General features: G+C 59.7%; 38 protein-coding genes, 2 pseudogenes and 1 riboswitch. Of the genes and pseudogenes, 11 read left to right on the forward strand and 29 right to left on the reverse strand.

Features of this window, described 5'->3' with window-relative positions:
• Positions 1 to 113, forward strand: a pseudogene (locus WH50_RS27265) (IS110 family RNA-guided transposase); the annotation flags it as partial.
• Positions 114 to 257: 144 nt separating this feature from the next.
• Here WH50_RS27265 and WH50_RS10795 read toward each other — a convergent pair.
• The 7 genes from WH50_RS10795 to antC form a co-directional block, all read right to left on the reverse strand.
• Positions 258 to 1,118 (reverse strand): alpha/beta hydrolase, encoded by an 861-nt coding sequence (locus WH50_RS10795; RefSeq protein ID WP_110187308.1) that lies wholly within the window; start codon positions 1,116 to 1,118, stop codon positions 258 to 260.
• 30 nt (positions 1,119 to 1,148) lie between these two features.
• Positions 1,149 to 1,850 (reverse strand): ABC transporter ATP-binding protein, encoded by a 702-nt coding sequence (locus tag WH50_RS10800; RefSeq protein WP_104155955.1) that lies wholly within the window; start codon positions 1,848 to 1,850, stop codon positions 1,149 to 1,151.
• Positions 1,850 to 2,614, reverse strand: a complete 765-nt coding sequence (locus WH50_RS10805; protein ID WP_104155954.1) for an ABC transporter ATP-binding protein — start codon at positions 2,612 to 2,614, stop codon at positions 1,850 to 1,852. The genes WH50_RS10800 and WH50_RS10805 overlap by 1 nt, the downstream gene beginning before the upstream one ends.
• Positions 2,611 to 3,705: a branched-chain amino acid ABC transporter permease gene (locus WH50_RS10810; protein WP_104155953.1), complete on the reverse strand. Its 1,095-nt coding sequence runs from the start codon at positions 3,703 to 3,705 to the stop codon at positions 2,611 to 2,613. Before WH50_RS10810 ends, WH50_RS10805 begins: the two co-directional genes overlap by 4 nt.
• A complete protein-coding gene (locus WH50_RS10815; protein ID WP_104155952.1) occupies positions 3,692 to 4,606 on the reverse strand; it encodes a branched-chain amino acid ABC transporter permease in 915 nt (304 codons plus the stop codon). Before WH50_RS10815 ends, WH50_RS10810 begins: the two co-directional genes overlap by 14 nt.
• Before the next feature lie 150 nt (positions 4,607 to 4,756).
• The gene (locus WH50_RS10820; RefSeq protein WP_110187309.1) at positions 4,757 to 5,986 is read right to left on the reverse strand and encodes an ABC transporter substrate-binding protein; all 1,230 of its coding nucleotides are present in this window, start codon (positions 5,984 to 5,986) and stop codon (positions 4,757 to 4,759) included.
• A gap of 439 nt (positions 5,987 to 6,425) precedes the next feature.
• Positions 6,426 to 7,460, reverse strand: a complete 1,035-nt coding sequence (antC, locus tag WH50_RS10825; RefSeq protein WP_110187310.1) for an anthranilate 1,2-dioxygenase electron transfer component AntC — start codon at positions 7,458 to 7,460, stop codon at positions 6,426 to 6,428.
• Between the two features lie 41 nt (positions 7,461 to 7,501).
• On the opposite strand from antC, the gene WH50_RS26100 reads away from it, so the two are divergent.
• Positions 7,502 to 7,753 (forward strand): hypothetical protein, encoded by a 252-nt coding sequence (locus WH50_RS26100; RefSeq protein WP_133251301.1) that lies wholly within the window; start codon positions 7,502 to 7,504, stop codon positions 7,751 to 7,753.
• Here WH50_RS26100 and antB read toward each other — a convergent pair.
• A complete protein-coding gene (gene antB / locus WH50_RS10830) occupies positions 7,744 to 8,235 on the reverse strand; it encodes an anthranilate 1,2-dioxygenase small subunit (protein ID WP_110187311.1) in 492 nt (163 codons plus the stop codon). The genes WH50_RS26100 and antB overlap by 10 nt on opposite strands.
• Position 8,236: 1 nt before the next feature.
• The gene (gene antA / locus WH50_RS10835) at positions 8,237 to 9,622 is read right to left on the reverse strand and encodes an anthranilate 1,2-dioxygenase large subunit (protein WP_110187312.1); all 1,386 of its coding nucleotides are present in this window, start codon (positions 9,620 to 9,622) and stop codon (positions 8,237 to 8,239) included.
• A gap of 398 nt (positions 9,623 to 10,020) precedes the next feature.
• On the opposite strand from antA, the gene WH50_RS10840 reads away from it, so the two are divergent.
• A complete protein-coding gene (locus WH50_RS10840; protein WP_110187313.1) occupies positions 10,021 to 10,341 on the forward strand; it encodes a hypothetical protein in 321 nt (106 codons plus the stop codon).
• A 74-nt stretch (positions 10,342 to 10,415) separates the two neighbouring features.
• On the opposite strand, the gene WH50_RS10845 is transcribed toward WH50_RS10840, so the two are convergent.
• The gene (locus WH50_RS10845) at positions 10,416 to 11,267 is read right to left on the reverse strand and encodes a DMT family transporter (RefSeq protein WP_110187314.1); all 852 of its coding nucleotides are present in this window, start codon (positions 11,265 to 11,267) and stop codon (positions 10,416 to 10,418) included.
• Positions 11,268 to 11,642: 375 nt separating this feature from the next.
• Here WH50_RS10845 and WH50_RS10850 point away from each other — a divergent pair, with 375 nt between their 5' ends.
• Entirely contained in the window at positions 11,643 to 11,969 is a 327-nt protein-coding gene (locus WH50_RS10850; RefSeq protein ID WP_110187315.1) for a hypothetical protein, read from the forward strand.
• Positions 11,970 to 12,049: 80 nt separating this feature from the next.
• Here the strand turns inward: WH50_RS10850 and WH50_RS26105 are convergent, their stop codons facing one another.
• The 7 genes from WH50_RS26105 to WH50_RS10885 all read right to left on the reverse strand — a co-directional run bounded on the left by WH50_RS26105 (position 12,050) and on the right by WH50_RS10885 (position 21,145).
• Positions 12,050 to 12,583 carry a hypothetical protein gene (locus tag WH50_RS26105; RefSeq protein ID WP_133251302.1) on the reverse strand — a complete coding sequence of 178 codons (534 nt, stop codon included), beginning with the start codon at positions 12,581 to 12,583 and terminating at the stop codon, positions 12,050 to 12,052.
• Between the two features lie 212 nt (positions 12,584 to 12,795).
• The gene (gene uca / locus WH50_RS10860) at positions 12,796 to 16,401 is read right to left on the reverse strand and encodes an urea carboxylase (RefSeq protein WP_110187316.1); all 3,606 of its coding nucleotides are present in this window, start codon (positions 16,399 to 16,401) and stop codon (positions 12,796 to 12,798) included.
• Between the two features lie 363 nt (positions 16,402 to 16,764).
• The gene (locus WH50_RS10865; RefSeq protein ID WP_110187317.1) at positions 16,765 to 17,406 is read right to left on the reverse strand and encodes an urea amidolyase associated protein UAAP2; all 642 of its coding nucleotides are present in this window, start codon (positions 17,404 to 17,406) and stop codon (positions 16,765 to 16,767) included.
• A gap of 12 nt (positions 17,407 to 17,418) precedes the next feature.
• The gene (locus WH50_RS10870; protein ID WP_110187318.1) at positions 17,419 to 18,201 is read right to left on the reverse strand and encodes an urea amidolyase associated protein UAAP1; all 783 of its coding nucleotides are present in this window, start codon (positions 18,199 to 18,201) and stop codon (positions 17,419 to 17,421) included.
• A 21-nt stretch (positions 18,202 to 18,222) separates the two neighbouring features.
• Positions 18,223 to 19,017: an ABC transporter ATP-binding protein gene (locus tag WH50_RS10875; protein WP_110187319.1), complete on the reverse strand. Its 795-nt coding sequence runs from the start codon at positions 19,015 to 19,017 to the stop codon at positions 18,223 to 18,225.
• Complete coding sequence (locus WH50_RS10880) at positions 19,017 to 19,835, reverse strand: ABC transporter permease (protein WP_110187320.1); 819 nt, start codon at positions 19,833 to 19,835, stop codon at positions 19,017 to 19,019. Before WH50_RS10880 ends, WH50_RS10875 begins: the two co-directional genes overlap by 1 nt.
• Positions 19,836 to 20,071: 236 nt before the next feature.
• Complete coding sequence (locus WH50_RS10885) at positions 20,072 to 21,145, reverse strand: putative urea ABC transporter substrate-binding protein (protein WP_110187321.1); 1,074 nt, start codon at positions 21,143 to 21,145, stop codon at positions 20,072 to 20,074.
• 65 nt (positions 21,146 to 21,210) lie between these two features.
• Positions 21,211 to 21,311: riboswitch (guanidine-I (ykkC/yxkD leader) on the reverse strand.
• Between the two features lie 396 nt (positions 21,312 to 21,707).
• On the opposite strand from WH50_RS10885, the gene WH50_RS10895 reads away from it, so the two are divergent.
• Both WH50_RS10895 and WH50_RS10900 read left to right on the forward strand, forming a co-directional pair.
• The gene (locus WH50_RS10895; RefSeq protein WP_110187322.1) at positions 21,708 to 22,199 is read left to right on the forward strand and encodes a hypothetical protein; all 492 of its coding nucleotides are present in this window, start codon (positions 21,708 to 21,710) and stop codon (positions 22,197 to 22,199) included.
• Between the two features lie 137 nt (positions 22,200 to 22,336).
• Positions 22,337 to 22,774, forward strand: a complete 438-nt coding sequence (locus WH50_RS10900; protein ID WP_110187323.1) for an Rrf2 family transcriptional regulator — start codon at positions 22,337 to 22,339, stop codon at positions 22,772 to 22,774.
• Positions 22,775 to 22,841: 67 nt separating this feature from the next.
• On the opposite strand, the gene hpxO is transcribed toward WH50_RS10900, so the two are convergent.
• From hpxO to WH50_RS10920, 4 genes are all read right to left on the reverse strand, one after another.
• Positions 22,842 to 24,005 (reverse strand): FAD-dependent urate hydroxylase HpxO, encoded by a 1,164-nt coding sequence (hpxO, locus tag WH50_RS10905; RefSeq protein ID WP_110187324.1) that lies wholly within the window; start codon positions 24,003 to 24,005, stop codon positions 22,842 to 22,844.
• A 283-nt stretch (positions 24,006 to 24,288) separates the two neighbouring features.
• The gene (locus WH50_RS10910; protein ID WP_110187325.1) at positions 24,289 to 25,551 is read right to left on the reverse strand and encodes a DUF1835 domain-containing protein; all 1,263 of its coding nucleotides are present in this window, start codon (positions 25,549 to 25,551) and stop codon (positions 24,289 to 24,291) included.
• Positions 25,552 to 25,777: 226 nt separating this feature from the next.
• Positions 25,778 to 26,386: a hypothetical protein gene (locus WH50_RS10915; protein ID WP_110187326.1), complete on the reverse strand. Its 609-nt coding sequence runs from the start codon at positions 26,384 to 26,386 to the stop codon at positions 25,778 to 25,780.
• A complete protein-coding gene (locus tag WH50_RS10920) occupies positions 26,386 to 27,012 on the reverse strand; it encodes a hypothetical protein (RefSeq protein WP_133251303.1) in 627 nt (208 codons plus the stop codon). Before WH50_RS10920 ends, WH50_RS10915 begins: the two co-directional genes overlap by 1 nt.
• A gap of 375 nt (positions 27,013 to 27,387) precedes the next feature.
• Between WH50_RS10920 and WH50_RS10925 the strand changes: the two genes are divergently transcribed.
• Entirely contained in the window at positions 27,388 to 30,174 is a 2,787-nt protein-coding gene (locus WH50_RS10925; protein ID WP_110187328.1) for a cation-transporting P-type ATPase, read from the forward strand.
• A gap of 57 nt (positions 30,175 to 30,231) precedes the next feature.
• Here the strand turns inward: WH50_RS10925 and WH50_RS10930 are convergent, their stop codons facing one another.
• From WH50_RS10930 to WH50_RS10950, 5 genes are all read right to left on the reverse strand, one after another.
• A complete protein-coding gene (locus tag WH50_RS10930; RefSeq protein ID WP_110187329.1) occupies positions 30,232 to 30,495 on the reverse strand; it encodes a Txe/YoeB family addiction module toxin in 264 nt (87 codons plus the stop codon).
• Positions 30,492 to 30,734, reverse strand: coding sequence for a type II toxin-antitoxin system Phd/YefM family antitoxin (locus WH50_RS10935; RefSeq protein WP_110187330.1), 243 nt, complete (start codon positions 30,732 to 30,734; stop codon positions 30,492 to 30,494). The genes WH50_RS10930 and WH50_RS10935 overlap by 4 nt, the downstream gene beginning before the upstream one ends.
• 123 nt (positions 30,735 to 30,857) lie before the next feature.
• Positions 30,858 to 31,643 carry a PhzF family phenazine biosynthesis protein gene (locus tag WH50_RS10940; RefSeq protein WP_110187331.1) on the reverse strand — a complete coding sequence of 262 codons (786 nt, stop codon included), beginning with the start codon at positions 31,641 to 31,643 and terminating at the stop codon, positions 30,858 to 30,860.
• A gap of 185 nt (positions 31,644 to 31,828) precedes the next feature.
• On the reverse strand, positions 31,829 to 33,208 hold the full coding sequence (locus tag WH50_RS10945) for a class II fumarate hydratase (RefSeq protein WP_110187332.1): 1,380 nt from the start codon (positions 33,206 to 33,208) through the stop codon (positions 31,829 to 31,831).
• A 115-nt stretch (positions 33,209 to 33,323) separates the two neighbouring features.
• A complete protein-coding gene (locus tag WH50_RS10950) occupies positions 33,324 to 33,734 on the reverse strand; it encodes a hypothetical protein (RefSeq protein ID WP_110187333.1) in 411 nt (136 codons plus the stop codon).
• A 399-nt stretch (positions 33,735 to 34,133) separates the two neighbouring features.
• Here WH50_RS10950 and acnA point away from each other — a divergent pair, with 399 nt between their 5' ends.
• Positions 34,134 to 36,797 (forward strand): aconitate hydratase AcnA, encoded by a 2,664-nt coding sequence (gene acnA, locus WH50_RS10955; protein ID WP_110187334.1) that lies wholly within the window; start codon positions 34,134 to 34,136, stop codon positions 36,795 to 36,797.
• Positions 36,798 to 36,919: 122 nt separating this feature from the next.
• Here acnA and WH50_RS10960 read toward each other — a convergent pair whose 3' ends face one another.
• On the reverse strand, positions 36,920 to 37,807 hold the full coding sequence (locus tag WH50_RS10960; protein WP_110187335.1) for a LysR family transcriptional regulator: 888 nt from the start codon (positions 37,805 to 37,807) through the stop codon (positions 36,920 to 36,922).
• Between the two features lie 102 nt (positions 37,808 to 37,909).
• On the opposite strand from WH50_RS10960, the gene WH50_RS10965 reads away from it, so the two are divergent.
• Complete coding sequence (locus WH50_RS10965; protein ID WP_207780260.1) at positions 37,910 to 38,578, forward strand: NADPH-dependent F420 reductase; 669 nt, start codon at positions 37,910 to 37,912, stop codon at positions 38,576 to 38,578.
• A gap of 94 nt (positions 38,579 to 38,672) precedes the next feature.
• Here WH50_RS10965 and WH50_RS10970 read toward each other — a convergent pair whose 3' ends face one another.
• The gene (locus tag WH50_RS10970; RefSeq protein ID WP_207780261.1) at positions 38,673 to 39,143 is read right to left on the reverse strand and encodes an Lrp/AsnC family transcriptional regulator; all 471 of its coding nucleotides are present in this window, start codon (positions 39,141 to 39,143) and stop codon (positions 38,673 to 38,675) included.
• A 123-nt stretch (positions 39,144 to 39,266) separates the two neighbouring features.
• On the opposite strand from WH50_RS10970, the gene WH50_RS10975 reads away from it, so the two are divergent.
• The gene (locus WH50_RS10975) at positions 39,267 to 40,499 is read left to right on the forward strand and encodes an aminotransferase class V-fold PLP-dependent enzyme (protein WP_110187338.1); all 1,233 of its coding nucleotides are present in this window, start codon (positions 39,267 to 39,269) and stop codon (positions 40,497 to 40,499) included.
• A gap of 131 nt (positions 40,500 to 40,630) precedes the next feature.
• Here WH50_RS10975 and WH50_RS10980 read toward each other — a convergent pair whose 3' ends face one another.
• Positions 40,631 to 41,965: a cation:proton antiporter gene (locus WH50_RS10980; protein WP_110187336.1), complete on the reverse strand. Its 1,335-nt coding sequence runs from the start codon at positions 41,963 to 41,965 to the stop codon at positions 40,631 to 40,633.
• Positions 41,966 to 42,293: 328 nt separating this feature from the next.
• Here WH50_RS10980 and WH50_RS26605 point away from each other — a divergent pair.
• A pseudogene (locus WH50_RS26605) lies at positions 42,294 to 42,654 on the forward strand (hypothetical protein); the annotation flags it as partial.

The raw sequence follows: 42,654 nt of genomic DNA on the forward strand, positions 1-42,654 counted from the left end.
CCCAGAACGGCAAGAGCAAAATGCAGGCGCTAGGCGCGGCGATGCGCAAGCTGGTACAGATTTGTTTTGGTGTGGTGAAACATCAAAACGAATATTGCCCTCAAGTCGCGTGATGCGATTTGAGGGCAGTTAGGAGAGATGGTATCTACCGATACACCTGTATCAAGTACCTGCCCGACAAGTAGGGTGTGATGAACGCAGTGAATCGCACCGGCTTTTGTGCGGTAAATCGCACCGGAAGTCCCCGTGACTACCCTTCAACGCAGGTTGTAGAGACCGAGCACATCCCTGACCAGCTGGCCGCCGTCGGCGAAGAAGTAATCCAGCACGCCAAAGTGATCGACCTCTGGCAACGGCAGATAATCGGCGTCGATACCACGTTCCAGCAGCAGGGTCAGATAGTCTTTCGACTGGCGGTGAAACTCGCTGCTTTCCAGAGCGCCTACCCGCAGCCTGACCGGAGCCCGGTTCAGTACCGGCAGGAACTGCGGACTGTAGCGGTCGACATCCCGACTGGTCAGGTACAGCGACGGCTGCAGCCAGGAATGCGGGAACGGGCGCAGATCAAACAGCCCGCTGATCGCTACGATGCCTTTGACCAGATCAGCAGGCAGACCATAGTCACCGGCCCAGTCAGTGGTCAGCATCATGGCGCTGAGATGGCCACCGGCGGAATGCCCCGATACCGTGATGCGCTCAGGGTCGCCGCCAAAGCTGTCTGCCTGCTTGTACACCCAGGCCAGTGCCGCGCGACACTGGCGGACGATTTCCCCCAGCGCCACCACCGGACACAGGGCATAGTTGACCACCACCACAGTGATGCCGTGCCCGACCAGCTGCCGCGCCACCAGCGCATAGTCAGCACTGGACCCCGCGCGCCAGTAGCCGCCATGCAGGAACACATGCACCGGCGCCTGTGGCTGCGCCGCCGGGAAGATATCCAGATATTCCGCCCGGGTGGGGCCATAGCTCACACTGCGTGACTGCCCCAGCGCCGCCAGAGTGGCGGCACTCTGTTCGGCGTAACGGCTCATGATGGCCTGACGGTCCAGACCAATGGTGGGGTCATACTGGGCGTTGATTTCCACCTCGGTGCGGAAGGTACGATACAAACTCATAGGTAGCGTTGCTCTCGACGGTACGAAGAATCAGATGCCCAGATAACGGTGCTGCACCTGGGGGTCCTGCTGCAGCTGGGCCGAATTACCCTGCCATACCACCCTGCCCTTCTCCAAGACAAAATGGTGATCGGCAATGCGCAACAGTGCGTCCAGATTTTTATCGATGACCAGAATCGACTGTCCCTGAGATTTGAGGTACGTCAGGCAGGCCCAGATTTCATCGCGGATAATCGGTGCCAGCCCTTCGGTGGCTTCATCCAGAATCAGCAGACGCGGGTTGATCATCAGCGCCCGGCCAATGGCCAGCATCTGCTGCTCACCGCCGGACAGCTGATTGCCCATGTTGAGCTGTCGCTCCTGCAGACGCGGGAACAGTTCATACACCCGTTGCAGCGTCCACGGTGAGGCATTGCCCTGACGCTGACTGGCCGCCGCCAGCAGGTTCTCGCGGACATTGAGGTTGGGGAAGACCCGGCGCCCCTCCGGCACCAGACCGATCCCCAGCCGCGCCACCTTGTAGGACTCCAGATGCGAGACCTTGCGCCCGTCCAGAGTGACTTCCCCGCGTTTGGGTGAACGCATGCCCATGATCGAGCTGACGGTGGTGGTCTTGCCCATGCCGTTGCGGCCGAGCATGGTCACTACCTGCCCCTCTTCCACCTGCAGGTCTACCCCGAACAGGGCCTGACTGCTGCCGTAGTAGGTTTCAATCGCTTTGACTTGCAGCATCAGGCCGCCTCCTCGCCCAGATAGGCTTCACGTACCCGTTGATCGTTGCGGATTTCCGCCGCCGTACCGGTCACCAGCGGCTTGCCGTAGACCAGTACCGTCAGCCGGTCGGACAGCGAGAACACCGCATCCATATCGTGCTCCACCAGCAGGATGCTGTGCTCGCCCTTCAGTGCCTGCAGCAACTCCACCATCTGCCCCGATTCTTCCGGGCTCATCCCCGCCATCGGCTCATCCAGCAGCAGCATGCTGGGCTCAGCGGCGAGAGTCATGGCGATTTCCAGCTGGCGCTTCTCGCCGTGAGCTAGATTGCCTGCCAGTACCGAGGCACGATGGGCCAGTCTCACCCGCTCTAAACAGCGGAACGCCGGCTCACGCAGCCGCGCGTCACTGGCCGCCGGACGCCAGAAGCGGAAGCTGTGGCCTTGCAGCGCCTGCACTGCCAGCGCCACGTTGTCGATGACGCTCATTTCCTCAAAGATCGAGGTGATCTGGTAGGAACGCACCAGTCCGCGGTGGGCACGCTGATGAATCGGCATCCGGGTAATGTCGGCGCCATGAAAGCGAATCTGCCCCTGATCGGAGAAAATCTCCCCTGACAGCTGTTTGATCAGTGTGGTCTTACCGGCGCCATTGGGGCCGATCAGCGCATGCAGCTCACCTTTGGCGACACAAATATCGGCATGATCGGTGGCGACCAGCTGGCCATAACGTTTGACCAGCCCGCGGGCTTCCAGCGCCCAGGGCGTATCGGTTGTGCTCATGGCTGCTCCTTGCGAATCAGATAGCCATAGATGCCGCCCTTGGCGAACAGCACCACCAGAATCAGGAAGGGGCCGAAGAACAGCATCCAGTGTTCGGTAATACCGGACAGCACATCCTCCACCAGCAGGAATGCAAAGGCACCCCACAAGGGCCCGAGCAGGGTGCCGAGGCCGCCCAGCAATACCATCACCATCAGCTCGCCGGACATTTTCCAGTGCAGCAGGTTGGGGCTAACGTATTCCATCTGGTTGCCAATCAGCGCACCCGCCAGACCGGCACCGGCACCGGCCAGTGCAAAGGCCATCAGCCGGTAGCGATAGGTGGGGAAGCCCATGGCCTGCATGCGCTGCTCATTCTGTTTGCAGCCACGCAGCACCATGCCAAAACGGGCGGCAATCAGGCGTTGTACCAGCAGATAAATCAGCAGCAGGCAGCCGAAGCAGACGTAATAGAAGGTCAGGTCGTTATCCAGATCGAGCCCCAGCAGAGTGTTACGGCTCATCAGGTTCATGCCGTCATCGCCACCGTACTGATCCAGCGACACGAAGATGAAGTAAATCATCTGCGCAAAGGCCAGGGTCAGCATCAGGAAGTACACCCCGCTGGTACGCAGGCTGATGGCACCGATCAGCAGTGCCGCCAGCGCTGACAGCAGGATCGCCACAGGCCACACGACAATGGCATCGTTACTGGCTGCCAGCTCGAAGGGCCATTCCATCAGCGCCGTACCGTACATGAAGTTCTGCGCGGTGATGCCGACCACGTAGGCACCGATGCCGAAGAAGGCGGCATGACCGAGGCTGAGCATGCCGCCGTAGCCGAGAATCAGATTGAGGCTGATGGCCGCAATGCCGTAGATCATGCAGCGGCTGACCAGCGTCAGCAGGAAGCTGTTGTCCAACACGGCGAGCAGTACCGGCAGCGCCAGCAGCACGGCAAAGGTCAGCAGAGTCAGCCAGCGCGACAACGGCCAGCGACGGCCTGTGCCGTGACTGACCTGCACTTTGCCGTGCTGCTGGCTGCTGGCCGGTGCCAGCGGCTCATTGAGGGCCACCGTTTCACCGAGGGTTGTGGTTTTAGTGACTTGCATTGAACAGCCCTCTTGGTCGGAAAATCAGCACAACGGCCATCAGCAGATAGATCAGGATCGACGACAGCGCCGCGCCCATGCTGTCGGCGGCACCGCCGGACAGTGCCATCCGCATCAGCTCCGGCATGAAGGCACGGCCCAGCGTATCGACCACCCCGACCAGCACCGCCCCGGCCAGCGCGCCTTTGATGGAGCCGATGCCGCCGATGACGATCACCACAAAGGTCAGAATCAGAATGCTCTCGCCCATGCCGCTCTCGACCGACAGAATCGGCCCGGCCATCACCCCTGCCAGCGCAGCCAGCAGCGCCCCCAGCCCGAACACCAGGGAATACAGCAGTTTGATGTTGACGCCGAGGGCAGCAATCATCTCGCGGTCGGAGGAACCGGCACGAATAGCCATGCCCAGCCGGGTACGGTTGATCAGCAGATAGAGGAAGATCGCCACGACGATACCGACGCCAATCACACCAATACGGAACAGCGGATAATTCAGCCCCGGCAGCAGCTCTACCGAGCCGGACAGCGCGGCGGGAATATCGAAGAATAGCGGGGTCTTGCCCCAGATCACCTGCACCGCCTCATTGCAGAACAGGATGATGCCGAAGGTGGCGAGAATCTGTTCGAGGTGATCACGCTTGTACAGCACGCGGAAAATCAGCATCTCCACGGCGATACCGAGAATCGCCGTGGCCAGCAGCGCGCCCAGCAGCCCCAGCACAAAGCTGCCACTGCTGGCGACGATAGCGGCCGCCACGAAGGCGCCGATCATGTAGAAGGAACCGTGGGCCAGGTTGACCAGGTTCATGATGCCGAACACCAGTGTCAACCCGGACGCCATCAAAAACAGCATGACGCCGAACTGCAGGCCGTTCAGCAGTTGTTCGAGAAACAGAATCATAATGCGCAATCTCCACCCTGCGACGGCAGCGCCTGACGCCAACAGCCGCTCAGGCATTGCCTGCTGCGGGCATCACCCGCAGCACTACTTTCAGAACGTGCTCATAACAGCGGATAACCGGCGCGTGTCAGCGCCGGTCGTGGCACGTTCTCAGAGCTTGCATTCGCTGACGTAGGCATCCTGATGCTGCTCAAATACCTTGCTGACGGTCTTGTTGGCATAGCTGCCATCGTCCAGCTTGATAACCTGACGCACGTAGATGTCTTGAATCGGGTGGTGATTGGTATTGAAGCGGAAGCTGCCCCGCACCGAACTGAAGTCAGCGGCCATCAGCGCCTTGCGCACCGCATCCTTGTCATCCAGCTTGCCATCGACCTGCTTCAGCGCGCTGCCGATCAGGTTGGCTGCATCGTAGGCCTGAGCGGCATACAGCGTGGGGTAACGGCCATAGGCGGTGTGGAATGCCTGCACGAACTCGGCATTACCCGCCGCAGGCAGATCATCATTCCATTCGGAACTGTTCATCACCCCTTCGGCAGCCGCACCGACCGCGCCGAGCAGACGGCGGTCAAAGGAGAAGCCGGGGCCAAAGATCTTCACTTCGCTCTTCATGCCGGCCTGATCGTACTGCTTGAGGAAGTTGACCCCGAGGCCGCCGGGCAGGAAGTAGAACACCGCATCCGGCTTGTCGGCACGAATCTGCGAAATCAGCGCGGCATAGTCAGACTGATCCAGCTTGGTATAGACCTCCTGTTTGACCTCACCCTTGTAGAACCGCTTGAAGCCGGTCAGTGCATCCTTACCTGCCGGATAGTTGGGCGCAATCAGGAACACGCTCTTGTAGCCCTGCTGGGTCAGGTATTCGCCCATGGCTTCGTGCATGTTGTCGTTCTGATAGGCGACGTTGAAATAGTTGGGGTTGCACATCTTGCCCGCGAAGGGCGCCGGGGCCGCGTTGGCGCCGACGAAGAACAGGCCGTCCTTGAGCACGCTCGGCACCACGGCCATGGCCACGTTGGAGAACATAATGCCGGTCATCATGTCGATCTTGTCACTCTTGATCATGCGCTCGGCAATCTGCTTACCCTTCTGCGGATCACCGGCATCGTCATCCACCAGCAGCTCCACCGGTATTCCACCGAGGCTGCCCTTGCCCTGCTCGACGGCCAGCTTGAAGCCGTCACGCATGTCTTCACCAAGATAACCGCCCTTGGTCGACAGGGTGGTAATCATCCCCAGCTTGACGGGTTCAGCCGCCACAGCGGTGCTCAGCAGGCTGCTGCCTGCCAGTACCAGTGCGGCACCACAGAGGCCCGGCAACAGGCGCTGAGATACGGCGGAGAAACGCGAAGGATTGGAAACATAAGACTGTTTTGGCATTCAAATCACCCTGGCTCTTTGCAATCAAGATCTCGCTATCTGCCCCGCCGCACTCGGGCCTACGGTGACAGACAACAGCGCTCTGCCGACAGCTCGCACAGGCGGCGCCGGTCGTTGTGTTGAAACTCAATTGTGACTACTGCGGGTACTGCATACTGCTCAGTTGCGGGTACTGCGTGGTGCGAATGTGAAGCCTGCTTGTGCACGGGCATGATCACCGGCCTTCTCCCCACAAGCCGGGTAGAGGCGGTCTGTTGCGTCAGGTTGCGGCCTGCTGGATGTCCATTTGTAACCCAGCTAATGCACTGCGGCTATCCTGAAATTGCACTTTTGTTATCCGTTTTATTGCGCAGTGCGTGCACTTTTTATTCGCGCCCGGCGAGGGCAATGGACGGCCATCGCCGGGCGCTTCCGTGACTATTCAGCCGTAAAGGCGTGCTCAGTCCTTGCTGTTGCTTTCGACAAACTTCTCGAAGTACAGCTGGCCGCCGGTGATCTCCTGCTGGCTCAGCCACTGGCGTACCGCTTCCACCATCGGTGGCGGGCCGCACATATACATGTCGAACGGCTGCCCCTGCAGCAGCGACACATCCAGATGGTCAGGGATGACACCGCATTTGCCCTGCCACGTCTCCGCCGGTTTCATCACCACCGCATGCCAGCTGAAGCCGGGGATGCGCGTCACATAGCTCTGCAGCCGTTCCAGTTCACACAGGTCAGCCTCGGTGGTGACACCGTAATACAGCGTCACCGGCTGGCCGCAGCCGCCCTGTTCGGCCAGTTCATCGAGCATGCCGAGAAAGGCCGACAAACCGGTGCCGCCTGCCAGCATGTACAGCGGCTTGCTGACATGGCGGCGATAGAAAGCGCCGAACGGGGCTTCCAGTGTCAGCGGCTGACCGGGCTGGCAACGATGGCGAATGTAGTCACTCATGGCGCCGCTTGGCAGCAGGCGGATCAGAAACTGCAGCTGATTGCTGTCATTGGGACAGGTGGCAAAGGAATAGGAGCGCCACACCTCGCCTTCCAGATCTGGAATGCGGATACGGGCATACTGACCGGGCAGATAATCCAGCCTGCTGCTGGCGCTGGCATCCAGATGCAGAATGGCGGTCGTCGGTGACACCTGCTGCACCGAGGTCACCGTGGCCTGCAGGGTCTGGGTGCCGTCCTGACTGCACAGGCTGGAGTCAAAGTCGTAGTAGAACGACGCCGCCGAGTGCACCCGGGTCTGACAGGTCAGAATGGCACGCTCGGCCAGCTCCTGTTCGGTCAGGGCTTCTTCATCCACATAGTCCTGCTCATAACGGCCCGATTCACAGCGGCCCTTGCAGGTGCCGCATACCCCTTCACGGCAATCCAGCGGAATGGTGATGCCATTGCGCAAAGCCGCATCCAGCAGCAGCTCATTGTGCTTGGCCTTGAAGAACAGGGTTTTGCCGTCGGCAAAACTGAACGCCACGTTATGTTGCATAGGACTGTCTCTGTGCTGCGCCACGCCGGGCTGAACGCCCGGTGCGGATTGATCTTGTTGGAATAGATGGAGCGTCGTGCCGCCTGTCTGGCGGTCAGCCCGGTGCGGTTCGTACCTCACCGACACCCTACCTCCTGCACTATCGCCGGAGTTGGGAAATGGCGGCTGAGCATCGTGCCGCCCGTCTGGCTGTCAGCCCGGTGCGGTTCGTACCTCACCGGCATCCTACCTCCTGCACTATTGCCGAAGGCGGAAAGCTGTGGCTGAACGCCGTGACCGCGTACTACAGGTGATAGAAGTCCAGCACGGAGTTGATCACATCGTTGAACAGCACCACGTGCTTGCGGCTGATCTTCCAGCTGTCACCGGCGGGCACCAGGGTGTAGGTCACCTGACCATAGAACTGCTCCGACAGGCCAAGACGGGTATACAGCGTGTGCCAGCCTGCTTTCACTTCCAGCGTGCCTTGTTGCGCCTGCTCACTGATGCGCACGTTGCTGACCTGATGCAGGGTGCGTGGCAGCGGGTTGGACGCGGCTGACTTGCCAGTACGCAGGCGGAACACCCGGTCTTCCAGCCCTGAACGGTTGCTGTAATAAATCAGTGACATGCCGCGCCTGGGATCGGTGGTGTACTCGTATTCCGAATCCCACTGCGGTACATGGAATTCGCTGTCTTCGGTAAACAGCTCCAGATAGGCGTCCCAGTCACGGGCGTCGCACAGTGCGGCCTTGTGGTAGAGAAACTGTTCAATATCGTGCTGCAACTGACTCATTTCACACCTCCTTCAGGCTCAGTGACTTGCGCTCCAGACCTTTCAGCAGCAGTTGCTGCCAGGCGCCGTGCTGGTTGACGTACAGACCCTCGTGGGTGAACTCGGTACCGGTAATGGTGGGCTGAATCCCCAGCACATCGGCGTTGAAGGTCGGGCCATACTGCCAGCGGTCATTGCCGCGGCTGATGTCGTTCCACCGCTCCAGACGTGCCTGAAAACCACGCTGGGCCTCGCGGAACTCCACCAGATCATCGGGCGTACCGAGACCGGATACGTTGAAGAAGTCTTCGAACTGACGGATGCGGCTTTCGCGATCCTTGTCCGACTCGCCCTTGACGCCGATGCACTGGCTGATGATTTCGGTCTTGTTCCACGCCACCGGGCGGACAATACGCAGCTGCGAGCTGATCTGATCCATAAAGAACAGGCTGGGATAAATATTGAGGTTACGCAGGCGGTGCATCATCCACTCCGCCTTCTGCTGGCCATACTCCTCCACCAGACGCGGCATCACCGTGACATAACCGGGACGTACAGCCGGGTTGGGCATATCGCTGAACAGCACGGTGTGGCCATTGCGGAAACCAAACCAGCCATCGTCGGTTTCGCTGTCACCGGCGCCCAGTTTGGAGTAGTCGAGGGTGCTGCTGGCACCGCCCTTCTCGGCATTGACCTGCTGACGGTGCTGCACGGTGGCCACGTAGTTGTAGTGCACGGTACTGACGTGATAACCGTCGAGGCCGTTCTCGTTCTGCAGTTTCCAGTTGCCATCGAAGGTATAGGTAGACTTGCCGGGCAGCACTTCCAGCTCACCCGTGGGCGACTGCGCCACCATCATGTCGAAGAAGATGCGGGCATCACCCAGATAATCTTCGAGGCTGTCGCTGCCTTCGGTATCCAGACTGATAAAGACAAAGCCTTTGTAGGAGGCGATACGGCCTTTTTTCAGACCACGGGTGGCCTTGTCGAAACCATCGGGGTATTCACCGGGGGCCTTGACCTTGACCAGACGGCCATCGCTCTTGTAGCACCAGGCGTGGAACGGGCAGGTAAAGGTCGACTGGTTACCGCGCCCCATGCGGGTCAGGGTGGTGCCACGGTGCTGGCAGGCGTTGACCAGCGCATGCAGCTCACCGCTGCCATCACGGGTGATGATCATCGGCTGGCGACCAGCACGCATAGTCAGGTAATCGTTGGGGTTGGGAATCTCGCTTTCGTGGCAGGCGTAGATCCAGGTCTTCTCGAAGATGAGTTCCATCTCCAGATCAAACAGCTCAGGCTCGGTAAACATGTCGCGGGCAATGCGATACACCCCTTCGGCGGGGCGAAAATCGAGGCAGCCCTGAATATAGTCCTGCCACTGTGGGACAGATTTGGAAGTCGTCATCGGTCATCCCCTTGCAGAGTCATTGGACGAAGCAGATGACATTGATTAGACGAGGTTCTGTGCAGGCGGACTATCCGCTTAGTGGACGAAGGCTATCCGGAAAGTTGGGGAAGTGTGTCAGGCAGGCTAAATCGCGGTCAGTGCAGGTCGTCGGCAGGCCGCAACCAACAGCGGCATTTGTTGCAGCAATGCCGACATTCGCCCCAAGTGGCAACCGTGGTGAGCCATACTAGACTCTACTAACGGCCAGACGGTGAAGCTCACTCCTGATATTCACCCTGGCTGTTAATTATGGACATCGCTGCGCCTTTGGCAGTGACGCAAAACTCATACAAGGATTCCCGTATATAAACCACTGCTTACGATGAATAGTCGTAGTAAAGACTGGACGCAAAACAATGAAAACAATAGCGCGTTACTATCCGGTTCTATTACTTGCTGCAACTCTGCTGAGCGGCTGTGCCGTTCAGGTAGGCAAAGAGCCTGGCGTCAACCCGCCCAAACTGATGCCTGATCCGAAAGACAGTACCAGCCAGATCTGGGACCACCCGGGAGCTTTTGGACCTGTTCCCGAGCACCTGATGGCCAAGGCCAAAGAAGAATGCTCATCTCTCGATACCGACAAGGTGCATTACAAAGCCATTGGCTACCACCCACGGGCGATGGATGACAAAGGCGTGCCCTATCCCGATGGGGGTTACCTTTGTGTTCGTAAGTAACCACCGGCGCAATATCAAGCGGGCATGACAGACAGGAGCAAACCGGGCAGCGTGCTGCCCGGTTTGTCAGCCCGTCAGGCGCGATAGACCAGCATTACACCCAGCAGAATAGCGACCATACCCGCCATCGCACTCCAGGGCAGCAGATTGCCAAGGAAGAGATAGTCCATCAGCGCCGTAATCACCGGCACCAGATAGAACAGGCTGGTGACATTGACCAGATTGCCCTGCCGGATCAGCCGATACAGCAACAGCTGCGCGCAGACAGAAATCACCAGCCCCAGCCAGACCCAGGGAATGACGAAGCCCCAGTCCCACTGCAGGGTCAGTGGTTGCAGGGGGCTGATCAGCAGGCACAGCAGCAGGCTGAGGCCATATTGCAGCGGCAGCACCTGCAGCGGTGACTGACTGATCCCTTTCTGCAGAATGGCACCGGCCGTCATGCTGAGCAGCGCACCCAGCGCAAACAGGATCCCCGCCAGTGAGAAATGAGCCTGTGTGATGCTTTGCCAGACCACCAGCACCAGCCCGGCAATGGCCAGCAGCAGCCCGAGCAGACGCACTGGCTGGAAGCGACGCTCCAGCAAGGCCAGCGTCAGCACCGGCTGGGCACCCAGCACCGTGGCCAGCACGCCGGGGGTAATCCCCTGATCCAGCGCCAGAAAATAGCAGACCGAGTAACTGCCGATCAGCAGTGCTCCGGCCATCGCCACCCGTCCGCGGGTACCCGGTTGTGGTCGCCACTGCCGCGCACGCCAGCCCAGTAGTAGCAGCACCGAAGCCGCCAGCGCAAAACGCAGCATCAGAAAGGCAAAGGGGGAGGCGTAATGCAGCCCCCACTTGGAGAAAATGGCGCCACTGCTCCACAGCAGCACAAATAACGTGGTCGAGCCGAGGGCGGCCCAATTGATGGAAAGCAAAGACATGATGTATCGCCTGTAAAAAAAGCCGTACAGATCTCCAGCCAGCGGACACACGCAACTAATGCGAACGATCAGCCGTCACGCTGTTTGAAGAGAACCAGTAAAAACAGGGGCTTAGTGAGCTACTACTACGATCAACACAGGAGGAGCCACACTATGAGGTGCGCCGGGGGGCGGCGCGACAGACGACACAACAGAGTCACGGGTAACAGGCAGGGTCACGCCAGCAGGCTGGGCAGCGCAGGCGGCTTTCGCAATCAGGCGTGATTGGCTGAACATGGTATGGACTCTGCTGGATTAGAGGTGAGGGGTAATGTAGATGAGATAACGCGCTTATGCAAAACTGAATTGGCTGCTGCACAGAACAGGGAGTCTATTTTGACCAGTGATGCTCGCTCCAATCTGGAAACGGATCTGAAAACCTTCATCCATGATCTCTTCATAGACAAAGCTTTCCGCCCCTGGCTGCTGGAACTGCCACAGAAAAGGCCCAGCCACTGGTACTCACTGATCGCCGATCTGGACCGCTCAGGCTGCACGGTCAGTACACTGCAACAGCTGGGGGAAGAAGTGTACAAACCACTGGTCTATCAATGCATCAAATCACCCGCTTTCAACGCTAATGGTCAGTATCTGGTGCTGTTTCATCTGTCGGACAGCATGTATAGCCAGATCGTATTCATGACACCGGCGCCCTCGGCATGATGACAGGCCGGACCTGGCTGCCGCACTGGCAGCAGGTTCCGTTCTGGCAACGCCATGACCTCGATGAGCTGCGACCCCACTTATCGGGTGCAGCTTTTTTCCTTACCGTCAGACTCATCTATATAGGTGAACTCATGCTCGTTCAGGGCCACCACTTTCAACGAACTGGATATGCCTGCGGGAAACATCTCATTGAGTTTCAGCTTTTTCTCGACATCAGGATGAGTCACGTTAACCAGCTTCATATCCACTGATTTGGTTAACACATACTGACCTTTTACCTCCCAGGTAAAGGTTGCTGCCAGTGAATAGATCATTTCCGGAATACCGGCCAGATTTTTTATTTTCATCGTCCCTGTAGCGTTCCCCGTACCTCCCCGCACATACATGTCCTGCGTATCAAACGAGCTAGTAACGCCTCTGGAAGTTACTGACGACTTACAATTCCAGAACTGACCGATCAGCGCGGAAGCGATGTCATCACTGTCCAGCGGCTGTGCTGACTGCGGCTTTTCTGACTGGCTGACGCACCCTGCCAACACCAGTGGCAATATGTAGCACAGCCGCGATCCCATTTTTCTCATTGGTATTCCCTGTTTGCAGAAAACATTCACCTGACACGCTCTCGCCACCCGCAACTCAGGCGCCAGACGGGCGTATCAGCCACTATGGCTTTCCCTCTGTATCAATGTAAAGACAGCCATTGAAATGACACCTGACAGGCATAAGCCGATATTCAAAAGACAATAAATATCCTGCTCCCATATCAGACAGATGAATGAAAAAGGGGCCGCAGCCCCTTATCTCATCCCCTCAGCCATCTATATCACTCAATCACTACCAGCACCTGTCCGGCATTAACCCTCCCTGCGGGTTTGACCAGCAGCTGCGTGACGGTTCCAGCACAGGTGGCGAACACCGGGATTTCCATTTTCATCGACTCCAGAATCAGCAATGGCTGGCCCAACGTCACCTTGTCGCCCACTGCCACATCCGCCTGCCAGACACTGCCGGAGACCGGGCTGTCGACCACGGTGGCATGCTCCGGCCAGCTGGCCTGCTCTGCTTCGGCCTCGACCGACTCTGCTTCGTAATTGAACTGACCACTGGCATGCCAGCGCTGCAGCTCTTCGGCGAAAGCCGCCTCGCGCTGCCGGGTGAAACGGGTGATGGATGGCTGCTGCTCATCGATAAACGCCTGATAGCTGGCCAGACTGAACTGCCCGTCCTCGATGCGCAGCGGATAATTGCCACGGGGGAAGTCTTCACGAATGCGCAGCAGCTCATCGGCGCTGACTTCATAGAAGCGAATCTGATCGAAAAAGCGCAGCAGCCAGGGTCTGGCAAACTCACGGGTCTGGCGGTAACGGTTCCACATCTGCAGGGTACGGCCGACAAACTGGTAACCGCCCGGCCCTTCCATGCCATAGACGCAGAGGTAGGAGCCGCCAATACCCACCGAGTTTTCGGCGGTCCAGGTACGGGCCGGATTGTATTTGGTGGTGACCAGCCGGTGACGGGGATCGACCGGGGTGGCCACCGGCGCACCGAGATACACATCCCCCAGCCCCATCACCAGATAGGAGGCCTCGAACACGATACGCTTGACCTCCTCAATGCTGTCGAGGCCATTGATACGGCGGATAAACTCCAGATTACTCGGGCACCAGGGGGCGTTGGCACGCACCGACTGCATGTATTTCTCGATTGCCTGCTGGCAGGCGGCGTCGTTCCAGCTCAGCGGCAGGTAGACAATGCGCGAGGGCACGGTCAGCGCATCCAGCTGGCTGGCCAGTGTCTGTTCGGCCAGCTGCAGATGAGTCAGCAGCTGCTGACGGCTGAGCTGCTGGCTGTCGTAATGCACCTGCAGCGAGCGAATGCCGGGGGTCAGCTCACGCAGACCGGGCAGCGGATGAGCCTGCAGCCACTGCATCAGCGCATGGGCGCGAAAACGCAGACGAATATCCAGCTGCAAAGGGCCGTATTCCACCAGCAGGAAATGGTCACCGGCCGCCCGATACACCACCTCCTCGCCGTACTGACTGGCAGGCAGCGTCTGCAGAATGGGGCTGACGGGCGGGCACGGCTGCCCGTCGCTGTCACTGCCCGGTTGTGCCTCCAGCGTGGCCAGACTCTGCAACTGCTGGCGCTCCAGTGTCACCGCGCTGTCCAGACTGACGGGCACAAAGCGCAGGCGGTCACCGGCACGCAGCTGGCCCAGCTTCCACAGGTCAGCCTGAATGACCGTTGCCGGACAGACAAAGCCGCCGAGCGACGGGCCATCAGGACCAAGAATCACTGGCATGTCGCCGGTGAAATCGACCGTGCCCCAGGCGTAGGCGTTGTCATGAATGTTCGACGGGTGCATCCCGGCCTCACCGCCATCCGGCCGTGCCCATTGGGGTTTCGGGCCAATCAGGCGTACACCGGTGCGGCTGGAGTTGTAATGCACTTCCCAGTCCGTGCTGAAAAAGCTGTCGATATCCGCGTCAGTGAAAAAGTCCGGCGCGCCATGGGGGCCATAAATCACCCGCAGTTGCCAGTCACGCCCCATGGCCGGGAGCAGAGCGGCGGGCAGGCAGGCACCACTGAGCGCGGCCTGCGGCACGGCAGACGGCAACGCCAGAGTATCGCCGGTACGCAACGCACGGCCGTTATGGCCGCCGAACTGCCCCAGAGTGAAGGTCGAACGCGACCCCAGATAGGCAGGGCACTGAATACCGCCAGCCACCGCCAGATAAGCCCGGGCACCGGCATCGCTGATGCGCCCCAGTTGCAGCTGCTGACCGGCAGCGACTTCCAGCACCTGCCACATGGGTACGGTGCTGCCGTCCAGACTGGCAGTCATGGCAGCGCCACCAATCACGATCCGGGTGGTGGTGGTGAATTTCAGGGTCGGCCCCTGCAGGGTGATCTCCAGCCCGGCGGCATCCTCAGCATTGCCGAGCAAACGGTTGGCAAGGCGGAATGACAGGGAGTCGAACGGCCCGGACGGGGGCACGCCCACATCCCAGTGTCCACTGCGACCGGGATAGTCCTGCACGGTGGTTTGCGTGCCGCCCTGCAACACCTCAATACGCGCGGGCTGCCAGCGGAAACTGTTGAGATAGCGCGTCGTCACCAGCCCCTGCTGCAGGGTGTCATCGGCCAGCAGCGCCTGCAGATAGCCCAGATTGGTCTCGATGCCGTACAGCTCGATCTCCGCCAGCGTCTGTTGCAGGCGTTGCAATGCCGAGGGCCGGTCGTCACCGTGCACAATCACCTTGGCCAGCATGGGGTCAAAATAGGGCGGCACTTCAATCCCGCTTTCCAGCCAGTGGTCGATACGCAGCTGCTCAGCCTCAGGAAAACGGACCCGGCTCAGCAGCCCGGCACAGGGCTGGAAGTCGCGGCTGGGGTCTTCCGCGTAGATACGTACCTGCATGGCATGGCCGTGGGGGCGCAGCGCGGTGCGCTGGTCATCAAGAGCCAGCGCTTCCCCACTGGCCAGACGCAGCATCCACTCCACCAGATCGACACCGTAGACCTGCTCGGTCACCCCGTGCTCCACCTGCAGCCGGGTATTCACTTCAAGGAAGTAGAAAGCGTCGGTATCGGCGTCATAGATAAACTCCACCGTCCCGGCATTGCGATAGCCGACCTGTGCCAGCAGCCGCTCGGCGGTGCGGTGCAGTTCCTTACGCACAGCGTCACTGAGGTGCGGCGCCGGGCATTCCTCCACCACTTTCTGATTGCGTCGCTGACTGGAGCAGTCGCGCTCCCCCAGCGCCAGCGCCTTGCCCTGCCCATCACCAAACACCTGCACCTCGATATGCCGGGCACGGGCGATAAACTTCTCCAGAAAGACGCCGTCGTTGGCAAAGTTATTGGCGCCCAGCCGTTTGACGCTGGCATAGGCCGCCTCCAGCTGCTGGCTGTCCTGACACAGCTGCATACCAATCCCGCCGCCGCCTGCAGTGCTTTTCAGCATCACCGGGTAGCCGATCTCTAGCGCGGCCTGCTGCGCCTGCGCCAGTGACTGCAGCAGGCCAGAGCCAGGTGACATCGGCACCTCTGCCTGCTGCGCCAGTTCACGGGCACGATGCTTGAGGCCGAAGTCTTCCATCTGTTCCGGGGTCGGGCCGACAAAGGCAATACCTGCCTGCTCGCAGCGGCGCACAAAGTCGGCATTTTCCGACAGGAAGCCATAACCGGGATGAATCGCCTCAGCACCACACTGGCGGGCAATGGCAATCAGCTTGCTGGCATCCAGATAGGTGTCAGCAGCGCCACCTTCACCCAGACAGTAGGCTTCATCGGCCTGACTGACATGGAGGGAATGGGCGTCACTCTGGGCATACACCGCCACGGACGTCACCCCCAGCCGGCGCAGGGTACGGATGATGCGGGTCGCGATGGCCCCGCGGTTGGCAATCAGAACCTTGTTGAACATGGCAGTGACCTTGACGGGCCGTCCCGTAGCGCTGTTACGACAGTGGTCGTCCACTGAAGAGGTGAAACTGTTATTGAGTTACGTGCATCTGGCTGGAGGCCACACCGTTGCTGTGAGACCCCCCTCTCCCTGAATCCCTCTCCCACAAGGGGAGAGGGACGGCACAGTGCCCGGCCTGACTACTTTCTGCGCTGAACGATCAGCCATACCCCGATCTATCAGCCTGAACACTGAACAGACTCCCCTCGCGGGAGAAGGACGGTACCGAGCCCAGCCTGAACACGAAACAGGCTCCCCTCGCCCCTTGCGGGAGAGGGGCTGGGGGAGAGGGGTAGCCTTTAGCCCGCAGCCAGCCCTGCCCCGCTACTTCTCCCAGGTCATAACCTCGATGGGAGTCGGGTTATAACCATTGCAGGGGTTGTTCAGCTGCGGACAGTTGGAAATCAGCACGATCACATCCATCAGCGCCTTCAGCTCCACGTACTTGCCCGCCGCCGAAATGCCATCCTCGAAGGTCAGCCCGCCCGCCGCCGTCACCGGCACATTCATGAAGAAATTGATGTTGTGGGTGATGTCGGTCTTGCCCAGCCCGAACTCCGGGTGCTCGGCAATGGCCAGCATCCAGCTGTCACGGCAGGAGTGCATACAGCGTTTCTCCAGGTCGTAACGCACGGTATTACTCTCGCTGGCACAGGCGCCACCGAGGGTGTCATGGCGGCCGCAGGTATCGGCGAGCATTTCCAGCATCGGCCGGCCTTCATTGGAGCGCAGCACGCTGCCCGCGGTCAGATAGAGGTTGCCCTGCTCACGGATGGTGTCGGTAAAGCTGTAATGCTCGCTGGGGTCAGCGGCGTTGTAGAACAGGGTGTCGGCGGCCTGATTCCCCTCCAGATCGAGGATGCGAAAGACCTGCCCGGCCCGGATCACATCGAAGTAATAATCACCGGCACCCACTACCTGGCGGTGCAGTGACAGCTCGGGCTGACGTTCACTGTGCTTGATCATGAGCCTGTCTCCTTACTGAGCACTGGGCACGGCGTAATAGCCGGGATTGGTGAAGTGATAGAGCGCGTTGTTGTGAAAACCACGGCGGTTTTCCGGGCGGAAGTTGAGGCAGTAATCATCGGCGGTCAGTGCTGCTGCCCGGCTGATATCGATCTGCACCTGCGCCTGGGGATACTCGGCGCGGCGGTCCAGCGGATGCGGGCAAGTGTGCAGCAGCACCAGGGTATCCATCTCGAAGCGCAGGGTGACCTGACAGTCGCGGCTGTCAGCGCTCGCATCCAGCGCCAGATTACCGGCCTCATCACTGATCACCTTGCTGAACAGATTGAGATTGGCGGCCAGATCAGCACGGCTCAGGCCGTACTTGGCCAGCTCCACCAGAAAGGCGTCGTAGCCGTTCTGATGCCAGTCGTTGCGCACTTTCTGATAGTCTCGGCGCCCCCACTGTGCGGCCACCTGCTCGGCATGGCTGTTGCCGCAGACACTGTCGTGCCAGCCGAAACTGTCGGCGGTGATGGAGCAGAAGATGCGCCCCATATCGGAATACAGGCAGTTGCCACGGGTCAGCTTGAAGGTGTGCTGGCATTTCAGCGTATCCGGGGCGTTGTAGCGCTCCAGCAGGTTGAACGGGTTATGCATCAACATGGCGACATTGGCGCCGCCGGTCAGATCGGTCAGGGTCATCTGGGTGCCACGGCGCATGGTCAACGACCAGTGCTGACCGGTACGCAGTTCGGTACGGTAGTGGTCCAGACTGAGCACATCGGCATGGGTGGAGGAGCAGACGGCATTCATGGTATATCTCCGAAACAGTGATCAGCCCGCCAGCGCCACAGTGGGCGCGGTGCGGGCCTGAATATCCTTGAGCAGCGCAGCGCCCTGCAGATCGCTGCCACGCTTGCGGTTAATGTCGAGGTCGTAGGTGAGGCTGGCGCCATAACGATGGGGGGCCTGCGGATCGTGGCGTACCTTGTCGAACACCCACAGACGGGTGCCCAGATAGAAGGCTTCCTTGAGATCGTGGGTGACCATGAACACCGTCAGCTGGTGCTCTCGCCACAGCCCCAGCACCAGCTCGTGCATATCGGCACGGATACCGGGGTCGAGGGCACCGAAGGGTTCGTCCAGCAACAGGATGCGGGGCTTCAGCATCAGTGCCTGAGCAATGGCCAGACGCTGTTTCATGCCGCCCGACAGTTCATGAGGGTAGCGCTGCAAGGCATGGCTCAGCCCGACCTTGTCGAGCATCGCCTCCGCCGCCTGCCGCGCTGCGGCCTTGCGGGTGCGCCCCAGCCAGCCGGTCCACGGGCTTTGCGAGAAGGCACAGGCGATGATGACGTTGTCGAGCACGCTCAGGTGGGGAAACACCGAGTACTGCTGGAACACAATGCCACGGTCTGCATCCGGCTCGGCGGCCAGCGGCTGGCCATCGAGCAGAATCTGGCCCTTGCTCGGTACTTCGGTGCCCAGCAGCATTTTCAGGAAGGTACTTTTGCCACAGCCGGAGGCGCCCACCATGGTGACAAAGTCACCGGCCTGCACCTCAGTATGGATGCGCTCCAGCACAATCTGATCGCCATAGGACTTCCACAGGTTATTGATCTGCAGCATCACAGGCCTCCTTGGTGATACCAGGGATAAAGACGGCGATTGGCCCAGGCCAGCAGCCAGTCCACCAGAAAGGCCAGCAGGGTGATCCAGGCCACATAGGGCAGAATCACATCCATCGACAGATAGCGGCGTACCAGAAAGATGCGATAGCCCAGCCCGTCGGTGGAGGCGATAGCCTCGGCAGCAATCAGGAACAACCAGCCCGCTCCCAGCGACAGGCGCACCGCGTCGATCAGCCGTGGCATCAGTTGCGGCAGCAGCACGCGCAGCAGGATGGCTGGTGTCGCGGCACCGAGGGTTTGCGACTTGACCAGCTGTTCGGCGGGGATTTCCTGCGCACGTTTCTGAATATCGCGGGCGATAAAGGGGAAGATGCCGATCACGATCAGCACCACTTTCGACAGCTCGCCGAGGCCGAACACAATAAACAGGATCGGCAGCAGCGCCATCGGCGGGATCAGCGACACCACCGTCAGCAACGGTGAAAAGGCCGCACTCACCAGCGGCAGCGCGCCGGTCAGCAGACCGATCACCAGCCCCAGCGTGGCGGCAATCAGTATCCCCAGCCCCAGACGCTGCAGACTGCTGAAGGTGTCCTGCCAGAACAGCAGTTCGCCAGTGCGCTTGCTCGGCTCGAACACCATCTGCTGCATGGTGCTGGCGAACTGGGCAAAGCTGGGCAGCAGCTTGTCATTGGGGTTGAGCGCCAGCCGCGCATCGGAACTGAGGATGTAGACCAGCAGCAGCAAGGCAAAAGGCAGCAGGGTCAGCATCATCCGCCAGGACCGGTCAGGCCGCAGGTTGATCATACGTTTCATGGAGAGTCTCCGTTGCGCAGCAGGTGGCGGGAGCAGGGCTGCCCTTTACCGGGAGCCATGCCGGTGGCTTATCCGCCACCCCCGCTCGTCTTCACAACGTATTCACGATCTCGCCCGTGCCAGACCGGGCGAAAAGCACTGAGGATGCGCCCTTTACCCGTGATAAAGGGTAGCGAGCACTCCGCAGGTCTTTTCAACGCCGTATGGCCTGAGCGCAACAGATCGTGAACACGCTCTTACAGCTGCTTATCCGCTGCCATCTGCATATAGGTTGGGTCGAAGCGCAGCTTGACGTTACTGTCGCTGCCGTAGATGCCCGTCGGTGTTTCCACCCCGATAAAACCGGCATTGGGCGCGCCATCGCCAAGCAGGCCGTGCTCGTAGGAGAACTCCGCCACATGCTGCATGGTGGCCTTCAGCTCGGCATCGCGGGTCAGCCCCAGTGCTGCCTGCGGGGTGTAGAACATGCGGGTGGTTTCCAGCTGGCTTTCAAAACCAAACAGATCGGTGCCGGAGGCGGTGGCCATGGCTTCGCGGGCGGCCTGACCGTCGGGGCCGGGGTCACTCATCAGGGCCATGGTTTCATACCAGGCACCGACCAGCGCCTTGCCAAAATCGGGGTTGTCCTTGAGGGTCTGGGTATTGGCGACCATCAGGTCGATGATTTCGCCGGGGATCTTGGAAGAATCAAATACCAGATGGCTGTCAGGCATCTGCGTGATGGTGCTCAGCAGCGGGTTCCAGGTGACAGTCGCCGTCACGTCCGGCGTGCTGTAGGCCGCGACCATGTCGGCATCGGAGGTGTTGACCACGGTGACGTCTGATTCCTTCATGCCAACCGTTTCCAGCGCCCGCGCCAGCAGATAGTGCGACACGCTCAGCTCAACCAGATTGACGTTCTGGCCCTTGATGTCAGTGAGCTTGTCCTTGCCCTTCAGCACCACACCGTCATTACCGTTGGAGAAGTCACCGACGATCAGGGCGGTGCTGTCGACGCCACCGGCGGCCGGAATGGTCAGGGCATCCATGTTGGTCATGGCACAGGCATCAAAACCACCGGCGGTGTACTGATTGATGGACTCGACGTAGTCGTTGATCTGGGTGACATCAATGCTGATGCCGTACTTGTCGGCCCATTTCTTGATGATGCCGTGGTCCTTCATATAGCCCCAGGGCATCCAGCCCACATAGATGGACCAGCAGACATTGAAGTCTTTCTTGGTGTCGGCCTGAGCAGATGAGGATAACAAGGGCGCGCTGCAAACAGCGGCAAGGGCGGTGGAAACAAACAGTGCTGTGAGTCGCTTCATGGCTGACCTCCCGTTGGGATTACACATGGAATATCCGGAGTACTCTTGGCTTCACCGCCAATCGAACCTCCCGGGCTTTTCTCCCGCCGTGTAACCTTCTGCGAAGGTCGACCGCTCTCGGACCAGCCGTCTTCTCCCGAAGACCGGAACCCTAGCGATCCATTGCTGAATCAAATTGTCAGGCAGTTCCATCTGCCAAGAGTACTGCCCGTCTGGCTGACCATCAGCCATGCGGGTTGTGACGTACATCAGTTGCTACACAAACTTGAATACAAGATCCGGGCCACAGTGGCTAAGCCTCTGTATTTGCAGGATTTACCTCTGTTTGCAGCGGTTGGCACAGTGCGGTTGTGCACTGCAACTGACGGCGACAGGCGATACCGCGCACGATCAGAGTGCAAGCAGCACTGGAGATAAAGCAGCGTGTATACGTCACTAACTGACGTGTATCTGCATCGAAAATGCTGCTTGGCAACAGAAACTATTTTTATCGCCGGGGATTGCCGCTAGCGGCGACCTCGCTTTCAATAGAGGGCTTCTTCACTCTCAGGTTGCCAGGAAAATGGATTTCCCACGCTTACATACCGCTTCCACTGCACGCCGCAGCAAACGGCTGGGTGCCTTGCTGTCAGGCGGACTGCTGGCCGCCGGCTGCACGCTGGTGCAGGCCGATGACGGCGCTGCGCCGCAATGTCAGGCACAGATCACCACGCTGATGTCGCTGCCGGTGCTGGATGGCACCGAGACCTTCGAGCCACGGCTGTACCACCCCAGCCCCGATCTGGTGTATGCCCAGTATTCGGTGGAGCTGGGCGATACCCTGCTGGAAGTCAGCATCGATCCGCAGAACAACACCCTGACCCGCTGGACACTGGAAGCCGGTGAAGAAGAAGACGTCAGACACTATCAGCTCAGTTGCGATGAAAACGGTCGCTTCAGTGGCGACGGTGTGGAAGGCATGGCAGTGGATGGCGGCCTGCTGCTGTACGAAGCCAAAGCCGGTGACGACAGTATTCCTGATGATCTGGCCCTGTTTTATTCCAGAGATCACTGAAATTCGAAAGATCACTGAGAAAGCGGCCCGTACTGTCGCCAACGGGGGCAAATTTGTACCCATCGTGATCAGCCAGCCTGTTAGAATCAGACGGCGGGGACACTGACCCCTCCCACCTAATTCAGGGTTGAGCTGACATGCAGTTAAAAAGCTTTACCGACCTGTCGCTGCGCACATTGCTGTATGTGGGCATGCAGGGTGAGAACCTGAGCACCATCGGCGCAATTGCCGACTTCTTCCACATCTCCAAAGAACATCTGCGTAAAGTGGTCCACCGCCTCTCCTCACTGGGCTATCTGCACACCACCCGGGGAATCTACGGCGGCATGCAGCTGGCCATGGCGGCCGATCAGATTCGGCTGGGCAAGGTAGTGGCGCTGATGGAAGAAGACATGTCGATCATCGACTGTGAAGGCAGGCAGTGCACCCTCACCGGCCGCTGCAAGCTGAAGGGGGTGCTGATGCAGGCACAGCAGGCCTTTCTGCAGGTACTCGACCAGTACACCCTGGCCGACGTCCTCAGCGACCCGCTCCTGCAACAGCAGTTACGTATCGAGCTGCACGCCGTCAGCTGACGAAGATTAAGAAAGCGCAGCAACACCGCCACTGCACTCCCGACACACGCCAGTCGTGACCACATTGTTACTGCAGCGGGCTGCCTTCAATCGTCTGCCGCAGACCGGCGAGAATATTGACGCCGCTTTCCTGCGCCAGCTCGTCATACCATTCCTGCGTCTTGACCGGGTCCGTACCGTGGGTGGTGTCGCAGCGCTTGCGCGCGCGCAGCACGATACCGGCCACCCGCTCCAGACGCTGCGCCTCATACTGCGCAAGAGCTGCCGGAACATCCCCGGCGTACTGTTCCAGACAGTTCATCAGCACCCAGGCATCTTCCATGGCCTGACAACCGCCCTGCCCCAGATCCGGCGTCATGGAGTGGGCCGCATCACCCAGCAGCACCAGCCGCCCCTTGACCAGCTTGTCGAGCGGGTCAACATCGTGAATTTCCACCCGCGCGACCCGCTCAGGGTCAATACGCTCAATCAGCGTCTGCACCGGTTCCGCCCAGCCCGCAAAGTGCTGACGCAGCTCATCGCGATAGTGGTTGCGCTGGTTAGCCGTGCCCTTGGGCAGCGGCACGTCGAAGAAGAAATAGAATTCGTCATTGCCCATGGGCATCAGCGATACCCGCTTGTGCTCACCGACAAACTGCTTCCATTCGTGGGCATCGGCCAGATCGGCCGACACCGGCACCCGGCCATTCCAGTTCACATAGCCACGGTATTCCCGTTCGCTGTCGAACCCGGCCACCTCGGTGCGCAGACGTGAATGAGTGCCATCGGCTGCCACCAGCAGATCAGCGCGCACGGTGTCGCCCGTGCTCAGGGTGACATCTATACCCTTGGCATCCTGCGCTACCTGCTCACAACTGACACCGAGGGTGATGTGCTCCCTGCCGACAGCCTCCAGCAGCAGCTCCTGCAGCAGCGCGCGGGCAATCGGTCGTGCCGGTTGCTGCACCTGCTGATACAGCGGCTCCAGGCTGAAGCGGGTCAGGGTCTGCCCCTGCTGGTCCTGATAACTCATGCTGCGCATATCACCGCTGACCGCCTCAATCTGCTCCTTCAGCCCCAGCGCATTGAGAATCTTCACGCCGTTGGACCAGATGGAGATCGCCGCGCCAACCGGCGCCAGTTCCGCCACCCGCTCATAGACATGGACCCGGTGACCGGCTTTCTGCAGGGCAAGGGCGGCGGTTAATCCACCCATGCCCGCGCCTGCGACAACAATGTTGAGTGCTTGCATAGGGAGCATTCCTGACAGTTAAGTAATCACTGCTCCCTGCCAAGCAAAAAACTAACCAAGTAGTCAGAAATCTTGAAATTGGCCAAAAGCCCCGTGATATCAGGCATCTGGCGTTATGTATCAGGTGCATTGGGAGAGGTTGCGGACAATCGCCTATGCCCCGAATTGGGGAGTAACGCCCGGCAGGGGGCCGTAATGGGGCAGCCGTGCTGCGGTGATCACCACAACACGGCGCAGAGTAAAGAGAGGAAAAAAGTTGCTGTCAGAGCAGACAGCGAACCGGTCAGCGCACCTGCCCTTTGATGCAGATACCACCCACCCAGCGCTCACCGTAGAACAGCTCACGAAAATCGCGTTTGCCACGCAGTACGGCAACGCCGGTCTCGGTCAGAAAGATGGGGTAACTGGGCCAGCCTCGCTCAGGGTCGCCCTTGCCCGGCTCCAGCACAAACAACGGCTCACGGCTCTGCTGCAGCTTCCGGAGCAGATGCCAGAACATCAGATCACCCAGAAACGGCAGCGGTTCGAGCTGTCGCATCAGCACCGCAAACACCCGGCCCACGGTATCGGCGCCATAGTCTGCCATGGCCTGCAGTGCCAGGTGCTGGGTCAGCCCCAGACCATTGAAGCCGGAGGGTAACTCCCGCAGATGGCGTTGCAGGGCGCGTTGCATGGGCAAGATCGGCGGCGTTTCTGCGGCGGCAAGGGCCTGCAACGCGGCCGGATCAGGCTGGCACAACGCCCGCCATACCTGTCGCCCCAGCTGCAGGTGCGCACGGCCCAGCGGCACCCGCTGGTTGTGCCACAGCCAGGTCAACAGCTCCGGTGTCAGCTGCCCCAGCCCGATAAAATCCGGCACCCCCGGCACCTGCTCAACACAGATCAGCTCCAGCTGCACCTTTGGTTGCAGCCGCAACAGCTGGTCCAGCAAGAAGGCCAGAATCAGCTGGTCGTAGCTGTCGTGTTCAAACCACAACACCACCTGCTGATAGTCTTCCAGCCGCTGCAACACGGCATATTCACCCTGCAGACGCGCGAGGGCATCAGCCGGCTCCAGCTCATAGGCCGAGGCGATAAAGCGGGCGCGGTTGTGGATAAACTCAGGTAACGGCAGATCGGCCAGTGGCCCCTGACAGAAGGGGTCGGCAAACTGCTGGAAATCACCGATAAAACCGGCCAGCTGCAGACTCTGGCGAATGTCCTCGCCACAGCGCAGATGCAGGGTATGGCGACCATCAGGCGCAGTGTCAGGCTGATGGGCCAGCTGCTCGATATGCGTTTTCATCCGCGCCCAGCTGGCAAAGCCGTTCTCGCGGGCAATCACCCACTGGGCATCCGCCAGCTGTGGATAAAAGCCATGATCGTAGCGCGGGTGATGCTGTTGAAAACGCTGCACCGCGGGCGCCTGATCCTGATGATAGGCCCGCAGTAACTCTCTGGCGCGCTTCTTCTGCTGTTCCAGATTCAGCCGCCCGTTGAACCAAGTACGCTGGTAAGGCGACGGTGCCGCTGTATCACTCACAGACGGACGCTCAGTATCAGACATACGACTCCTCCTGCAGCCTTGCTGCATTATGCCTGTGTCCGCCCTTCAGGCCAGAAATCGTATGGAAGTGAAGAGGTTATCAACCGGGCGCAGCCCTTTTCGCGAACGTGAACGCTGGTAAGCGCCGGTCAAGGATAGCCCATATACGTGCTGTAGCAAGTAACCGATTACCTGTGGGAGAGACAAGCCAGAGAGCACAGATGCTCTCTGGCTTAAAAGAGTGACATCACTCGGTTGGTATAGCCTCTGGCTCACACGTCATGTCTGAAGCCATAACGACATGCTGCTTAGCGTCTGCAAGACCTTTGACGATTGTTTCTCTGGGAATAACCACTTCATTACTGACCGCCGCACCGCGCATATACAGAACAGCCCGTAGTTGCAGGCGTAACTGCTCATACTCTTTACTGCTCAATGCCACGCGACGCTGGCTACTGGTACCATCATTCGTGTTATCCCAGATCAAATCCTTGGCAACAAAAGCCTCCACCGTAGAGCCTGCGGCCAGTTCAATTGATCTTTCACGATCAACAACCCACCCTCGTAACACGCCCGTACTGTCTCGATAGCCTACAAATCCCCCACCAGAGCTTTGTTCTGGCGATGTAGCGGATACATCCAGAAAGTTATCAATTTGCACTGATCGACCGGAAACATCGACGTTATCCAACAACCTCAAGGTGACGTGCAAATAGTCACCTTGCGGAATAATGGGTTTGCCGCACCGATCATTGATTACCAGAGTGGCAGGCTCTAATCGGACAGGCTCGACTCTTATCTGCGAGGAGCACCCTGCCAGAATCATAGGGGCAATGATTGCTATCAACCCTTTCATCAGTGATCCGCCTTGCCATTCTGCTTTAGTGTCTCCAGTGCTAATCGGTACATCAGACCCGCTTGGCCATGGTGAAGGTCGCAGGCTTGGTTAATGCTGGCCTTGTTTTGGTAACCCAGTTGCCCTCCCACTGTTGCCACGGTGTCGTCAAAATCTGTATTAGAAAAGGGGATGGACAGTGCAGAAGCGACACCTGCCACCGCGTTGCCCACCACCGGCACCGTAGCAACAGCATCAATAAAGCTTTGTCGTTGATAGACATTGACCCATGTCTTGGCCGCCACATTGCTGGTCAATGGCAAAAGTGACACCGGGTCCAGTGTAATCAGCACATTGACACTCTTGCCCTGTACCTTCAGTGCCTGAGCAAGGCGAATGGCAGCCCCTCCTCCCCAGCTATGCCCCGTAATATTCACTATGTCGCCCAGTTTTAAATCAGCCTGAATACTGGCCAGAATCACCGGATAGTCTTCATGGCCATAGTACAGCGCTGAAACACCCGGATTCTTAGCCTTCCTGATAGGCATTACTTCACGCTCTACCAAACGGGTTGGGGCCACCACTGTCGTCAGGGCATCACTCTTATCTGCCCCACCCCCAATCATGTATTCAATTGTTCTTGGCATTTCGCCCTCCTTGAACAGTAAAAACGTCGTTCCCTTTCACATCCAGAAGCGGGGGCCGTAAGAGTAGCCCTTCTGAAAATCGCGCTCAAGCCAACCACTCTGTGTACCTTTGGGACTTGAAGGCCAAGATGCCTGACCCAGATCAACATGCTGGCAGTAAGGGCAACGTAGCCTTTTACGCAGCTGCACAATAACTATCTGATATTCGTCTAAGCTAATACACAGCAACCGTTCAGCAGGCAGCTGTCCCGGCACTTCCCAGAAGCTGTTCACAATCCCGCGCCCCGTCCATACCCGGCATCATCCCTGTCGGGGGTACACAGCAGATCAGGGCAAGGGGTAACAGAGGGAGCCTGTCAAGCCAGTGAGGAGCCCATGGAGACCATCAGCAAACCCCGCCCCCAGGCAGGCATCACCGCCGCCCCGCCATCGTCCGTTACCGGTGCCAGCGGCCAGCCGCTCTGGCATGCACTGGATGCCGATACGGCACTGCAACAGCTGCACAGCCAGCGCAGTGGGCTGGGCCACAGCGATGCCGCCGAACGGTTGCAGCAATACGGCGCCAATGTGCTGACGCCGCCCGCTACCGACTCCATGTTCAAACGCTTCCTGCTGCAGTTTCACAACGTGCTGATCTATGTGCTGCTGGCCGCTGCGGTGGTCAGTGTCGGCCTCGGCCACTGGATTGATGGCTCGGTGATCTTCGCGGTAGTGCTGATCAATGCGCTGTTTGGGCTGCTGCAGGAAGGCAAGGCCGAAAAGGCACTGGCGTCGATCCGCACCCTGCTGCATATCACCACGGCGGTGCTGCGCGGTGGTCAGCGCGAATCCGTTGATGCCGAACAGCTGGTGCCGGGCGATATCGTGCTGCTGGAATCCGGTGACAAGGTGCCTGCCGACATTCGTCTGCTCGATGCCATCAATCTGCGGGCACAGGAGAGCGCGCTGACCGGGGAAGCCAACAGCGTCAGCAAGCAGGCGCACCCGGTAGAGCCACTGGCGCCGCTGGCCGAGCGCAGCTCCATGCTGTTCGCCGGTACGCTGATTACACAGGGCCGCGCCCGAGGGGTGGTGGTCAGCACCGGCGACCACACTGAGCTTGGGCAGATCGGCACCCTGCTGCGTGATGTGGAAACCCTCTCCACGCCCCTGACCCGGCAGATGGCGCAACTGGGCCGCACCCTGACCCTGGCCATTCTGGCCATCACCCTGCTGGTGTTCCTGTTCGGCTGGCTCTGGCGTGATTACCCCCTGAGCGAGCTGTTCATGTCCAGCGTCGGTCTGGCCGTGGCCGCCATTCCTGAAGGTCTGCCTGCCATCATCACCATTACCCTGGCCATCGGTGTGCAGCGCATGGCCCTGCGCAATGCCATCATCCGTCGTCTGCCGGCCGTGGAAACCCTCGGTGCCGTCTCGGTGATCTGCTCCGACAAGACCGGCACCCTGACCCGTAACGAGATGACCGTACAGAGTGTCTGCCTGCAGGAAGGTCAGATAGACGTGTCGGGCCTGGGCTATCAGGGCGAAGGGGAATTCAGCCTTAACGGCCAGCCCCTCAGCGCCACCCAGCTGCTGGAAGTGCAGCATCTGGCACTGGCGGCGCTGCTCTGCAACGATGCCCGCTTTGACACCAGTGCCGCTCCCTGGCGCCTGCATGGCGACCCCACCGAAGGCGCCCTGCTGGCACTGGCGGCCAAGGCCGGCTGGGAACATGGCGACTGTCTGGCGCTGCACCCGCGCACCAATGAGATCCCGTTTGAATCCGAACACCGCTACATGGCCACCCTGCATCACCCGCGCAGTCAGGATGACGACCTAAGTGAAGCCGTGCTGCTGCCGCGACTGCTGGTCAAGGGGGCGCCGGAACGGGTGCTGGCCATGTGCTCACAGGTGCGCAGCAGCCAGGGTCATCAGGCTCTGGATACGGACAGCTGGAAGCGCGCGGTGGAACGGCTGGCCGCCCGGGGTCAGCGGGTGCTGGCCATCGCCGAAAAACCCTTGCCGGAAGATCACCCCAAAGCCGAACTGGATCACGGCCATCTGACCGGACTGACCCTGCTGGGGCTGGTGGGCATTGCTGATCCGCTGCGCGAGGAAGTGCGCAAAGCCGTGGCGGAATGCCATGCGGCCGGTATCCGCGTGGTGATGATCACCGGCGATCACGCCAGCACCGCCTTTGCCATCGGCAGCGAGTTGCAGCTGGGGGATGAACATCAGGTACTGACCGGCAGCATGCTGGATCAGCTCAGCGATGCCGAGCTGGAAAAACTGATCGACGATACCCGGGTAGTGGCCCGCGCCAGCCCGGAACACAAGCTGCGGCTGATTCAGGCATTGCAGGCGAAGGGCCGGATCGTCGCCATGACCGGCGACGGCGTCAACGATGCTCCGGCGCTGAAGCGGGCCGATGTCGGTGTGGCCATGGGCCTGAAAGGCACCGAAGCGGCCAAGGAAGCGGCAGAGATGGTGCTGGCTGACGACAACTTCAGCTCCATCCGCGATGCGGTGGTGGAAGGTCGTACCGTCTATGACAACCTGCGCAAGGCACTGGTATTCATTCTGCCGACCAATGGCGGTGAAGCGCTGGTGCTGATTGCCGCCATCCTGCTCGGCATCACCCTGCCGATGACGCCGGTACAGATTCTCTGGGTCAACATGATCACCGCCGTCACCCTGTCACTGGCGCTGGCCTTCGAGCAGAGTGAGGCAGGGCTGATGCAGCGACCGCCGCGACCAGCTGGCGAAACCCTGCTGAACCGCTTCCTGATCTGGCGGGTGACGCTGGTATCGGTACTGCTGGCCACTGCCAGTCTGCTGCTGTTCCAGCTGGCCCTGCACCAGTACAACGATCTGGCGCTGGCGCGCACCGTCGCCGTCAATGCGCTGGTGGCAGGTGAGGCGACCTACCTGCTCAACTGCCGCTCACTGCAGCAGTCCACCCTGTCATGGCGCAGCTGGACCGGTAATCCCTATGTCCTGCTGAGTATTGGCGTACTGATCGTGGTGCAGCTGCTGTTCACCTATCTGCCGCTGATGCAAACCCTGTTCGGCACCGTAGCCATGCCCCTCAGCCTGTGGCCGGAAACCCTGGCCGCAGGCGTGGCGGTGTATCTGCTGGTGGAAGCGGAGAAATGGCTGAGCCAGCGTCTGGCTGACAGATAAAGACACAACCGGCCAGTGCCAGCAGGCACTGGCCAGATCATTCACGGCATCGCCACGCTATTCATAGTGAGTCCACATACGCAGCACCTTGACGATCCTGTCCTCGGTCAGCACCTGATAGACCAGACGATGTTGAATATTAATCCGGCGTGAGTAGGCGCCCGCCAGATCACCCACCAGTTTTTCGTAAGGAGGCGGGTTCTGATAAGGATTGGCAGCCAGTACCTGCAATAACTCTTTGGCCTTTTCCTTCAGGCCCGCCGCAGCCAGCTTCTGCGCATCCTTCTGTGCTTGCTTTGCAAACACCACCTGCCATGTCACCAGTCCAGCTCCCTGGCACATTCTTCAGGAGTCTCCTCCATACCGGCCTTGATGCTTTCACGCATACCGGGAACGGCCAGCAAATACAGCGTCTCCTGAATCGCTGCCCAGTCCTCAGCGGACAACAGCACCGCAGAGTTCCGTTTCCCGGCAATAGTAATCGGCTCATGGCTCTCTGCAGCCTGATCCAGCAGGCGATATAAATTGGCGCGAGCTTCACTCGCTGTCAGGGTTTGCATAAGACCTCCACTATCATGTCAGCAACCACTGTTGATCCGCAAAAGCGTACGTTTAGACGTACGAAAATTCAAACAAGTAAAATTCATCCTGCCTTTCGTACTGGCAGAACAGGTCAACGTGCCCTACACCTCGATCACGCCGCGCAGATAGCGCACCGCCTGACCGGAAACAAACACCCGGCCTTCAGCCACCCGGCAATGCAATACTCCGCCACGGCGGGAGGCCTGACAGGCGGTCAGCTCGGTCTTGTTCAGTAGCGCCGACCAGTATGGCGCCAGCCCTGCATAGATAGACCCGGTCACCGGGTCTTCACCGGTATCCGGCCAGAAGTACCGGCAAACGAAGTCATACTCCTTACCGGGCGCCGTAATTACCACATCGTAAGGTGCCAGCGCCGCCAGCTGCTGACGGTCATAGCTCATGTTGCGGATTTCGGCCTCATCGTCATAGATGGCAAAGTAAGCCTGCTCACTGCGCAACACCGCTCTGGGGGCCACCGACAGCATCGCCAGCAGCGCGGCGGGTGCCTGATCCAGTGCGACCGGCGGGCGCTGAGGAAAGGACATTTGCAGGTAGCCGTTGTCCTGACGGCTGACGATCAGCTCACCCACCGCAGCGGCATACACCCGGATACGGCTCAGCTGTGGCTGTTCACTGAAGATCACATAGGCCGAGGCCAGCGTGGCATGGCCACAGAAAGCCACCTCGTCCACCGGCGAAAACCAGCGGATATGGAAATGATCATCGGCCAGACGTTTGACGAAGGCAGTTTCGGACAGGTTGTTCTCGGCGGCGATGGACTGCATCAGCGCTTCATCCAGCCACTCCTCCAGCAGCAGGACAGCGGCGGGATTGCCCTTGAACAGACGATCAGTAAAGGCATCAACAACGGTAATGTTCAGTTCCATAGCATCCTCTGCTGGCACATTGACGGGAGGGATACTATCGGTGATGGCTGTCGCTGACCGCAATAGCCCCGCTGCTTACCGGCCTGCAGCGCCATCAAAAAACGCCACGGCGGTATGCCGTGGCGGTATGCCGTGGCGGGCTTTTATCGCTGCGCGGTGCAGCTGATCGTCACGGCAATACGCCGTTACTCCGCCACCCCGCCCAGTGTCAGCTGATGCGGATCCAACAGCTTCTGCAGCTCCTCACGGGACAAATCGGTTTCCTCTTCGGCCACATCGATAATGGCACGGCCCTGTTTGTAGGCTTTCTTGGCCACTTCTGCCGCTTTCATATAACCGATGATCGGGTTGAGCGCGGTCACCAGAATCGGATTCTTGTCCAGCGCTTCCTTCAGCTTGTCGTCGCGGACCACAAAACTGGTGATGGCCTTATCAGCCAGCAGCGGGCTGATATTGGCCAGCAGCTCCAGACTTTGCAGCAGGTTCTGCGCGACCAGCGGCAGCATCACGTTCAGCTCGAAGTTACCAGACTGACCGGCAATGGTGATGGCCGCATCGTTACCGATCACCTGAGCCGCGACCATCGCTGCCGCTTCGGGAATCACCGGATTGACCTTGCCGGGCATGATGGAAGAGCCGGGCTGCAATGCTTCCAGCTCAATCTCACCCAGTCCGGCCAGCGGCCCGGAGTTCATCCAGCGCAGGTCATTGGCAATCTTCATCAGCGATACCGCGGTGGTCTTCAGCTGGCCGGACACCGCCACGGCCGTATCCTGCGTACTCAGAGCGGTGAAGAAGTTACTGTGCGGAGTAAAGCGCACCGCCGTGTCTTCACTCAGCTGTCGGGCAAACGCAGCGGCAAAGCCCGGGTCGGTGTTGATGCCGGTGCCGACCGCCGTGCCGCCCTGTGCCAGCGCCTGTAGCTGTGGCTGCAGTACCTTGAGATTGGTGATGTTCTGCGCGATCTGGGTTGACCAGGCCGACAGGCACTGGCTCATGCGCACCGGCATGGCATCCATCAGGTGGGTGCGGCCGGTTTTGGTGTAGCCATCAACCGCCTGGGCCTTGGCATCAATGGCTTCCTGCAGGTAGGCCAGCGCTGGCAGCAGTTTCTGCTCCAGCAACAGCGCGGCACTGACATGCAGCGTGGTCGGGATCACGTCGTTACTGCTCTGGCCGTAATTGACGTGATCATTGGCGCCAATCTTGAGATCACTCTGCTGGCTGGCCAGCCGGGCGATGACCTCGTTGGCATTCATATTGGAACTGGTGCCTGAGCCGGTCTGGAAAATATCCACCGGAAAGTGGCGCATATAGTCGCTTTCCAGCAGGTGGTTGCAGGCATCGACAATGGCCGCCCCCATCTCTGCCGACAGCAGGTTCATCTTCACATTGGCCCGTGCCGCGGCGCGTTTGACTACGATCAGCGCGTGCACAAAAGCCTTCGGCATCGGCATGCCGCTGACCGGAAAGTTATTGATGGCGCGCTGGGTCTGGGCGCCGTAGAGCGCATCGGCAGGCACCTGCAATTCGCCCATGCTGTCTTTTTCAATACGGGTAGACATGGTGGATTCCTTGATTATTGCCATCCTCCGCAGGGGGAACACTGCGAAGGCATGATGAAAAGTCGTACAGCAGTCTTTGCTGCTCCGGGTTGCTGATCACAACCCGATCAGCCTGTTAGTGGGTGTTCAGACAGTACCGACTGGTAATCGCCAGCTCATAACAAAGAGCGTTGATTTTCTGCTGGCCCTGCGGGCTGTGACGATAAAAGCGCTTGAGGGCGAACAGCGGCTGATAGAGATGATCAAGGCAGCAGCCGCGCCAGTGAGACGGCGTCAGGCTATCAACGATGGTTTCAAACAGGGTGTCGTAGGTACGGCGCAGCCAGCACTCCTGCAGCTGGTTGAGATTCAGCTCGGCGGCTTCCTCAGCCAGACTCTGGCCGAGCTTGAGGTAATGATGCAGCAACCCAGGGTCAGGCAGATCGTGGTTGAAACTGCGAATCCGTTCTTCCATCTCCGCCATACACTGCATGGCATCGCTGGTAATCGGCCAGGGACGGTAGTGGACAGTACCCGCTTGCATCATCAAAAGGCCCTCTTCAGACGGGAAAAGCCAGACTGCCGCCCTGCCGGATCATGGCTGAACACAAGGGCGGCGACACCAAACGTCACCCGTTATATTGATAATCATTATCATTTGCAAATAAAAATTAGCCGCTGCCTGTACTGATTTTCAGATCGTTACCGTGGTTTGAGATTCCTGCCGCTGACCTGCATAGATTGCAGTGACAACAACGCAGTCGCAGCAAGCGACACCGATTGCTGAGAGCGGAGGTGTCGCCCTGTGCCCATCTGCAGCCTGGAACGCCTGAGCCGAATTACCAGTGCGTTTCTGGTTTATCCACGCCCCATTGCAGGGTGCTGAAAACGGCCTGGCAGCCCATGCCAGGCTTCTCAGCCGATAACCAAGGAGCCGGGAGCAACCATGACCAATAGCTTTGATGCCCTTTCCACACTGGACGTCGACGGCAAGACCTATCATTACTACCGTCTGGCCGCGCTGACCCCCAAACACGACATCCACCGCCTGCCCTATTCGCTGAAAATCCTGCTGGAAAACCTGCTGCGCAAGGAAGACGGCCAGAACGTCACTCCGGCGGATATCGACGCCATGTGCCACTGGCAGGCCGATGCCGAAGCGTCGGTCCAGATCGCCTTCACCCCGGCGCGGGTGGTGCTGCAGGATTTCACCGGTGTACCGGCGGTGGTCGATCTGGCCGCCATGCGCGACGCCATGAAACAGCTGGGCGGCAACCCGGAGCTGATCAATCCGCTGGAGCCGGTCGATCTGGTTATCGACCACTCGGTGATGGTGGACTACTACGCCCGCAAGGACGCGCTGGATCTCAACACCAAGGTGGAATTCCAGCGTAATGAGGAGCGCTACCAGTTTCTGCGCTGGGGGCAGAAAGCCTTTTCCAACTTCCGCGTGGTGCCACCGGGCACCGGCATCGTCCATCAGGTCAATCTGGAATACCTGGCCCACGGGGTGATGATCAAGCAGGTCAACGGCCATACCCTGGCCTACCCGGATACGCTGGTCGGCACGGATTCCCACACCACCATGATCAACGGCCTCGGCGTGCTGGGCTGGGGGGTCGGCGGGATCGAGGCCGAGGCGGCCATGCTGGGCCAGCCGATTACCATGCTGATCCCCGAAGTGATCGGCTTCAAACTGGCTGGCAGCCTGCCGGAAGGCGCCACCGCCACGGATCTGGTGCTGACGGTGACCCAGATGCTGCGCAAGAAAGGCGTGGTGGGTAAGTTCGTCGAGTTCTACGGTGACGGCCTCGACAACCTGCCGCTGGCGGATCGCGCCACCATTGCCAACATGGCCCCGGAATACGGCGCCACCTGCGGCATCTTCCCCATCGACAAGGAAACCCTGCGCTATCTGCACCTGTCCGGCCGTGATGAGCACAGCATCAGGCTGGTGGAAGCCTACGCCCGCGCTCAGGGGCTGTGGCGGGAAACCGGCAGCCGCGAGGCGGAATACAGCGACAGCCTGAGCCTTGATCTCAGCACCGTGGTGCCCAGTCTTGCCGGGCCAAAACGCCCGCAGGACCGTATCGCCCTGAGTGATGCCAAACAGGCCTTTGTCGAGATGCTGGGCAAAGAAAAACCCGACAGCGCCAACGAGGGTGTGGAATTTGAGCTGGACGGGAAAACGTGGACGCTGCATGACGGTGACGTGGTGATTGCCGCCATTACTTCCTGCACCAATACCTCCAACCCGGCGGTGCTGCTGACGGCCGGTCTGGTGGCGCAGAAAGCCAACGCCCTTGGCCTGCAGCGCAAACCCTGGGTGAAAACCTCACTGGCACCGGGCTCGCAGGTGGTGCCTGCCTATCTGCAGAAAGCCGGAGTGATGAGCGATCTGCAGGCGCTGGGTTTTGATCTGGTAGGTTTTGGCTGTACCACCTGTATCGGCAACTCCGGCCCGCTGGCAGAGCCCATCGCGCAGGCCATTCGCAGCGGCAAACTGATCGCAGCCGGGGTGCTGTCGAGCAACCGTAACTTTGAAGGGCGCATCCACCCCGATGTGCGCGCCAACTATCTGGCATCACCGCCACTGGTGGTGGCCTACGCCCTCGCTGGCACCATGAATATCGACCTCTACAACGAGCCGCTGGGCACCAGCCGCGACGGTAAGGCGGTGTACCTGAAAGACATCTGGCCGAGCCAGCAGGAAATTGCTGAATTGCTGGCTTCCTCCATCAGCTCGGCGATGTTCCACGACAAGTATGCTGACGTCTTTGCCGGTACCGAGGCCTGGCAGCAACTACCGGCACCGGAAGGGGAAACCTACGCCTGGCCGGACTCCACCTACGTCAAGCATCCGCCCTACTTCGAGGGCATGGGCAAAACGCCTTCAGCACTGCCCAGGATTGCACAGGCCCGCTGTCTGGTCAGGGTCGGTGACTCCATCACTACCGACCATATCTCGCCTGCCGGTTCCATCAAGGCCGACAGCCCGGCTGGCCAATACCTGCAGCAACAGGGCGTACAACCTGCCGACTTCAACAGCCTTGGTTCCCGTCGGGGCAACCACGAAGTAATGATGCGCGGCACCTTTGCCAATGTGCGTCTGCGCAATCAGCTGGCACCGGGCACAGAAGGCGGCTTCACCACTTATCTGCCCAGCGGCGAGGTCACCAGTATTTTTGATGCCTCGATGCAATACCAGCAGGATAACGTGCCGCTGATGGTCATTGCCGGTAAGGAATATGGCACCGGCTCCAGCCGTGACTGGGCGGCCAAAGGCACCAATCTGCTCGGTATCCGGGTGGTGATCGCCGAAAGCTTCGAGCGCATCCACCGCTCCAATCTGGTCGGCTTTGGCGTGCTGCCGTTGCAGTTCAGGGCCGGTGAGTCAGCCGAAAGCCTGGGACTGAGCGGCAGAGAGACCTTCAGCTTTGCCAGTCTGGAGCAGGAGCCGACAACACTGACCGTCAGTGTCACCCGGGAAGATGGCTCCGCGTTTGAGTTCGAGGCCGAGGTCCGTATCGACACCAGCACCGAGTGGGATTACTACCGCCACGGCGGCATCCTGCACTACGTGCTGCGTGATCTGGCCAGCAAGGGCTGAGGCCAACGCTCTGATGACAAGTGCCCTGATGACACCGCACTACCGAGGGGACCAGCTGGCCCCCTCACTCGTCAGGGTGGGCAGATCGTAAGGGTAGACAGATAGCAAGGGCAGGCAGATAGTCAGCCAAAAGCTGCCCGCAGCGCATCGACAAAGCTGCTGATTTTCACCGTCGCACGTCGCCGGTCAGGAATCAGAATATGCATGGGCCGAGCCGGGCCCTGATAGTCAGGTAACACCTGCAGCAGATTGCCGCGGCGTATCTCTTCCTGCAGCACATCCTCCGGCCCCAGCGTGATGCCATACCCTGCCAGTGCGGCGTGCAGCAGTGCCTTCCAGTCATTGGCCCGCAACCGCCCCTGTGGTCGCACTTCCTCAGTGCGCCCCTCTCGGCTGAAGCGCCAGCGACACGGCACCGAGGGTGACCAGATGCCATAGATCAGGCAGGAGTGCCGGGCCAGATCCGCTGGTGTGGCGGGCATCCCCTGTCTGGCAATGTACTCCGGCGAGGCGCAGGCAATCAGCCGGTATGGTTGCAGCGGGTAGGCAACCAGCGCGCTGTCACTCAGCTCGCCAATTCTTATCAGCACCTCATAACCCTCCTCCAGCGGATCGACCAGCCGGTCACTCAGGGTCAGCTCGACCTGCACCTGCGGGTACTGGCCGAGGTAGTCGCTGATAAAGGGCGCCAGGGAGAAGGAACCAAAGGTGACCGGCGCATTGACGCGAATTACGCCCGCCGGTGTGCGCTTCATGTCCATGGCCAGCAGGTCGGCATTGTCAGCCTCCGCCACCACCACCTTGCAGCTCTCGTAGTAGCGATGACCAATGTCCGTCAGGCTCTGGCGGCGGGTGGTGCGGTTGATCAGCGCCGTCCCCAGACGCGCCTCCAGCCGGGCAACGTGCTTTGCCACCATCTGTGGTGACAGATGCAACGCTTCTGCGGCAGCGGCAAAGGAGCCCAGCTCCGCCGCCTTGATAAACACCGTCATACTGGTCAGCCGATCCATCATTCCCTCCTTTTTGTTGTTTATTTCGCATCCGATGGGCGATTTATCAACCAGTCTGCAATGAATACCTTGTCTCTCTAGCCGGCCAGACAGGAGACAGCCATGAATCAAGAGACCAGCATGAAGCAGGAGACAAGCATGAAGATCGGTATTATCGGCGCAGGTTTTGTTGGACGGGCGATCGCCAAACTCGGTATCAGTGCAGGCCATCAGGTGATGCTCAGCAATTCCCGTGGTGTACAGACGCTGTTCAGTCTGCGCCCCATGCTCGGTTGTGAGATCGGCAGTGTGGAGGAGGCCATTGCCTTCGGCGACATGGTGGTAATTGCCGTACCTCTCAGCGCTATTCAGCAGCTGCCTGCCGCGTTACTGGCGGGCAAAGCCGTGATGGATGCGGTGAATTACTATCCCGAGCGCGATGGACACATCGCGGAACTCGACAGTCACCAGATCACCACCAGTGAAATGCTGGCGCGACAGTTACCGCAAGCGAGGATCACCAAGGCCTTCAATGCCATTCCCATGACCGATCTGGAAGCCGATGGCCTGCCTGCAGGCAGCGCCCATCGCCGCGCCCTGCCACTGGCAGGTGATGACAGCACCGGCAAACAGCACGTTATCCGGCTGTATGACCAGTTCGGCTTCGATAGCGTCGATGCCGGTGCGCTTGCCGAAGGCTGGCGCTTTGAACGCGGTATGCCGGCCTACTGTGTCCGCATGACCGCAGCCGAGCTGAGGCAGACGCTGGCGGAAGCGGTATTGCCCGGATAACGAGACTTCCCCCGCCAGCAACCTGCTCATGCTCTGCAAATACAGCGGGGGCCCGCTGGCCCCCGCTGTGTCAGGTCATGTTTTATCCTGCGCGTTATTCCAGCACCGGCACACCGTGGCGTTTTGCGGTATCCAGCCGGATATAGGATTTGGTGCTGACCACTTCGTTGCGGGCGTACAGCCGCTTGATCACCAGCTCGGTAAACGCCGCCATGTCGCGGGTACGCACCTCCAGCATCAGATCAACATCGCCCGTCACCCCATAGACAGACTGCACGCTGTCATCGCTCTGCAGGTAGCGCATGACGCTGTCGCGGGCACCGGCAATCTCCTTGCTGACAGTCACCAGCACCCAGGCCACCAGCCCGAAGCCAAGCTTTTCGTAATTGATGTCGGCCCGATAGCCGCTGATGACACCACTTTCCTCCAGCCGCCTGACCCGGCGCAGGCATTGTGAGGGCGACAGATTGACCTGCTCCGCCAGCTGCACATTGCTGATGCGGCCATCTTCACGCAATGCCAGGATAATTTTGTGATCCAGGCGATCCATCTCCAAACTCACCATTTTTGGCCACCCTGATGCAATAAAGTTGCATCACTATCCCCTTTCGCCCCGGTCTTCGCAATCTCCGGTCATCGCCTGCGCGCTACACTGCTGACGTCGCCCATGATCGTGACGGAGCCTATCATGACCCCCACACTGGATATGCAGTTTGTTCGTCAGTTCTTCCCTGCCTTTCGTGAGCCCAGCCTCAGTGGTCAGGCCTTCTTCGACAACGCCGGTGGCTCCTATGCCTGCCAGCAGGTGATTGATCGTCTGCAGACGTATTACTACCAGACCAAGGTGCAGCCCTATGGCTTTCACCCTGCTTCCATCACGGCCGGACAGCTAATGGACAGCTCGCACCAGCGTCTGGCGGAATACCTCAATGTGGACGCCGATGAAGTGCATCTCGGCCCGTCCACCTCGCAGAACACCTATGTGCTGGCGCAGGCGTTTGCCCGCCAGCTGCGTGCTGGCGACGAGATCATCGTTACCAATCAGGATCACGAGGCCAACAGCGGGGTCTGGCGCCGGCTGGCAGATCAGGGCGTGATCGTCAGGGAATGGCAGGTTGACCCCGACAGCGGCGCACTGGATATGGCGGCGCTGGAGCCACTGCTGACAGACAGAACCCGGCTGCTGACCCTGCCCCACTGCTCCAACATCCTCGGCCAGATCAATCCGGTGGCGACCATCTGTGCCAGAGCAAGGCAGGCAGGTGTCACCACGGTGGTCGACGGGGTGTCCTACGCCGGGCACGGCCTGCCCGATGTGGCGGCGCTGGGCGCCGATATCTATCTGTTCTCCCTGTACAAGACCTTCGGCCCCCATCTTGGCGCCATGGTCATTCGTCGCGCCACGGCTCAGGCACTGGGCAATCAGGCGCACTATTTCAACGGCGACTACATTCACAAATGGTTTGTACCGGCAGGCCCGGATCATGCGCAGGTGGCGGCCAGTCAGGGGATCGCGGATTACCTTGACCAGCTGCACGCCCATCATTTCGGCACAGCAGCGCAACCGGCCCAACGTGCCGCAGATGTACGCCAGCTGCTCAAGGGCGCTGAACAGCCTCTGCTCAGCCAGCTGCTGGACTTTATCCGCCAGCATCCACGCCTGCGCCTGCTGGGGCCACAGGACAGCAACGAGCGGGTATCCACCCTGTCGCTGCTGACCGGCGAGCGCAGCCCGCAGCAAGTGGCCCACGCGCTGGCAGAGCACGGCATCATGGCCGGTGCCGGGCACTTCTATGCGGTCAGGCTGCTGGAGGCCATGGGCGTCCCTGCCCAGCAGGGCGTCTTGCGCCTGTCTTTCGTGCACTACACCGACCAGCAGGATATGGATCAGCTGCTGCAGGCGCTGGACCGGGTGCTGTAGCACCACGCGCCCTGCCCCTTGCCCCTAAAACACCCTGCATATCGCTGAAAAACATCAGGGGGGCCAATGGCCCCCCTGATGGTGTCAGATCGTGTTCACGACCCGGTGCTACGGGCGATGATCGCCCTGCATTATTTGCTGACCGAGTGCGACAGCTTGGCTACCGCCTCTTCCGCGGCCAGCAGTTCCGGATCTATGGGTTCGCGTCCGGCTTCGATACTGGCCTGAATCATCGGCGCAATGGTGGAACCCTGCACCACGATAGAGAAGATCACCACCACGTAGGTCATCATCAGCACCAGCGTATGGAAATCGACCTTTTCGATTGTCGCCACATGCTCAGGAATGGACGCCGCCATGGCCAGCGCCAGACCGCCACGCAGACCGCCCCAGGTCAGGATTTTCACTGAGTGGGCATCGTACTGACGGAACTTGCGGAAGCCGATATAGGGCAAGGCCACGCTGATAAAGCGTGCCGCCAGCACCAGCGGGATCATCAGCAGACCGAGGCCGACTTCCGCCCAGGTCACGGGCATCACCACCAGCAGCAGACCGATCAGCAGGAACAGCAGGGCGTTGAGGAAGGCATCCACGGTATGCCAGAAATGCGACAGGGTTTCCTGACTGTGCTTGGAGAAGCCGACGCCGCGGGTCACGTTACCGATGACGATACCGGCCACTACCATCGCCAGCGGGCCGGAAATATCCAGCATGTTGGCCAGCGCGTAACCGGCCGTGGGGATACACAGGGTAATCAGCAGCTCGATGCTCGGGTCATTGCTGCGGCAGATCAGCCAGTGGGCAACGGCAGCCAGCACCGCACCAAACAGGATGCCGCCGACGGCATCGACCAGAAACAGCTCAGCTACGCCACCAAAGGTCGGCGCTTCACCGGAGAAAGCCACGGCAAACACCGTGGTGAACACCACCAGACCGACGCCATCGTTAAACAGGGATTCCCCTTCCACCTGCACGGAAATGCGGTCAGGCGCATGCATTTTCTTGATGATAGCCAGCACCGCGATAGGGTCGGTGGGGCTGATCAGGGCGCCGAACAGCAGGCAGTACACCAGCGGCAGCGGATAGCCCAGCAGATCCAGCACGAAGTAACAGCCGTAGCCGATCAGCACCGTCGACAGCAGGGTCGAACCCAGTGCCATGATGGTGATTTCCCAGCGCTGATGGCGCAGCAGATGCAGGTCGATCTCCAGCGCTCCGGCAAACAGCAGGAAGCCGAGCATGCCCTTGAGCAGCAGCAGGTTGAAGTTGAGGCCACCAATGGCCTGCGTGATGTACTCGGCCACATCGTTACCGGCGAACTTGACCAGCACCATCAGTAATACCGACATCGCCACCGAGCCGGTGGTGATGGCAATGGTAGTCTGCAGGCGCAGCAGATACTGGTTGGCAAAGGCAATGAAGATGGCCACTGCCGACAGAAAGCAGAGGAAATACCAGGCATTCATGGTTGGGTTTCTCCGTAAGTTTTATAAGGGGTTGAAGGTTGAAAACGGTTTTCGAAATGGCCGCCGGGCGGCGATTTGGAAAACAGCACTCATCAGCAACACACCTCTGTCACGAGGCTGGAATACCAGGGTCTTGTAGTTGTTCTCTGGTGATTTCCCAAACGGAGAAGTCGGTTTTTTCATGATCCCGAACAGATCAGGAAAAAAACCGCAACATTTTATCATCTATCGCAGCAAAGCCGCCGGATATTTTCTAGGCTTGAAAGAATGTCAACGCAGTGCAACCCACCTGACGTAACAATCCTTATTTTGCAGTCGTGCAGAACCGATGATCGTCATCGTTTTCTGTCAGACTGAACGGCATGCTACCAGGCCGTTGAAAAAACGTTATCGAGGCAGCCGAGACAAGGAAGACACAGGCGAAAAAGCGGAGTTTAGTAAGCTAAATGAGCATTTTGAGCCTGTGTTTGACGCGGTATTCGGCAACGCAGATAGTTTTCAACGACCTGTTAAAGCCGACGGATCACTTCAGCACACCTGCCCCACTCACAAGGCTCCGATACCTGCCATGCATCGTCGTTTGCTGTTACAGCATTTTGCTGGTCTGGGTTCTGCGCTGTGTTGCCCTGCATTAGTGCATGCAAGCACCACAACACGCCCTGTTCTGTCCTTTGTCTTCAGCCGTAAGC

The organism is Pokkaliibacter plantistimulans, assembly GCF_003194385.1.
Taxonomy (GTDB): domain Bacteria; phylum Pseudomonadota; class Gammaproteobacteria; order Pseudomonadales; family Balneatricaceae; genus Pokkaliibacter; species Pokkaliibacter plantistimulans.

What these genes read in the sequence shown, in the direction of transcription:
- WH50_RS10795 (WP_110187308.1), bottom strand. Translation starts at nt 1,118, where the DNA reads ATGAGTTTGTATCGTACCTTCCGCACCGAGGTGGAAATCAACGCCCAG.
- WH50_RS10800 (WP_104155955.1), bottom strand. Translation starts at nt 1,850, where the DNA reads ATGCTGCAAGTCAAAGCGATTGAAACCTACTACGGCAGCAGTCAGGCC.
- WH50_RS10805 (WP_104155954.1), bottom strand. Translation starts at nt 2,614, where the DNA reads ATGAGCACAACCGATACGCCCTGGGCGCTGGAAGCCCGCGGGCTGGTC.
- WH50_RS10810 (WP_104155953.1), bottom strand. Translation starts at nt 3,705, where the DNA reads ATGCAAGTCACTAAAACCACAACCCTCGGTGAAACGGTGGCCCTCAAT.
- WH50_RS10815 (WP_104155952.1), bottom strand. Translation starts at nt 4,606, where the DNA reads ATGATTCTGTTTCTCGAACAACTGCTGAACGGCCTGCAGTTCGGCGTC.
- WH50_RS10820 (WP_110187309.1), bottom strand. Translation starts at nt 5,986, where the DNA reads ATGCCAAAACAGTCTTATGTTTCCAATCCTTCGCGTTTCTCCGCCGTA.
- antC (WP_110187310.1), bottom strand. Translation starts at nt 7,460, where the DNA reads ATGCAACATAACGTGGCGTTCAGTTTTGCCGACGGCAAAACCCTGTTC.
- antB (WP_110187311.1), bottom strand. Translation starts at nt 8,235, where the DNA reads ATGAGTCAGTTGCAGCACGATATTGAACAGTTTCTCTACCACAAGGCC.
- antA (WP_110187312.1), bottom strand. Translation starts at nt 9,622, where the DNA reads ATGACGACTTCCAAATCTGTCCCACAGTGGCAGGACTATATTCAGGGC.
- WH50_RS10840 (WP_110187313.1), top strand. Translation starts at nt 10,021, where the DNA reads ATGAAAACAATAGCGCGTTACTATCCGGTTCTATTACTTGCTGCAACT.
- WH50_RS10845 (WP_110187314.1), bottom strand. Translation starts at nt 11,267, where the DNA reads ATGTCTTTGCTTTCCATCAATTGGGCCGCCCTCGGCTCGACCACGTTA.
- uca (WP_110187316.1), bottom strand. Translation starts at nt 16,401, where the DNA reads ATGTTCAACAAGGTTCTGATTGCCAACCGCGGGGCCATCGCGACCCGC.
- WH50_RS10865 (WP_110187317.1), bottom strand. Translation starts at nt 17,406, where the DNA reads ATGATCAAGCACAGTGAACGTCAGCCCGAGCTGTCACTGCACCGCCAG.
- WH50_RS10870 (WP_110187318.1), bottom strand. Translation starts at nt 18,201, where the DNA reads ATGAATGCCGTCTGCTCCTCCACCCATGCCGATGTGCTCAGTCTGGAC.
- WH50_RS10875 (WP_110187319.1), bottom strand. Translation starts at nt 19,017, where the DNA reads ATGCTGCAGATCAATAACCTGTGGAAGTCCTATGGCGATCAGATTGTG.
- WH50_RS10880 (WP_110187320.1), bottom strand. Translation starts at nt 19,835, where the DNA reads ATGAAACGTATGATCAACCTGCGGCCTGACCGGTCCTGGCGGATGATG.
- WH50_RS10885 (WP_110187321.1), bottom strand. Translation starts at nt 21,145, where the DNA reads ATGAAGCGACTCACAGCACTGTTTGTTTCCACCGCCCTTGCCGCTGTT.
- WH50_RS10895 (WP_110187322.1), top strand. Translation starts at nt 21,708, where the DNA reads ATGGATTTCCCACGCTTACATACCGCTTCCACTGCACGCCGCAGCAAA.
- WH50_RS10900 (WP_110187323.1), top strand. Translation starts at nt 22,337, where the DNA reads ATGCAGTTAAAAAGCTTTACCGACCTGTCGCTGCGCACATTGCTGTAT.
- hpxO (WP_110187324.1), bottom strand. Translation starts at nt 24,005, where the DNA reads ATGCAAGCACTCAACATTGTTGTCGCAGGCGCGGGCATGGGTGGATTA.
- WH50_RS10910 (WP_110187325.1), bottom strand. Translation starts at nt 25,551, where the DNA reads ATGTCTGATACTGAGCGTCCGTCTGTGAGTGATACAGCGGCACCGTCG.
- WH50_RS10915 (WP_110187326.1), bottom strand. Translation starts at nt 26,386, where the DNA reads ATGAAAGGGTTGATAGCAATCATTGCCCCTATGATTCTGGCAGGGTGC.
- WH50_RS10920 (WP_133251303.1), bottom strand. Translation starts at nt 27,012, where the DNA reads ATGCCAAGAACAATTGAATACATGATTGGGGGTGGGGCAGATAAGAGT.
- WH50_RS10925 (WP_110187328.1), top strand. Translation starts at nt 27,388, where the DNA reads ATGGAGACCATCAGCAAACCCCGCCCCCAGGCAGGCATCACCGCCGCC.
- WH50_RS10935 (WP_110187330.1), bottom strand. Translation starts at nt 30,734, where the DNA reads ATGCAAACCCTGACAGCGAGTGAAGCTCGCGCCAATTTATATCGCCTG.
- WH50_RS10940 (WP_110187331.1), bottom strand. Translation starts at nt 31,643, where the DNA reads ATGGAACTGAACATTACCGTTGTTGATGCCTTTACTGATCGTCTGTTC.
- WH50_RS10945 (WP_110187332.1), bottom strand. Translation starts at nt 33,208, where the DNA reads ATGTCTACCCGTATTGAAAAAGACAGCATGGGCGAATTGCAGGTGCCT.
- WH50_RS10950 (WP_110187333.1), bottom strand. Translation starts at nt 33,734, where the DNA reads ATGATGCAAGCGGGTACTGTCCACTACCGTCCCTGGCCGATTACCAGC.
- acnA (WP_110187334.1), top strand. Translation starts at nt 34,134, where the DNA reads ATGACCAATAGCTTTGATGCCCTTTCCACACTGGACGTCGACGGCAAG.
- WH50_RS10960 (WP_110187335.1), bottom strand. Translation starts at nt 37,807, where the DNA reads ATGGATCGGCTGACCAGTATGACGGTGTTTATCAAGGCGGCGGAGCTG.
- WH50_RS10965 (WP_207780260.1), top strand. Translation starts at nt 37,910, where the DNA reads ATGAATCAAGAGACCAGCATGAAGCAGGAGACAAGCATGAAGATCGGT.
- WH50_RS10970 (WP_207780261.1), bottom strand. Translation starts at nt 39,143, where the DNA reads ATGGTGAGTTTGGAGATGGATCGCCTGGATCACAAAATTATCCTGGCA.
- WH50_RS10975 (WP_110187338.1), top strand. Translation starts at nt 39,267, where the DNA reads ATGACCCCCACACTGGATATGCAGTTTGTTCGTCAGTTCTTCCCTGCC.
- WH50_RS10980 (WP_110187336.1), bottom strand. Translation starts at nt 41,965, where the DNA reads ATGAATGCCTGGTATTTCCTCTGCTTTCTGTCGGCAGTGGCCATCTTC.